This is a genomic window from Pseudomonas hygromyciniae, from assembly GCF_016925675.1.
Taxonomy (GTDB): Bacteria; Pseudomonadota; Gammaproteobacteria; order Pseudomonadales; family Pseudomonadaceae; genus Aquipseudomonas; species Aquipseudomonas hygromyciniae.
This window is the reverse complement of sequence record NZ_CP070506.1, coordinates 5,729,976-5,786,401: the sequence shown is the minus strand read 5'-3', so window position 1 is coordinate 5,786,401 and position 56,426 is coordinate 5,729,976. Positions and strand designations below refer to the sequence as shown.

At 60.8% G+C, this 56,426-nt stretch carries 55 protein-coding genes and 1 other RNA gene (2 of these 56 cut by a window edge); 33 read left to right on the top strand and 23 right to left on the bottom strand.

Annotated features, from left to right (window positions below):
* Positions 1–112, top strand: partial view of a gamma-glutamylcyclotransferase gene (locus JTY93_RS26210; RefSeq protein WP_169991240.1) — the 3' portion only. It extends 554 nt beyond the left edge of the window; the window shows 112 of its 666 coding nt (coding positions 555–666); its start codon lies beyond the left edge, outside the window; its stop codon occupies positions 110–112.
* Here JTY93_RS26210 and glpT read toward each other — a convergent pair.
* Positions 96–1,433 carry a glycerol-3-phosphate transporter gene (gene glpT / locus JTY93_RS26205; protein ID WP_104911164.1) on the bottom strand — a complete coding sequence of 446 codons (1,338 nt, stop codon included), beginning with the start codon at positions 1,431–1,433 and terminating at the stop codon, positions 96–98. The genes JTY93_RS26210 and glpT overlap by 17 nt on opposite strands.
* 227 nt (positions 1,434–1,660) lie before the next feature.
* Positions 1,661–2,641: an NADPH:quinone oxidoreductase family protein gene (locus JTY93_RS26200; RefSeq protein ID WP_205476573.1), complete on the bottom strand. Its 981-nt coding sequence runs from the start codon at positions 2,639–2,641 to the stop codon at positions 1,661–1,663.
* Between the two features lie 149 nt (positions 2,642–2,790).
* On the opposite strand from JTY93_RS26200, the gene JTY93_RS26195 reads away from it, so the two are divergent.
* The gene (locus JTY93_RS26195; protein WP_029289542.1) at positions 2,791–3,198 is read left to right on the top strand and encodes a flagellar basal body-associated protein FliL; all 408 of its coding nucleotides are present in this window, start codon (positions 2,791–2,793) and stop codon (positions 3,196–3,198) included.
* A gap of 93 nt (positions 3,199–3,291) precedes the next feature.
* Here the strand turns inward: JTY93_RS26195 and JTY93_RS26190 are convergent, their stop codons facing one another.
* The 4 genes from JTY93_RS26190 to JTY93_RS26175 all read right to left on the bottom strand — a co-directional run bounded on the left by JTY93_RS26190 (position 3,292) and on the right by JTY93_RS26175 (position 8,646).
* On the bottom strand, positions 3,292–4,410 hold the full coding sequence (locus JTY93_RS26190) for an ABC transporter permease (RefSeq protein WP_205476574.1): 1,119 nt from the start codon (positions 4,408–4,410) through the stop codon (positions 3,292–3,294).
* Positions 4,410–7,127, bottom strand: coding sequence for a ribosome-associated ATPase/putative transporter RbbA (gene rbbA / locus JTY93_RS26185; RefSeq protein ID WP_205476575.1), 2,718 nt, complete (start codon positions 7,125–7,127; stop codon positions 4,410–4,412). The genes JTY93_RS26190 and rbbA overlap by 1 nt, the downstream gene beginning before the upstream one ends.
* Positions 7,124–8,089, bottom strand: a complete 966-nt coding sequence (locus JTY93_RS26180; protein ID WP_169991250.1) for an HlyD family secretion protein — start codon at positions 8,087–8,089, stop codon at positions 7,124–7,126. The genes rbbA and JTY93_RS26180 overlap by 4 nt, the downstream gene beginning before the upstream one ends.
* A gap of 107 nt (positions 8,090–8,196) precedes the next feature.
* Complete coding sequence (locus JTY93_RS26175) at positions 8,197–8,646, bottom strand: EVE domain-containing protein (RefSeq protein WP_205476576.1); 450 nt, start codon at positions 8,644–8,646, stop codon at positions 8,197–8,199.
* Between the two features lie 195 nt (positions 8,647–8,841).
* Between JTY93_RS26175 and JTY93_RS26170 the strand changes: the two genes are divergently transcribed.
* On the top strand, positions 8,842–8,991 hold the full coding sequence (locus JTY93_RS26170) for a hypothetical protein (protein WP_092231272.1): 150 nt from the start codon (positions 8,842–8,844) through the stop codon (positions 8,989–8,991).
* Between the two features lie 2 nt (positions 8,992–8,993).
* Here the strand turns inward: JTY93_RS26170 and JTY93_RS26165 are convergent, their stop codons facing one another.
* From JTY93_RS26165 to JTY93_RS26150, 4 genes are all read right to left on the bottom strand, one after another.
* The gene (locus JTY93_RS26165; RefSeq protein WP_205476577.1) at positions 8,994–9,629 is read right to left on the bottom strand and encodes a 5-formyltetrahydrofolate cyclo-ligase; all 636 of its coding nucleotides are present in this window, start codon (positions 9,627–9,629) and stop codon (positions 8,994–8,996) included.
* A gap of 56 nt (positions 9,630–9,685) precedes the next feature.
* Positions 9,686–9,864, bottom strand: a non-coding RNA gene (gene ssrS / locus JTY93_RS26160) — 6S RNA.
* Positions 9,865–9,894: 30 nt separating this feature from the next.
* Entirely contained in the window at positions 9,895–10,212 is a 318-nt protein-coding gene (locus JTY93_RS26155; protein WP_029289530.1) for a cell division protein ZapA, read from the bottom strand.
* Positions 10,209–10,418 carry a TIGR02449 family protein gene (locus tag JTY93_RS26150; protein ID WP_007982902.1) on the bottom strand — a complete coding sequence of 70 codons (210 nt, stop codon included), beginning with the start codon at positions 10,416–10,418 and terminating at the stop codon, positions 10,209–10,211. The genes JTY93_RS26155 and JTY93_RS26150 overlap by 4 nt, the downstream gene beginning before the upstream one ends.
* Positions 10,419–10,555: 137 nt before the next feature.
* Here JTY93_RS26150 and JTY93_RS26145 point away from each other — a divergent pair, with 137 nt between their 5' ends.
* From JTY93_RS26145 to gcvH, 9 genes are all read left to right on the top strand, one after another.
* Complete coding sequence (locus JTY93_RS26145) at positions 10,556–11,113, top strand: YecA/YgfB family protein (protein ID WP_017739071.1); 558 nt, start codon at positions 10,556–10,558, stop codon at positions 11,111–11,113.
* Positions 11,114–11,133: 20 nt separating this feature from the next.
* The gene (pepP, locus tag JTY93_RS26140) at positions 11,134–12,456 is read left to right on the top strand and encodes a Xaa-Pro aminopeptidase (protein ID WP_205476578.1); all 1,323 of its coding nucleotides are present in this window, start codon (positions 11,134–11,136) and stop codon (positions 12,454–12,456) included.
* On the top strand, positions 12,453–13,640 hold the full coding sequence (gene ubiH, locus JTY93_RS26135; RefSeq protein WP_205476579.1) for a 2-octaprenyl-6-methoxyphenyl hydroxylase: 1,188 nt from the start codon (positions 12,453–12,455) through the stop codon (positions 13,638–13,640). Before pepP ends, ubiH begins: the two co-directional genes overlap by 4 nt.
* On the top strand, positions 13,633–14,118 hold the full coding sequence (locus JTY93_RS26130; RefSeq protein WP_205476580.1) for a DUF4442 domain-containing protein: 486 nt from the start codon (positions 13,633–13,635) through the stop codon (positions 14,116–14,118). Before ubiH ends, JTY93_RS26130 begins: the two co-directional genes overlap by 8 nt.
* Positions 14,119–14,127: 9 nt before the next feature.
* Positions 14,128–15,345: a 2-octaprenyl-3-methyl-6-methoxy-1,4-benzoquinol hydroxylase gene (locus JTY93_RS26125; RefSeq protein WP_205476591.1), complete on the top strand. Its 1,218-nt coding sequence runs from the start codon at positions 14,128–14,130 to the stop codon at positions 15,343–15,345.
* A gap of 127 nt (positions 15,346–15,472) precedes the next feature.
* Entirely contained in the window at positions 15,473–16,477 is a 1,005-nt protein-coding gene (locus JTY93_RS26120; RefSeq protein WP_205476581.1) for an extracellular solute-binding protein, read from the top strand.
* A 164-nt stretch (positions 16,478–16,641) separates the two neighbouring features.
* Positions 16,642–18,258 (top strand): ABC transporter permease, encoded by a 1,617-nt coding sequence (locus tag JTY93_RS26115; protein WP_205476582.1) that lies wholly within the window; start codon positions 16,642–16,644, stop codon positions 18,256–18,258.
* A gap of 155 nt (positions 18,259–18,413) precedes the next feature.
* Positions 18,414–19,496, top strand: coding sequence for a glycine cleavage system aminomethyltransferase GcvT (gene gcvT / locus JTY93_RS26110; RefSeq protein ID WP_169991266.1), 1,083 nt, complete (start codon positions 18,414–18,416; stop codon positions 19,494–19,496).
* Between the two features lie 51 nt (positions 19,497–19,547).
* Complete coding sequence (gene gcvH, locus JTY93_RS26105; protein ID WP_205476583.1) at positions 19,548–19,931, top strand: glycine cleavage system protein GcvH; 384 nt, start codon at positions 19,548–19,550, stop codon at positions 19,929–19,931.
* A gap of 44 nt (positions 19,932–19,975) precedes the next feature.
* Here the strand turns inward: gcvH and JTY93_RS26100 are convergent, their stop codons facing one another.
* From JTY93_RS26100 to JTY93_RS26075, 6 genes are all read right to left on the bottom strand, one after another.
* Positions 19,976–21,115, bottom strand: a complete 1,140-nt coding sequence (locus JTY93_RS26100) for a DegT/DnrJ/EryC1/StrS family aminotransferase (protein WP_205476584.1) — start codon at positions 21,113–21,115, stop codon at positions 19,976–19,978.
* Between the two features lie 163 nt (positions 21,116–21,278).
* Entirely contained in the window at positions 21,279–21,596 is a 318-nt protein-coding gene (locus JTY93_RS26095) for a DUF2388 domain-containing protein (RefSeq protein ID WP_205476585.1), read from the bottom strand.
* A 69-nt stretch (positions 21,597–21,665) separates the two neighbouring features.
* A complete protein-coding gene (locus JTY93_RS26090) occupies positions 21,666–22,112 on the bottom strand; it encodes an NfeD family protein (RefSeq protein WP_092231253.1) in 447 nt (148 codons plus the stop codon).
* 10 nt (positions 22,113–22,122) lie between these two features.
* Entirely contained in the window at positions 22,123–23,043 is a 921-nt protein-coding gene (locus tag JTY93_RS26085) for an SPFH domain-containing protein (RefSeq protein ID WP_027608388.1), read from the bottom strand.
* Between the two features lie 76 nt (positions 23,044–23,119).
* Positions 23,120–24,871 carry a type IV pilus assembly ATPase TfpB gene (gene tfpB / locus JTY93_RS26080; protein ID WP_205476586.1) on the bottom strand — a complete coding sequence of 584 codons (1,752 nt, stop codon included), beginning with the start codon at positions 24,869–24,871 and terminating at the stop codon, positions 23,120–23,122.
* 84 nt (positions 24,872–24,955) lie between these two features.
* Positions 24,956–25,291, bottom strand: coding sequence for an ACT-like domain-containing protein (locus JTY93_RS26075; protein ID WP_169991274.1), 336 nt, complete (start codon positions 25,289–25,291; stop codon positions 24,956–24,958).
* Between the two features lie 127 nt (positions 25,292–25,418).
* Here JTY93_RS26075 and JTY93_RS26070 point away from each other — a divergent pair, with 127 nt between their 5' ends.
* Positions 25,419–25,889, top strand: a complete 471-nt coding sequence (locus tag JTY93_RS26070; protein ID WP_029289490.1) for an Lrp/AsnC family transcriptional regulator — start codon at positions 25,419–25,421, stop codon at positions 25,887–25,889.
* A gap of 84 nt (positions 25,890–25,973) precedes the next feature.
* On the opposite strand, the gene JTY93_RS26065 is transcribed toward JTY93_RS26070, so the two are convergent.
* Positions 25,974–27,341 (bottom strand): CYTH domain-containing protein, encoded by a 1,368-nt coding sequence (locus JTY93_RS26065; protein WP_205476587.1) that lies wholly within the window; start codon positions 27,339–27,341, stop codon positions 25,974–25,976.
* Positions 27,342–27,501: 160 nt separating this feature from the next.
* Between JTY93_RS26065 and argE the strand changes: the two genes are divergently transcribed.
* The gene (gene argE, locus JTY93_RS26060; protein WP_029289486.1) at positions 27,502–28,650 is read left to right on the top strand and encodes an acetylornithine deacetylase; all 1,149 of its coding nucleotides are present in this window, start codon (positions 27,502–27,504) and stop codon (positions 28,648–28,650) included.
* A 135-nt stretch (positions 28,651–28,785) separates the two neighbouring features.
* Positions 28,786–30,084 (top strand): amino-acid N-acetyltransferase, encoded by a 1,299-nt coding sequence (gene argA, locus JTY93_RS26055; protein ID WP_032858930.1) that lies wholly within the window; start codon positions 28,786–28,788, stop codon positions 30,082–30,084.
* A 133-nt stretch (positions 30,085–30,217) separates the two neighbouring features.
* On the opposite strand, the gene tauA is transcribed toward argA, so the two are convergent.
* Positions 30,218–31,204 (bottom strand): taurine ABC transporter substrate-binding protein, encoded by a 987-nt coding sequence (gene tauA, locus JTY93_RS26050; RefSeq protein ID WP_205480377.1) that lies wholly within the window; start codon positions 31,202–31,204, stop codon positions 30,218–30,220.
* A gap of 369 nt (positions 31,205–31,573) precedes the next feature.
* On the opposite strand from tauA, the gene JTY93_RS26045 reads away from it, so the two are divergent.
* The 8 genes from JTY93_RS26045 (at position 31,574) to JTY93_RS26010 (ending at position 38,736) form a co-directional block, all read left to right on the top strand.
* A complete protein-coding gene (locus JTY93_RS26045) occupies positions 31,574–32,899 on the top strand; it encodes an OprD family outer membrane porin (protein ID WP_205480391.1) in 1,326 nt (441 codons plus the stop codon).
* 176 nt (positions 32,900–33,075) lie between these two features.
* Complete coding sequence (locus JTY93_RS26040) at positions 33,076–33,714, top strand: peroxiredoxin (RefSeq protein ID WP_169991284.1); 639 nt, start codon at positions 33,076–33,078, stop codon at positions 33,712–33,714.
* A 317-nt stretch (positions 33,715–34,031) separates the two neighbouring features.
* Positions 34,032–34,625 carry an NADPH-dependent FMN reductase gene (ssuE, locus tag JTY93_RS26035; RefSeq protein ID WP_038444301.1) on the top strand — a complete coding sequence of 198 codons (594 nt, stop codon included), beginning with the start codon at positions 34,032–34,034 and terminating at the stop codon, positions 34,623–34,625.
* A 124-nt stretch (positions 34,626–34,749) separates the two neighbouring features.
* Complete coding sequence (locus tag JTY93_RS26030; protein ID WP_205480394.1) at positions 34,750–35,718, top strand: sulfonate ABC transporter substrate-binding protein; 969 nt, start codon at positions 34,750–34,752, stop codon at positions 35,716–35,718.
* Positions 35,719–35,743: 25 nt separating this feature from the next.
* Entirely contained in the window at positions 35,744–36,892 is a 1,149-nt protein-coding gene (ssuD, locus tag JTY93_RS26025) for an FMNH2-dependent alkanesulfonate monooxygenase (RefSeq protein ID WP_205480403.1), read from the top strand.
* A 9-nt stretch (positions 36,893–36,901) separates the two neighbouring features.
* Positions 36,902–37,690, top strand: coding sequence for an aliphatic sulfonate ABC transporter permease SsuC (ssuC, locus tag JTY93_RS26020; protein WP_205480406.1), 789 nt, complete (start codon positions 36,902–36,904; stop codon positions 37,688–37,690).
* Complete coding sequence (gene ssuB / locus JTY93_RS26015) at positions 37,687–38,493, top strand: aliphatic sulfonates ABC transporter ATP-binding protein (RefSeq protein WP_205480414.1); 807 nt, start codon at positions 37,687–37,689, stop codon at positions 38,491–38,493. The genes ssuC and ssuB overlap by 4 nt, the downstream gene beginning before the upstream one ends.
* A gap of 27 nt (positions 38,494–38,520) precedes the next feature.
* Positions 38,521–38,736 (top strand): TOBE domain-containing protein, encoded by a 216-nt coding sequence (locus JTY93_RS26010; protein ID WP_003213899.1) that lies wholly within the window; start codon positions 38,521–38,523, stop codon positions 38,734–38,736.
* Between the two features lie 123 nt (positions 38,737–38,859).
* On the opposite strand, the gene JTY93_RS26005 is transcribed toward JTY93_RS26010, so the two are convergent.
* A complete protein-coding gene (locus tag JTY93_RS26005) occupies positions 38,860–39,489 on the bottom strand; it encodes a TetR/AcrR family transcriptional regulator (protein ID WP_205518960.1) in 630 nt (209 codons plus the stop codon).
* A 260-nt stretch (positions 39,490–39,749) separates the two neighbouring features.
* On the bottom strand, positions 39,750–41,126 hold the full coding sequence (locus JTY93_RS26000) for a glutamine synthetase family protein (RefSeq protein ID WP_057440427.1): 1,377 nt from the start codon (positions 41,124–41,126) through the stop codon (positions 39,750–39,752).
* A gap of 278 nt (positions 41,127–41,404) precedes the next feature.
* Between JTY93_RS26000 and JTY93_RS25995 the strand changes: the two genes are divergently transcribed.
* The 8 genes from JTY93_RS25995 to JTY93_RS25960 all read left to right on the top strand — a co-directional run bounded on the left by JTY93_RS25995 (position 41,405) and on the right by JTY93_RS25960 (position 50,642).
* Positions 41,405–42,193 (top strand): gamma-glutamyl-gamma-aminobutyrate hydrolase family protein, encoded by a 789-nt coding sequence (locus tag JTY93_RS25995; RefSeq protein ID WP_205479679.1) that lies wholly within the window; start codon positions 41,405–41,407, stop codon positions 42,191–42,193.
* 39 nt (positions 42,194–42,232) lie between these two features.
* Positions 42,233–43,591 (top strand): glutamine synthetase family protein, encoded by a 1,359-nt coding sequence (locus tag JTY93_RS25990; protein WP_029289457.1) that lies wholly within the window; start codon positions 42,233–42,235, stop codon positions 43,589–43,591.
* Positions 43,592–43,646: 55 nt separating this feature from the next.
* Positions 43,647–45,011, top strand: coding sequence for an aspartate aminotransferase family protein (locus JTY93_RS25985; protein ID WP_092231228.1), 1,365 nt, complete (start codon positions 43,647–43,649; stop codon positions 45,009–45,011).
* Between the two features lie 194 nt (positions 45,012–45,205).
* A complete protein-coding gene (locus JTY93_RS25980; RefSeq protein ID WP_205479682.1) occupies positions 45,206–46,300 on the top strand; it encodes a polyamine ABC transporter substrate-binding protein in 1,095 nt (364 codons plus the stop codon).
* A gap of 239 nt (positions 46,301–46,539) precedes the next feature.
* Positions 46,540–47,634, top strand: a complete 1,095-nt coding sequence (locus JTY93_RS25975) for a polyamine ABC transporter substrate-binding protein (protein ID WP_205479678.1) — start codon at positions 46,540–46,542, stop codon at positions 47,632–47,634.
* 67 nt (positions 47,635–47,701) lie between these two features.
* Positions 47,702–48,844 (top strand): ABC transporter ATP-binding protein, encoded by a 1,143-nt coding sequence (locus JTY93_RS25970; RefSeq protein ID WP_029289449.1) that lies wholly within the window; start codon positions 47,702–47,704, stop codon positions 48,842–48,844.
* Positions 48,841–49,761, top strand: a complete 921-nt coding sequence (locus JTY93_RS25965) for an ABC transporter permease subunit (protein ID WP_240344623.1) — start codon at positions 48,841–48,843, stop codon at positions 49,759–49,761. Before JTY93_RS25970 ends, JTY93_RS25965 begins: the two co-directional genes overlap by 4 nt.
* Positions 49,758–50,642 (top strand): ABC transporter permease subunit, encoded by an 885-nt coding sequence (locus tag JTY93_RS25960; protein ID WP_057440425.1) that lies wholly within the window; start codon positions 49,758–49,760, stop codon positions 50,640–50,642. Before JTY93_RS25965 ends, JTY93_RS25960 begins: the two co-directional genes overlap by 4 nt.
* 116 nt (positions 50,643–50,758) lie before the next feature.
* Here the strand turns inward: JTY93_RS25960 and JTY93_RS25955 are convergent, their stop codons facing one another.
* Positions 50,759–51,400 (bottom strand): HD domain-containing protein, encoded by a 642-nt coding sequence (locus JTY93_RS25955; RefSeq protein ID WP_205479677.1) that lies wholly within the window; start codon positions 51,398–51,400, stop codon positions 50,759–50,761.
* A gap of 324 nt (positions 51,401–51,724) precedes the next feature.
* On the opposite strand from JTY93_RS25955, the gene JTY93_RS25950 reads away from it, so the two are divergent.
* Complete coding sequence (locus JTY93_RS25950) at positions 51,725–52,690, top strand: GlxA family transcriptional regulator (protein ID WP_205479676.1); 966 nt, start codon at positions 51,725–51,727, stop codon at positions 52,688–52,690.
* Here the strand turns inward: JTY93_RS25950 and JTY93_RS25945 are convergent.
* Entirely contained in the window at positions 52,668–53,021 is a 354-nt protein-coding gene (locus JTY93_RS25945) for a carboxymuconolactone decarboxylase family protein (RefSeq protein WP_028618364.1), read from the bottom strand. The genes JTY93_RS25950 and JTY93_RS25945 overlap by 23 nt on opposite strands.
* A 99-nt stretch (positions 53,022–53,120) precedes the next feature.
* Between JTY93_RS25945 and JTY93_RS25940 the strand changes: the two genes are divergently transcribed.
* Complete coding sequence (locus JTY93_RS25940; protein ID WP_205479675.1) at positions 53,121–54,026, top strand: AraC family transcriptional regulator; 906 nt, start codon at positions 53,121–53,123, stop codon at positions 54,024–54,026.
* 140 nt (positions 54,027–54,166) lie between these two features.
* Here the strand turns inward: JTY93_RS25940 and JTY93_RS25935 are convergent, their stop codons facing one another.
* Positions 54,167–56,426, bottom strand: partial view of a penicillin acylase family protein gene (locus JTY93_RS25935; RefSeq protein ID WP_205479935.1) — the 3' portion only. 110 nt of this gene lie beyond the right edge of the window; only the last 2,260 of its 2,370 coding nucleotides appear in the window; its start codon lies off the right edge, out of view; its stop codon occupies positions 54,167–54,169.

The window sequence follows — 56,426 nt, the reverse complement described above, 5'->3', positions numbered from 1 at the left end:
TGTCGAGCAGACTGTCAACGCCCTGCGTAGCCACGCCATGCCAGACAAGAATCTGGAGGCGCGGCTCAAGCGATGTGCCAAAGGCGTCGCGGCGATTAACGCGCCGAGCTGACGCTATTGGTGTGCCACAGCGTAGGAATCAGGAACGCGATAGCCAACAGGCACGCGCCGATCAGCAGCACAAAGCCGCCATCCCAGCCGAAGTGGTCCACGGTGTAGCCCATGGCCGCACTGGCCGCTACCGAACCGCCCAGGTAACCGAACAGGCCGGTAAAACCTGCGGCCGTACCGGCGGCTTTCTTCGGCGCCAACTCCAGCGCCTGCAGGCCGATCAGCATCACCGGGCCGTAGATCAGGAAGCCAATGGAGAACAGCGCGATCATGTCGACCATCGGGTTGCCCGGCGGGTTGAGCCAGTACACCAGGGTCGCCACGGTCACCAATGCCATGAACACAATGCCGGTCAGGCCACGGTTGCCACGGAAGATCTTGTCCGACATCCAGCCGCACAGCAGCGTGCCCGGAATCCCTGCCCACTCATAGAAAAAGTACGCCCAGGACGACTTGTCGACCGTGAAGTGCTTGGCTTCCTTGAGGTAGGTCGGTGCCCAGTCCAGCACGCCGTAGCGCAGCAGGTAGACGAACACGTTGGCGAAGGCGATGTACCAGAGCATTTTGTTGCGCAGCACGTACTTGACGAAGATTTCCTTGGCGCTGAATTCGTCTTCGTGGCTGTCGTCGTAACCTTCCGGGTAGTCGTTCTTGTACTTCTCGATAGGCGGCAGGCCCACCGACTGCGGGGTGTCGCGCATGGTGATGAAGGCAAAGGCCGCCACCAACAGGGCCACGGTGGCCGGCACATAGAACGCGGCGTGCCAGTCGTTGAACCAGGCCATGCCCAGCAGGAACAGCGGGCCGATCAAGCCGCCGCCGACGTTATGCGCCACGTTCCACACCGACACCACGCCGCCGCGCTCTTTCTGCGACCACCAGTGCACCATGGTCCGTCCGCTCGGCGGCCAGCCCATGCCCTGGGCCCAGCCGTTGATGAACAGCAAAATGAACATCATGGTCACGCTGGAGGTGGCCCAAGGCGCGAAACCGAAAATGAACATCACCCCCGCCGACACCAGCAAGCCAAAAGGCAGGAAGTAGCGCGGGTTGGAGCGGTCGGACACCAGGCCCATGAGGAACTTGGACAGGCCATAGGCAATGGCGATCGCCGACATGGCCAGGCCCAGCTGACCACGGGTGTAACCCTCGTCGATCAGGTATGGCATGGCCAGGGAGAAGTTCTTGCGCAGCAGGTAGTAACCCGCGTAGCCAAAGAAAATACCGGCGAAGATCTGCCAGCGCAGTCGTCGGTAGGTACTGTCGATTTTTTCTTCAGGCAGGGGTGCCTGATGAGGGGCAGGACGAAAGAAAGCAAACATTCAAGAGCTCCAAATTTCTTGTTTTGACTGCGGATGCGAATGTTACAGTTTCGTTACCGAAAATAGCATCGCCTCTTATCTGCAAACACAGGAAACGGGAGGAATTGCATGTTCTTTTACGAACATGTCGCGAATAGATAAATAGAAGGCGTGATCAGATTCCTCAGAACACAGCAGATCAAATGTGGGAGCAGGCAAGCCAGCTCCCACACTGAGCGCATTTCAAATCACTGGCGGACCTGGACGACCACCTTGCCCACGGCCTTGCGTTGCCCCAGGTCGTTGATCGCCTGTGCGGCGTTGTCCAGCGGATACACTTGCGACACCAACGGCTTCAACTTGCCCTCGGCATACCAACTGAACAGTTGCTGGAAATTCGCCGCATTATCCTGCGGCTGGCGCTGGGCGAACGAGCCCCAGAACACCCCAACCACCGCCGCGCCCTTGAGCAGCGCCAGGTTTACTGGCAGCTCAGGAATACGCCCGCTGGCAAAGCCCACCACCAGCAGGCGGCCGTTCCAGGCGATGGCGCGGATGGCCTGGTCAAACAGATCGCCGCCCACCGGGTCGTAGATCACGTCGGCACCGTTGCCATCGGTCAGGCGTTTGATTTCATCCTTGAGGTTGCTTTCGCTGTAGTTGATCAGCTCATCGGCACCTGCGGCCTTGGCTATGGCCAACTTGTCGGCGCTGCTGGCGGCAGCGATCACCCGGGCGCCCATGGCCTTGCCGATTTCCACGGCGGCCAGGCCCACGCCACCGGACGCGCCCAGCACCAGCAGGGTCTCGCCGGCCGCCAGGTGGCCACGCTGCTTGAGCGCATGCATCGAGGTGCCGTAGGTCATGCTGAAGGCGGCGGCGGTGTTGAAGTCCATGCTCGGCGGGATCGGCAGTACGTTATAGCCCGGTACCGCGACCTGTTCGGCAAAGCTGCCCCAGCCGGTCAACGCCATGACCCGGTCACCGACCTTGAGGTGGCTGACCTTTTCCCCGACTTCGCTGACCACGCCCGCCGCTTCGCCACCCGGCGAGAACGGGAAGGGCGGCTTGAACTGATACTTGCCCTCGATGATCAGCGTGTCCGGGAAATTCACCCCTGCGGCATGCACATCCAGCAGGATCTCGTTCTTCTTGATCGCGGGGCTGGCGACGTCTTCCAACACCAGGGTTTCGGCAGGGCCGAAGGCTTTGCACAGCACAGCTTTCATCGGACTATTCCTTTTGGCGTATTGGCCGATAAGTGTAGGTGGGTAAGGTCACGGGTCAACGAGCATGCCCCGGCCTGATAAGTCGCCATAAGCTTGTGCTCTGCCTTGCTAGCGTTATGCTACTGGCAACCGAATGTGAGGAATGAACTGTGAAAGCGTGGATCCTGTTGATGCTGGCCCTGACGTTGCCGATGGCAGCCCATGCCGAAGAAGCCAAGGAAGGCGAAGCGCCGAAGGTCAGCTATTACAGCCTGACGCCGCCTTTTGTGGGCAACTACGCCTTGGATGGCGGCCCGAAACTGCGGGTGTACAAGGCCGATGTGGCCCTGCGCGTGACCGGCCCGGAAGCGGCGGCGGCGATCAAGGCCAATGAACCGTTGATTCGCAACCAACTGGTGGCATTGTTTACCCAGCAGACTGTCGAGAGCATGGGCAGTGTCGAAGGCAAAGAGAAGTTGCGCCAGGAAGCGTTGAAGCAGACCCAACAAGTGATGAACGACGAAACCGGCAAGCCGGTGGTCGAGGACCTGTTGTTCAACAACTTGATCATCCAGTAAAGCGCGCGCTGAAAAGCCGGTGCCCACATTTGACGGTGCTCACCCTCAAAATGTGGGCGCTGGCTTGCCTGCGATGACGGCCTTGCGGGCCCCTCAAGACGCCAGGCTTTTCCTGAACCTGGCCAAGGCCACCGCAAAAAACAACAGCCCAATGGTCGCCAGCGCCAGCAAGTCCGGCCACACCACGCTTACTCCCGCATCGCGGAACAGAATCGCCGCACTCAAGCTCACAAAGTGCGTCGACGGCGAGCCCTGCATCACCCATTGCAACCATTCGGGCATGCTGTCCAGCGGCGTACTGCCGCCTGACAAAAGCAGCATCGGAATGATCACCGGGATTGCCAGCAAACCGAATTGCGGCGTCGAGCGGGCGAGGGTGGCCAGGAAGATGCCCAGGGCGGTGCTGGCAAACAGGTAGAGTGCCGTCACCAGCAGGAACAGGCTCAACGACCCGGCCAGCGGCACGCCGAGCATGCCCTTGACCACCACTTCCAGCGACAGCCAGGTGCACAGCACCACCACCAGCATGTTGCTCCAGATTTTCGCCAGCATGATCTCCAGCGCTGTCAGCGGTAGCACCAGCAGATGGTCGAGGGTGCCGTGTTCGCGCTCGCGCAGCAGCGCGGTGCCGGTCAGGACGATGGCGAGGATGGTGATGTTGTTGACGATCTGGATCACCGCCAGGAACCAGCCACCTTCCAGGTTGGTGTTGAACAATGCCCGGGTGGTGAGGGTCGCCGGCGGGAGCTGGCTGGCGTCAGACTGGCCACTGTAGGTCAGCAGTTCGCGCTGGAAAATCCGCCCGATATAACCCGCGCCCATAAAGGCCTGGCTCATCGCCGTGGCATCCACGTTGACCTGTACGCTCGGCTGGCGCCCGGCCAACAGGTCCGCCTGGAAATTGGCTGGCACGTTGATCACGAAGGTGTACTGGCCGCTGTCCATGACCTTGTCCAGCTGGTCGTAGGCCAGTGGCACGGCGGGCTGGAACTCCGGTGGCTGCAAGGCTTCGGCCAACTGGCGCGACAGTTGGCCGTGGTCTTCATCGACAAAGGCTACGCTGGCGTTGTGTACGCCAATCACCGAGCCGGCCGCTGGCATATAGATGGCGACGGTGAAGGCGTAGAACAGAAACAACAGCAACACACTGTCGTGGCGCAGGCTGGTGAGCTCTTTGAACCCTAGACGCAGGATATGGGCGAACTTGTGCATCAGGCCTCCTGCTTCTTGAGCATGATCAGGCTCAGCCCGGTGAATCCCAGGAAAAACCCGAACAGCGCCAGGCACTGAGGCCACAATTGGCGCAAGTCCAGGGCTTTGGTAAAGGTGCCGACGGCCACATCCAGGAAATAACCGGCAGGAAACAGCATGCCCATCAGCGCGGCTGCCCCTTCCAGGGACGAGCGCGGCACGATCAGCCCGGAGAATTGGATGGTTGGCAGGCTGGTGATGATCATGGTGCCGAGGATCGCGGCGATCTGGGTGCGGGTGAACGCGGAAATCAGAAGGCCCATGCTGGTGGTCGCCAGCACGTAAAGCAGGCCGCCAAAGGCCAGGGTCAGAGCGCTGCCCTTGAATGGCACGCCGAACAGCCAGCGATTCATCGCCACCAGCAAGGCCAGGTTGATCAGGCTGATGACCAGATATGGCGCCTGTTTGCCGAGGAGGAATTCCAGGCGGGTCAGCGGCGTGGCGTAGAAGTTGGTAATCGAACCCAGCTCCTTCTCACGCACGATGCCCAGGGCAGTGAGCATTGCCGGGATAAAGGCCAGGATCAGCGCCATCACGCCGGGGCCGATGGCATTGACGCTGACCACGTCCTGGTTGTAGCGAAAGCGCGTTTCCAGTTTGGCCGCAGGCGGCTGGGACAGCGGTGTGCTGTTGAGTTCGACCAATTGCTGGAGATTGGCCTGGTGCACGGCTTCTACATAATTGCGGCTGGTCTCGGCGCGAAACGGCATGCCGCCATCGAGCCAGGCGGCCACCGCCGGTTGGCGTCCGGCGTACAGATCGCGGCCAAACCCGGGTGGAATTTCCAGGGCCAGTTTGATTTCCGAGCGCTGCAGGCGTCGGTGCAGCTCAGCCGAATCGGTGATTGGCGGCTGTTCGGCGAAGTAGCGCGAACTGCGGAAGGCTTCCAGGTAGGCGCGGCTTTGTGGCGTCTGGTCCTGGTCGTACACGGCGAAGGCAAGTTTTTCCACGTCCAGGGAAATGCCGTAGCCGAAGATCACCATCATGAAAATCGCCCCGAGCAGGGCAAAGGCCATGCGCACTTTGTCGCGCAGCAGTTCCTTGCCTTCACGGCTGGCTACTGCCAGCAGGCGCGTCAGGCTGAAGCCGCGTTTGCTGACGGGTGGCGTGGTTGGCGTGCTGACGGTCGCGCTGGGCGTGGCGGCTTCCTGGGTTTCCTGGGCTTGCTCCAGACAGGTGACGAACGCGGCTTCCAGGGTCTCGCCGTGGAACTGCTGTTGCAGCGCGTCCGGTGTGTCGCAGGCCAATACTTTGCCGGCGTGCATCAACGAAATGCGGTCGCAGCGCTGGGCTTCGTTCATAAAGTGGGTGGAGAGGAAAATCGTCACCCCTTGCTCGCGGGACAGCTCCACCAGCAAGCGCCAGAAATCGTCGCGTGCGGCGGGGTCCACACCGGAGGTGGGTTCGTCGAGGATCAGCACTTCCGGGCGATGCAGCACCGCCACGGCCAGGGACAGGCGCTGGCGCAAACCCAGGGGCAACTCGCCGGAGGGTTGCTCGGCAACGCTGCCCAGGTCAAAACGCTGGATCAATTCTTCGATGCGCGGGCCGCTGTCGGCTTTGGGCAAGTCGAACAGTTGTGCGTGCAGCACCAGGTTCTGGCGCACGCTGAGTTCGCCGTACAACGAGAAGCTCTGGGACATGAAGCCCACGCGCTTGCGGGTCGCCAGGTCCTTGGCGTTCACCGGGTTGCCCAGCAGCGTGGCACTGCCTTCGCTGGCCGGCATCAGCCCGGTGAGGACTTTCATGGTGGTGGTCTTGCCGCAGCCGTTGGAGCCAAGGAAGCCAAAGATCTCACCACGGCCAATGGCGAAGCTGACCTTGTTCACCGCCGTAAAGTCGCCAAAACGCAGGGTCAGGTCGTGGGCTTCGATGGCGATATCGGTGTTGTCGCTCGCCCGAGGTGGGATCACCAACGGCTGGTTGTTATGCGCGCTGTCGCCCTGGAAATGGGTAAAGGCCTCATCCAGCTTGCCACTGGGCGTGACAGCCGCCAGTTCGCGGCTCAGACCGTCGGCGATCAGCTTGCCGCGGTCAAGCATCAGGCAGTGCTCGAACTGCTCGGCTTCTTCCATGTAGGCCGTGGCCACCAGCAGCGTCAGTTGCGGGCGCTCACTGCGTACGGTTTCCACCAGTTCCCAGAAGCGCCGGCGTGACAAGGGGTCGACGCCGGTGGTGGGCTCATCGAGGATCAGCAGGTCCGGATCGTGGATCAGCGCGCAGCACAGCCCCAGCTTTTGCTTCATCCCGCCCGACAGTTTGCCCGCCGGGCGATCGGCGAAACGCGCCAGGTCGGTTGCCAGCAGCAGGTTGTGCATGCGCTGGTCGCAGTCGGTTTTGGACAGGCCAAACAGGGTGGCGAAAAAGCGGATGTTCTCGCTGATAGACAGCTCGGGGTACAGGTTGCCGCCCAGGCCTTGGGGCATAAAGGCGATCAACGGGTACAGGCTGTTCCGGTGGCGGCGGTCTTCGATGGAGCCGCCCAGCACTTGCAAGTCACCGGCCTGTAGCTTTTTAACCCCGGCGATCAAGCCCAGCAGGCTCGACTTGCCCGCGCCATCCGGGCCGATCAGCCCGCAGCGGGTGCCGGCCGGCAGGCTGAAGGCGATGTCGATCAGTGCCTGTTGCTTGCCGTAGCGGTGGTTGATACCCGTGGCGTGCAGCGCCAGGCCGTTCATTGCAGGTTGGCCGGCCAGTCCAGGTCGGCAGTGCGCACGTAGCCGGCGCCGGGCATGCCGGGCTTGGCCTGGGGCACAGCGCTGGGTTGAGTCAGGCGCAGCTTGACGCGGAACACCAGTTTCTGGCGCTCGTCGCGGGTTTCCACTTCTTTGGGGGTGAACTGGGATTTGGCCGCGACAAAGCTGATTTTTGCCGGCAACGGCTGATCCGGCAGGGCATCGAGCACGATCCGCGCTTCACTGCCCACGGTCAGGCGACCGGTGACCGAGGCGGGCAGGTAGAGGTTCATGTATTGGTCGTTCGGATCGATCAGCAACAATACCCGTCCGCCGGCACCGAGCACTTCACCGGGCTCGGCCAGGCGCAATTGGATGATGCCGTCGATGGGGGCGCGCAGGCTGCTGTCGTCGATTTCGCTGGTCAGTTGCGCCACCTGGGCCTGGGCGGCACCGATAGCGGCCTTGACCGCGTTCACCTGCGCCTGGGCCGCTACTACCGCCGCATTGCCGGTGTTCTGGCGAGCCTGTTGCTGGTCGATCAACTGCGCGCTGGCGAAACCGCGGCGGTACAGTTCCTGGGTGCGCTTGAGTTCCTGGCTGGCCAGCAGGTTTTCGCTCTGGCGCAGTTGCACGTTGGCCTCGGCGGCGGCGAAGTTTTCCTTGGCGCGCAGCACTTCGGCCTCGGCCTGGGAGCGCTGGGCTTCCAGGGTGCGGGTGTCGATACGCGCCAGCAGTTGGCCCTTGAGCACTTTGTCGCCTTCATCCACCCGCACCTCGGCCAGGCGGCCGGGGATTTTGCTGGCGATCTGCACTTCGGTGGATTCCAACCGGCCGTTGCCCATGCTCAAGCCTTCCGGCAGGCGGTCGAGGGTGGACTTCCAATAACCGAAGCCGCCGGCGGCGACCAACAGCAAAATCAGGAGAAAGGCGAAGAATTGCGAACTGCGATGTGACGTCGACATGGGTGCATCCTGCGGTGTTAGCGTCCTAGTTTGCCGGGATCGTAACCGATAGCCGTTGATGCCGGTCAAATGAATACCTGACCTGCTGTGCTGAAGTGCTGGACGGGTTAGCGCAGGGCTATTACCGCCGCCCATTGTTCGGCGGTCACCGGCATCACTGACAGGCGGCTGCCTTTTTGTACCAGGGGCATTTCGGCCAGGGCGGACTGTTGCTTGAGGTAGCCCAGCCCGAGGACTTTGGGGAAGGTCTTGACGTGGGCAACGGTGATGGCGCTCCACGGATTTTTCTCGGGTGTGGCCTTGGCATCGAAGTAATGGCTGTCAGGTTCCAGCGCGGTCGGGTCGGGATAAGCCGCTTCGATGATTTTCCCTACGCCGGCAATCCCCGGTTCCGGGCAACTGGAGTGGTAGAAGAAGAACTCATCGCCGACCGCCATGGCCCGCAGGAAGTTGCGCGCCTGGTAATTGCGCACGCCATCCCAGCGCGCCTCGCCGAGTTTTTCCAGGCCCTTGATGGACAGCTCATCGGGCTCGGATTTCATCAGCCAATAGGCCATGGTTTTGCTCCTTTGCAGGGGATTGGGCAGGTTGTCTGTCAATTTCATGACAAACCGACGGTCGGTTGACGTCAAGGTTTGCGTGTTGGTTCACGTTAACGCAGAATGCCGGGATTTTAAGCTTGACGCAGCTGGAACGGACTACTTTGGAACGTTGCTGTCATCGTGTGTGATATGCCTGAAGGGGGGCAATCGATGAAACGCAAACCGGATTTACTATGGATTTTGGTTATTTTGTTCGGTCTGGGCGTCGTGACCACCGGGTATGCGCAAAGCCTATGGTCGAACAAGACCGAAGCCCCCGTTGAATTTGCACAGCAGCAGCAACAAACCTTCAAGCGTTGACGCTATTTCGGCGCCGTTGATTCCAGCGGCGTCCCCTCTGCGACATACCATCTTCTATCGGTAACGGTGCCATTCAACGGCACGTCCCAGCTTGCCTGCGCCAGTCGTTCAACCTTCTGGCATTCATGGGCCAGCCCCAGCAGCGTTGGCTTGCGCCACGCCGAACGACGGGCCAGGTACGCCAGGCTGCGATCGTAAAAGCCGCCGCCCATGCCCAGCCGCCCACCCGCATCATCGAACCCCACCAATGGCAGCAGCACCAGATCCAGGGCCCAGACCTTGCGCTGGCGCCCGACATTGACCCGTGGCTCAAGAATGCCAAAGCGATTGGGCACAAGCTTTTCCCTGGGGCCCACGCGTTGGAACACCATCTTGGTCCGTGGCCAGGCGCTGAGCACCGGCAGGTAGGTGGCCTTGCCCCGGCGCTGGGCAGCGCGCAGCAGCAGGCGCGGATCGATTTCGCCATCCGTCGGCAGGTACAGGGAAATATGTTTGGCCCGGCGAAACAGCGGGTGCTGTGCCAGTTGTCGATACAGGCCAATGGCGGCCCGGCGCTGCTCGCTCGGCGTCAGGGCGCGGCGGGCGTTGCGCAACATGCGTCGAAGTTGCGGACGGGAAAGTGGCGCAGGTTCGGTCATGGTGGTCGGCTCATACAACAATGCCAGTCCGGAGACTGGCATTGAGTTTGGGAATCAGGCTCCCCGACAGAACCGCTGTCGACTTAGCCCTTGAACCCGAAAGTTCAAGGTGGAAGATGCAGTAGGCTTTAAGGCTTTCCGTCTAGCGGACATGCACACCAGCCCAACGTGCAACTTCCAGGGTAGTGCGAATCGGCTCAGGGACATCGCCGACTGGCAAGCACGCCAGGGAGTGAGGCGAGTATACCCCAAATAGACGCGGCAATCAGCCCTTGGGTGGTTCCTGGTCGGTCGAAAGTACCAGGTCAACGCGCTCGAGCAGGTCACGCACTTGCTCGCGTGTCGAGCCGCTGGCCTGTACGTCAGGGCGTTCCTGCTTATGCAGTAAATCGTGGGTAATGTTCAGCGCGGCCATCACGGCGATACGGTCGGCGCCAATGACTTTGCCGCTGCTGCGGATTTCGCGCATCTTGCCATCCAGGTAGCGTGCAGCGCTCACCAGGTTGCTGCGTTCTTCCTGGGGGCAGATGATTGAATACTCTTTGTCGAGAATCTGCACGGTGACGCTATTGCTTGAACTCATGAGTCTTGCTCCAGGGCCTTCAGGCGCGAAATCATCGATTCGACCTTACGCCGGGCGATTTCGTTTTTTTCAATGAGGTGAGCGCGTTCCTCGCGCCAGGTCTTTTCCTGAGCTAATAGGAGTCCGTTTTGACTCTTTAGTTGCTCGACCCGGGTAATTAGCAATTCGAGTCTGGCCATCAGCGCTTGCAAGTCGGTGTCTTCCATGGGGTTCCACTGGATTTGTCTGATGAATGGCAACTGCAGGATAAACGATCTGACGCCCTTGATAGTCGGGTGCGTCTGCCGGTGCTAGGATACAGCGCTTCATTCTAGACATCGCGCCGCCTGGCGCCTAGCTCATCATGCCTATTCAGAATTCCCCGTACGACGCTTTTTCCAAACTGCTGAGCACCAGCGGTCACCCTTGCTCGCCCGCCGAACTGCATGGCGTGCTGTTGGGCCGCAGCTGCACCGGCGTCGGTTTTGATGCCGATAACTGGCTGGCCGACGTGGCCGAACTGCTGGAAACCGAGCCTACCGAAAACGTGCGCAACGCGTTGATCGGTTTGCAAGAAATGGTTAAAGGCGAGCTGACCGGTGATGACGTCACCGTAGTCCTGCTGCTGCCAACCGACGATGCGCCGCTCACCGAGCGTGCTGCTGCTCTGGGCCAATGGTGCCAGGGCTTCCTCCATGGCTTTGGCGTGAACGCCGGCGGCCTGGAACTGAGCACCGACGCCAAGGAAGTGTTGCAAGACCTGGCCGCCATCTCCCAAGTGCAAGACGCCCTGGAAGAATCCGAAGACGGTGAAGGCGACTATATGGAAGTCATGGAATACCTGCGCGTCGCGCCGCTGCTACTGTTCACCGAGACCAAGAAGTCTGCTGAGCCCGCAGCGCCCAAGCCGTCGCTGCACTAAGAGAGGGAACCCACCTGCCCATGATCCATATCCCCAAAGCGGAATACACCCGCCGCCGCAAGGCGCTCATGGCGCAGATGGAACCCAACAGCATCGCGATCCTGCCGGCCGCCGCCGTGGCGATCCGCAATCGTGATGTCGAGCATGTGTACCGCCAGGACAGCGACTTCCAGTACCTGAGCGGTTTCCCCGAGCCCGAAGCGGTGATTGTGCTGATGCCCGGGCGTATTCACGGCGAATACGTGTTGTTCTGCCGCGAACGCAATGCCGAGCGCGAATTATGGGACGGCCTGCGCGCCGGCACCGAAGGCGCGATTCGCGAATACGGCGCCGACGATGCCTTCCCGATCACCGACATCGACGACATCCTGCCCGGCCTGATCGAAGGCCGCGACCGGGTGTACTCGGCCATGGGCAGCAATGCCGAATTCGACCGGCACCTGATGGAGTGGATCAACGTGATCCGCTCCAAGGCGCACCTCGGTGCGCAGCCGCCGAACGAATTCGTTGCCCTGGATCATCTGCTGCACGACATGCGCCTGTATAAATCCGCCGCAGAAGTGAAAGTCATGCGCGAAGCCGCACGGATTTCCTGCGCCGCTCATATTCGGGCGATGCAGGCCAGCCGCGCCGGGTTGCATGAGTTCAGCCTGGAAGCCGAGCTGGACTACGAGTTCCGCCGGGGTGGGGCGAAGATGCCGGCCTATGGCTCCATCGTCGCTTCGGGGCGCAACAGTTGCATCCTGCATTACCAGCAAAATGACGCGCTGCTCAAGGACGGTGACCTGGTATTGATCGACGCCGGTTGTGAAATCGACTGCTATGCCAGCGATATCACCCGCACCTGGCCGGTCAATGGCAAGTTTTCCGCCGAGCAGAAGGCGATCTACGAAATTGTGCTGGCCTCCCAGGAAGCCGCCTTTGCGCAGATCGCGCCGAACAAGCATTGGAACCAGGCCCATGAGGCGACGGTGCAAGTCATCACCGCGGGGCTGGTGAAGTTGGGCTTGTTGCAGGGTGATGTGGAAGAGCTGATCGCCAGCGAAGCCTACAAGGCGTTCTATATGCACCGCGCCGGGCACTGGCTGGGCATGGACGTGCATGATGTCGGCGAGTACAAGGTCGGCGGCGAATGGCGGGTGCTGGAAGTGGGTATGGCCCTGACCGTGGAGCCGGGCATCTACATTGCCCCCGACAACCAGAACGTGGCAAAGAAATGGCGTGGCATAGGCGTGCGCATCGAGGATGACGTGGTGGTGACCAAGCAAGGCTGTGAAATTCTGACCGTTGGCGTACCCAAGGGCGTGGCCGAGATTGAAGCACTGATGGCGGCCGCCCGATGAGCCGGGTCAACCTGGCCATTATCGGCGGCGGCCTGGTGGGCGCCAGCCTGGCGCTGGCGTTGCAGGCCGGGGCCAAGGCTCGGGGCTGGAAGATTGTGCTGATCGAACCCTTCGCCCCTGGCGATAGCTATCAGCCCAGCTACGACGCCCGCTCTTCGGCGCTGTCCTTTGGTGCCCGGCAGATCTATCAACGCTTGGACGTATGGCAGGACATTTCCCGGCGTGCCGAGCCGATCAAGCAAATCCACGTTTCCGATCGTGGCCGCTTCTCTACCGCACGCTTGTCGGCGCTGGAAGAAGGCGTGCCGGCCTTGGGCTATGTGGTGGAAAACGCCTGGCTCGGGCAGTGCCTGTGGCAAGGCCTGGACAAAGACGTGATCAGTTGGCGCTGCCCGGCAGAAGTCAGCCGTATGGAACCGCTGGCCGATGGCTACCGCCTGACCCTCAACGATGAAACCGTCATCGAATGCGACCTTGCGGTCCTGGCGGATGGCGGCCGTTCCGGGCTGCGCGAGCAGTTGGGCATTGGCGTCAAGCAACGGCCTTACAACCAGAGCGCGCTGATCGCCAACATCACCCCCAGCGAATCCCACAACGGCGAGGCCTTCGAGCGTTTCACCGACGAAGGCCCGATGGCCTTGCTGCCGCTGGCGGACAACCGTTGCGCGCTGGTCTGGACCCGCGTCGGTATGGACGCCCAGCGCCTGGCGCAGTTGGATGAGCGCAGTTTCCTCAGTGAATTGCAGGGTGTGTTCGGCTATCGCCTGGGCACCCTGAAACAGGTCGGCGCGCGTCACTTGTATCCGCTGACGCTGGTGGAGGCCGAGGAGCAAGTGCGCTCGCACCTGGTGATCCTTGGCAACGCCGCCCACAGCTTGCACCCGATTGCCGGCCAGGGTTTCAACCTGTCCCTGCGTGATGCCTACGCGTTGGCCGAGGCCTTGCTGGCCGGGCCGGCGGTGCCGGGCGACCTGGCGACCTTGCAGGCCTACCGCGAACGCCAGCGCCTGGATCAACAGCTGACTGTGGGCTTCTCTGATCAGGTCACCCGCCTGTTCGGCAGCGGCCAACCGCTGGTCGCCATGGGCCGTAACCTCGGCCTGCTGGGCCTGGACCTGTTGCCGCCGGCCAAGCGTTGGTTCGCCCGGCAGGCCATGGGCCTGGGTACGCGTCCTGATGCGTAAGTGGCTGATCGAGCGCTTGGGCAAAGCGCGGTTGTTGCGTTGGGTCATGACCTTGTACCCGCCGTATCTGGGGGCGGGGGTCAGCGTGCAGCACATGAGCGCTGACTTTCGTCATGTGAAGGTGCGGATGGGCCTGGGCTGGTACAACCGCAATTACGTGGGTACGCAGTTTGGCGGCAGCCTGTATTCGATGGTCGATCCGTTCTACATGCTGATGCTGATGGAGAACCTGGGGCGCGACTACATCGTCTGGGATAAGGCCGCCAGCATCGATTTCATCTCGCCGGGCAAAGGCCCGGTGTTTGCCGAATTCTCCATCGACCAGGCCTTGCTGGATGAGGTTCGGCGGCAGACCGAGGGCGGCGATAAATACTTGCCGCACCTCCAAGTGCAGATTCACGACGGCTCCGGCACCCTGGTGGCGCGGGTCGACAAAACCCTTTACGTGCGGCGCAAGCCGCCAGCGAAACAGGCATAAAGCATGGACATGCGCGCAGATGTGCTGATTGTCGGGGCCGGAATGGTCGGAAGCGCCTTGGCGTTGGCGTTGCAAGGCAGTGGCCTGCAAGTGCTGCTGCTCGACGGCAGCCCGTTGAGCGTCAAGCCCTTTGACGCCGATGCTCCGTTTGAACCTCGGGTGAGCGCCTTATCGGCTGCCAGCCAGCGCATCCTCGAACGCCTGGGCGTGTGGGACGGCATCGCCAGTCGCCGCGCCAGCCCCTACGGCGAGATGCAGGTGTGGGATGGCAGCGGCACCGGGCAGATCCACTTTTCGGCGGCCAGCGTGCATGCCGAGGTGTTGGGGCATATCGTCGAAAACCGCGTGGTCCAGGACGCCTTGCTCGACCGCCTGCACGACTGCGACCTGGGCCTGCTGGCCAATGCGCGCCTGGAACAGATGCGCCGCTCCGGCGATGACTGGCTGCTGACCCTGGCCGATGGCCGCACCCTGCGCGCACCGCTGGTGATCGCCGCCGACGGCGCCAACTCGGCGGTGCGCCGCCTGACGGGCACTGCCACCCGCGAATGGGATTACCTGCACAACGCCATTGTCACCAGCGTGCGCAGCAGCCAACCGCATCAACGCACGGCCTGGCAGCGCTTCACCGACCATGGCCCGCTAGCGTTCCTGCCGCTGGTGCGCGACGGGCAGGAAGACTGGTGTTCGATCGTCTGGTCGACCACGCCGAGCGAGTCCGAACGCCTGATGGCCCTGGACGACGAAAGCTTCTGCCGCGAGCTGGAGCGCGCTTTTGAAGGCCGTCTGGGCAGCGTGGTCAGTGCCGACCCACGCCTGTGCGTGCCACTGCGCCAGCGCCACGCCAAGCGCTACGTCGCCGGAGGCCTGGCCCTGATTGGCGATGCCGCCCACGTTATCCACCCATTGGCGGGGCAGGGCGTGAACCTGGGCTTCCTCGACGCCGCGGTGTTGGCCGAGGTGTTGTTGCAGGCTTCCGAGCGCGGTGAACGCTTGGCGGATGTGAAGGTGCTCAGTCGCTACGAGCGCCGGCGCATGCCCCACAACCTGGCGCTGATGGCGGCGATGGAGGGCTTTGAACGGTTGTTCCAGGCCGACCAGCTGCCGTTACGCTGGTTGCGCAATGCCGGGTTGAAGATGGTCGACCAGATGCCTGAGGCCAAGGCGGTATTTGTGCGCCAGGCGCTGGGATTGACCGGTGACCTACCGGAACTGGCCAAAGCCTGAGGCCAGTTGCCGCACCCCTGAAGCCAATCACGCAACATCTCGTAACGCCTCCGCCCAGTGTTCGGTTGAGATGCTAAATGTGAGTCTTTATCATTTGCGCTCACTTTTCCTACGAGAGACCGCACCTATGTTGGCACCCAAGCGCCTCCTGACTGCCCTGGCACTCACCCTTATCGCCAGCACCACCGTCCAGGCGGCTGACGAAGTGGTGGTCTACTCCTCTCGTATCGACGAGTTGATCAAGCCGGTGTTCGACGCCTACACCAAGAAAACCGGGGTGCAGGTGAAGTTCATCACCGACAAGGAAGCGCCGCTGATGCAGCGCATCAAGGCCGAAGGCGAGAACGCCACCGCCGACCTGCTGCTGACTGTCGATGGTGGCAACCTCTGGCAAGCCGAGCAGATGGGCATTTTGCAACCATTCACCTCCAAGGTGATCGACGCCAACATCCCTGCGCAATATCGCGCCGCAAGCCATGCCTGGACCGGATTGAGCCTGCGGGCGCGGACCATCGCCTACTCCACCGACCGCGTGAAGCCGGGCGAGTTGACCACCTACGAAGCCCTGGCCGACAAGCAATGGGAAGGCCGCCTGTGCCTGCGCACCGCGAAGAAGGTTTACAACCAGTCGCTGACCGCCACCTTGATCGAGACCCATGGCGCGCAAAAGACCGAAGAGATCATCAAGGGCTGGGTCAACAACCTGTCCACCGACGTGTTCTCCGATGACATCGCCGTATTGCAGGCAATCAACGCCGGGCAGTGCGATGTGGGCATCGTCAACACCTACTACTACGGCCGCCTGCACAAGCAGGATCCGAAGCTGGCCGTGAAACTGTTCTGGCCGAACCAGGGCGACCGTGGCGTGCACGTCAACCTGTCGGGCATTGGCCTGACCAAGTACGCCCCGCACCCAGAAGCCGCCAAGGCCCTGGTGGAGTGGATGACCACGCCTGAGGCACAGAAGATCTTTGCCGACGTCAACCAGGAGTTCCCGGCCAACCCGGCGGTAGAACCTTCGGCTGAAGTCGCGAGCTGGGGCAAGTTCAAGGCTGACACCCTGCCGGTGGAAGTGGCGGGCAAGCGCCAGGCCGAGGCGATTCGCCTGATGGATCGTGCGGGCTGGAACTGAGTACAATTTGTAAGGCTCCACCAAGCTAATGTGGGAGCGGGCTTGCTCGCGAAGGCGGAGTGTCAGTTAATAGATCGCTGACTGACACACCGCCTTCGCGAGCAAGCCCGCTCCCACAATGTTTTGTGCATGCCTCCAAATCATCCACTGCTTGAGAGTTCCTTTTGGCCCACCCCGCCCAACGCCGCTGGTACCTGCCGGTCTTCACTGTTGCTGCCTTGGTGCTGCTGCCGCTGAGTGTCCTGCTGCTGTCCTGGCAAAGCATTGATACGCAAATCTGGTCGCACCTATGGGACACCCAGATGCCGCGTCTGCTGGGCAACACCTTGACCCTGGTATTGGGGGTCGGGGTTGGGGTAACCGTGCTGGGCGTGAGCCTGGCCTGGCTGACCAGCCTCTGTGAATTCCCCGGCCGGTGCTGGCTGGACTGGGCGTTGATGCTGCCGTTTGCCATCCCGGCGTATGTCCTGGCGTTTGTCTTCGTGGGCTTGCTGGATTTTTCCGGGCCGGTGCAGACCCTGCTGCGTGAGTGGTTCGGCACAGGCCTGCGCTTGCCGCGCGTGCGCTCCACCAGTGGCGTGATCATCGTGTTGGTGCTGGTGTTCTATCCCTACGTCTACCTGCTGGCGCGCACCGCCTTTCTGGCGCAGGGCAAGGGCTTGATGGAAGCGGCGCGGGTGCTGGGCCAATCACCCTGGCAGGCGTTCTGGCGGGTGGCCCTGCCCATGGCGCGCCCGGCCATCGGCGCCGGCGTGGCCCTGGCGCTGATGGAGACCCTGGCGGATTTCGGTGCGGTGTCGGTGTTTAACTTCGACACCTTCACCACTGCGATCTACAAGACCTGGTACGGCTTTTTCAGCCTGTCCAGCGCCGCGCAACTGGCGAGCCTGTTGCTGTTGGTGGTGATGCTGGTGCTCTACGGCGAGCGCCGGGCCCGTGGCGCCAGCCGCCCGAGCAACGAGCGGCCACGGGGCAAGGCGCTGTATCACCTGACTGGGTTCAAGGCCGCCGCCGCTACTGGCTGGTGCGCCCTGGTGTTTGCCTGCGCCTTTGTCATCCCGATGATCCAACTGCTGGCCTGGTTCTGGCAGCGCGGGCGGTTCGACCTCGACGAGCGCTATGCCGGGCTGATCGTGCATACCCTCTACCTGGGCGGCATGGCCGCGCTGATCACCGTCAGCGTGGCGTTGCTGCTGGCGTTCGCCAACCGCCTGGCACCGACCCGGGCCATCCGCTCCGGGGTGAGCCTGGGTAACCTGGGCTATGCCTTGCCGGGTTCGGTATTGGCGGTGTCGATCATGTTGGCGTTCAGCTATTTGGATCGCGAGTGGGTGATTCCGCTTTCCAGCTGGTTGGGAGGCGCGGGCAAGCCTTTGCTGCTGGGCAGCCTGTCGGCCCTGCTGATGGCCTATCTGGTGCGCTTCCTGGCCGTGGCCTACGGCCCGCTGGAAAACAGTCTGGCACGCATCCGCCCATCCTTGCCGGAAGCAGCGCGTAGCCTGGGGGTCAGTGGGCCACGACTGTTTTGCAAAGTGTATCTGCCGCTCTTGTTACCAGGCACCTTGAGTGCAGCCTTGCTGGTGTTTGTCGATGTACTCAAGGAAATGCCCGCGACCTTGCTGATGCGCCCATTCGGCTGGGATACCCTGGCGGTACGCATCTTCGAGATGACCAGCGAAGGCGAGTGGGCGCGTGCCTCCTTGCCCGCGCTGACCCTGGTATTGGTCGGCCTGTTGCCGGTCATCGGCCTGATTCGACGTTCGGCGCGACGAATCGGTTAGGTGCCAGTCCTACGGCTTGAGGCTACAATGCGCGGCATTCGGTGCGGCCCTTCTTTCGGGCAGGGTGGCTGATTGTGGCTGCAGGCCTTGTATTTCAAGGTGTGTAGCCCGACGGTAACCGTCCGCACCTTCGCCACGCCCGGAAGGAGAAACCCATGGGACAGCGTACGCCTCTGTATGACCTGCATCTCGCCCTCGGCGCGAAAATGGTCGATTTTGGCGGTTGGGATATGCCTCTGCACTACGGCTCGCAAGTCGAGGAGCACCATCAGGTGCGCCGTGACTGCGGGGTGTTTGATGTTTCCCACATGACCGTGATCGATATCTCGGGCCACCAGGCCAGGGAGTGGCTGCAGTACCTGCTGGCCAATGATGTCGATCGTTTGCATGGCTGCGGCCATGCGCTGTACAGCGCCATGCTCAACGAGCAGGGCGGGGTGGTGGACGACATGATTGTCTACCGCACCGAAGACGGTTACCGGCTGGTGGTCAATGCGGCCACCCGCGATCAGGATATCGCCTGGATGCAGGCCCAACTGGGCAGCTACCAGGTGATGATGCGTGAGCGCCCGGACCTGGCCATGCTGGCTATCCAGGGTCCCCAGGCGCGACACAAGATTGCCGAGCTGGTCACCCAGTCCCGTGGCGTGTTGATCCACCAGCTCAAGCCGTTCGAGGGCCGTGCCGACGGCGACTGGTTTATCGCGCGCACTGGCTATACCGGCGAAGATGGCCTGGAAATCGTCCTGCCCGCCGACCAGGCCCCGGGTTTTTTCAACGACCTGGTGGGCGCGGGCATCTCGCCCATCGGCCTGGGCGCGCGCGATACCCTGCGCCTGGAGGCCGGCATGAACCTCTACGGCCAGGATATCCACCTGAATGTGTCACCTTTGGCCGCCAATATGGCCTGGAGCATCGCCTGGGAACCCGCCAGCCGCGACTTCATCGGGCGCGCAGCCCTGGAAGCCGAGCGTGAGGCCGGGGTACAGCTCAAACTGGTGGGTCTGGTGCTGGAGGAACGCGGGGTTTTACGGGCTCATCAAGTGGTTCGTATCGCCGATGTTGGCGAAGGAGAGATCACCAGTGGTAGTTTCTCTCCTACGCTGAGCAAATCCATTGCCCTGGCGCGTGTACCGATGGCAACTGCCGACCGCGCCGAGGTAGAGATTCGCGGCAAATGGTATCCAGTGCGAGTGGTCAAGCCGACCTTCGTGCGCCATGGCAAAACCTTGATCTAACCTTTTCCGGCAGGCCAATGGCCGCTGACATTTCTTTTGAGGACACAGACTATGAGCAATATCCCTGCCGAACTGCGTTTTGCCGAAAGCCACGAATGGGCCCGCCTGGAAGCTGATGGCACTGTGACCGTCGGGATCTCCGATCATGCCCAGGAAGCGTTGGGTGATGTGGTCTTCGTAGAGTTGGCTGAAGTGGGCAAGGTGTTTGCCGCAGGCGACGCAGCTGGCGTCGTGGAGTCGGTGAAGGCCGCTTCGGATATCTACTCGCCAGTTTCGGGTGAAGTGATTGCGGTCAACGAGGATTTGGCCGATGCCCCTGAGTCGCTCAATGAAAAGCCGTACGATGCCTGGATCTTCAAGGTCAAGCCAAGCAATCCCGCCGAGCTGGAAAAACTGCTGGATGCCGCTGGCTACAAGGCCGCCATCGGCGAATAACGCCCCCTCTTGTGTAGGAGCCGGCAAGCCGGCTCCTACAAAGCTCAGGGCTTGAGCACCTGCTTCACCGCCGCAACAGCGCGCTCCACATCTGCCTTGGTCATCGCCGTAAACATCGGCAACGACACAATCAAACGCCCGACTCTCTCTGCCACCGGGAACATGCCTTCCTTGAACCCCTGTGCACGGTACAAACTCAGCAGATGGATCGGCGGGTAGTGATAGCCAATGCCCACGCCCAGGGCTTGCATCTGTTCCATGAACGTAGCGCGGGCAGGCAAGCCGTCCCGGCGCTCGGGCAGTACCAACTGGAACAAGTGCCAGTTGCTGTTTTCGAAGTCGGCAGGCGGCAACTGCGCGCCGTACGTTGCCTCGAAGTCACGGCCAAAACACTCGAAATAATGCCGGGCCAGGGCCTGTCGATGGGCAGTGATCTGCTCGATGTTGGCAAATTGGCCCAGACCAATCGCCGCGGCGACATCGGTCATGTTGAACTTGCCGCCCAGTACATCCACATCCAGGCCATCGAAGCCGCTGCGAGTAACGCCTTGCAGCCGGTACTTTTCCGCCAGGCGCGCTTCTTCGGCGTTGTTCAACACCAGGCAACCGCCTTCGCAAGAGGTGATGTTCTTGTTTGCCTGGAAGCTGAACGAGACAAAATCCCCGGTGGCGCCGATCCTCTGGCCGTCCCAGCTGGACCCAAGCGCTTGTGCGGCATCTTCGATGATGCGCAGCCCGTACTTGTTGGCCAGGGCGTAGAGCATCGGCATGTCCAGCGGCAGGCCCGCCAGATACACCGGAATGATCGCCTTGGTGCGCGGTGTGATAGCGGCTTCCAGTTGAACCAGGTCAATATTGCGAGTCACGGGGTCGATATCGGCAAACACCGGCGTGGCGCCCACCTCCAGAATCACGTTGGCCGTCGCTACCCAGGAAATCGGTGTGGTGATCACTTCATCCCCTGGACCAACCCCGGCGATGCGCAGGGCAATCTCCATGGTGCAAGTGCCGGAGTTGAAGGTTCGCACTGGCCGTCCACCAAAGTATTCCGATAACTGTGCTTCGAACGCCTGGACCTTTGGCCCGCTGGTGATCCAGCCAGAGCGCAACACATCACCGACCGCCGCAATGGTGGCTTCATCAATGGTGGGTTTTGAAAACGGCAGGAAAGGCAGTTGGCTCATGATGTTGAAGGTACCCGCTGGAGAAAGACCAAGAATAAAAACTCAAATCAACCCCGACATCGTCGCACGGGGGAACTGAATATAGCCTGTCGCCTGTAAACGTATCGTCGAAAAACAGGCAAAAAAAAGCCGCTCTAAAGCGACTTTTTTCATGCCCCCGAATTTACTCGGCAGCCACTGCGTTTTTCGCCAGGATGGCGTTGGCCAACTCCATGTCAGTGGCCTTCAGGCCTGGGTTGTCCGCACGCACTTTCTGTATAGCGGCTTCCAGGTAAGGCCCACGGATGCCGCCGCCGCTGGCGACGAAGCTACCGGCGTCATCCTGTGCGGCGACGACCAGCTTGTGGTCTTTGAAGGTCAGGTACGTCGAGCCGGTGGTGGCGCCCGATGAGATGACATTACGCCAGAAGCTGTCGGCCATGGCCGATCCAACTGGGAGGGAAAGCACGGCGAGGGTGGCGACAGCATATTTGAGACGCATGATGGGTGACTCCGACTGGGTTATCTGAACAGTTTGATTGTAGATAACCCAGTCGAGTTCCATGGCTGACTAAACAGTTTCGATGCGCAGAATCACACCATCCTGGCCAATCACCCGCACTTGAGCCCCTACAGGCGCGTCAGGTCCGGTGACCATCCATACGCCATCGCCGACCTTGATTTTGCCCCGCCCGTCGATAATCGCCTGATGCACCACAAAGGTGCGGCCGATCAGCTCCGAACCGCGCATGTTCAGGCCCGGCTGGTCGCTGGCCTTGGCGCTGCTGCGCTGGCGCTTCCACCAATACACCGCCGTCAGAATGGACAGCACCGCAAACAGCAGCAGTTGCAGCTCCAGCCCAAGCCCCGGGATCAGGAACTTGAGCACACCGACGGCCGCCGCCGCGATCCCCATCCACAATAGATAACCGCCGGCACCAAACACTTCAAGAATCAGCAGCACCGTGCCCAGCGCCAGCCAATCCCAGAACGACAGGTGTTGCAGGAATTCCCACATGGCGCGGGCCTCAGGCTTTCTTGTTGTCGAAGGTGGCCTTGACGATTTCGCCGATACCACCCACTGCGCCAATGACCTGGCTGGCTTCCAGCGGCATCAGGATGACTTTGCTGTTGTTGGCCGATGCCAGCTTGCCCAACGCGTCGATGTATTTCTGCGCGACAAAGTAGTTGATGGCTTGCACGTTACCGGTGGCAATCGCTTCCGATACCACCTGGGTGGCGCGGGCTTCTGCCTCAGCCTGGCGTTCACGGGCTTCGGACTCCAGGAACGCAGCCTGGCGACCCCCTTCAGCCTCAAGGATCTGTGCCTGCTTCTTGCCTTCGGCGGTCAGGATGGCGGAGGCGCGCAGGCCTTCGGCTTCGAGGATCTGGGCACGCTTGATCCGCTCGGCTTTCATCTGGCCGGACATGGCGGCCATCAGGTCGGCAGGTGGGCTGATGTCCTTGATCTCGATGCGGGTGATCTTGATGCCCCAGGGTGCGGTGGCTTCATCGACCGTACGCAGCAGCTTCTCGTTGATGCCGTCGCGCTGGCTGAGCATGGCGTCCAGCTCCATCGAGCCGAGCACCGTACGGATATTGGTTTGCAGCAGGTTGCGGATCGCGTGTTCGAGGTTGTTGACCTCGTAGGCCGCCTGGGCGGTGTTCACCACCTGGAAGAAACACACTGCGTCGATCTGCACGGTGGCGTTATCGGCGGTGATCACTTCCTGGGGCGGAATATCCAGCACGCTTTCCATCACGTTGATCTTGCGCCCGATGCGGTCCATCACAGGAATAATGATATTCAGGCCAGGCTTGAGTGTGTTGGTGTAGCGGCCGAAGCGTTCCACCGTCCACTGGTAGCCCTGGGGCACGACTTTGAAGCCCATGAACAGGATGGCGATGGCCAAGCCTACGAAGAGAAGAAGCACTGTTCCGATCTGCATAACGATTCCTTGTCTGATGGTGGCGGGTGAAGCGAAGTCTGTCGATTGTAACGGGCTTGCCGCAGATAAGAACGGTTTACTCGTTCATGGGCGTGACCCGTAGCACTTCTTCCAGGGTGGTCAGCCCCGCCGCCACCTTGTGCGTACCCGCCAGACGCAGGCTGTGCATGCCGTCCTTGAGCGCCTCGCGGCGCAGTGCCTGCAAGTCGGTGTCGGCACTTACCAGGGCCCTGGCCCCGTCATTCATCAGCATGATTTCGTAGACGCCGATGCGCCCGCGATAGCCACTCTCGCGGCATTCCGAGCAGCCATTGGCCCGGTAGACGTTGTCGGGTGGCGGCGTGCAGGACTGGGTAGCGCTGTGCCAATCCGCCTGGCTCAGCGCTACCGGGCTTTTACACTGTGGGCATAACCGCCGCACGAGACGCTGGGCCATGACCCCAAGCAAGGTGGCCTTGATCAAGTAATGGGGAATGCCCAGTTCCAGCAGGCGGCTTACCGCGCTGGGAGCATCGTTGGTGTGCAGGGTCGACAGCACCAGATGACCGGTCAAAGCCGCCTGGATCGCCATTTCTGCGGTTTCCAGGTCGCGGATCTCGCCGATCATGATGATATCCGGGTCTTGGCGCATCAGCGCGCGGATGCCGCTGGCGAAGGTCAGATCGATATTGTGCTGGACCTGCATCTGGTTGAAGGCCGGCTCCACCATCTCGATGGGGTCTTCCACCGTGCACAGGTTCACCGTGCGGGTGGCCAGTTGCCGCAGGGTGGTATAGAGGGTGCTGGTCTTGCCGGACCCGGTGGGGCCGGTGACGAGGATGATACCGTTGGCCTGGGCGGTCATGTGCTGCCAGCGCTGCAGGTCATCGGCTGAAAGCCCCAGTTGCTGGAAATCCTGCAGCAGCACCTGGGGATCGAAAATCCGCATCACCAGCTTCTCGCCGAAGGCCGTGGGCAGGGTTGAAAGACGCAACTCCACTTCGATACCCGTGGGCGTCTTGGTCTTGACCCGGCCATCCTGGGGCTTGCGCTTCTCGGCGACATTCATCCGCCCGAGGCTTTTCAGGCGGCTGACCACGGCGGTCGTGACCTGGGGCGGAAACTGATAGACATCGTGCAGTAAACCGTCGATACGAAAGCGTACGCGGCCCTGGTCGCCGCCGGGCTCGATATGGATATCACTGGCGCGCTGGCCAAAGGCAAATTGCAGCAGCCAGTCGACAATATTGACGATATGCGCGTCATTGGCGTCGGGTTCCTGGTCGCCGGCTCCGAGGTTGAGCAACTGTTCGGCAGGGAGCGCCGTGGGGTTGGTCTGGTCGGCCCCGCTGACCGACCTGGCCAGCCGGAAGAACTCCTGGGTACAACTGCGGATCGCCTGGGGGTTGGCCACCACGCGCTTGATCGAGCGTTTCAACACATGAGCCAGGCCCGTTTCCCACTCGCGCAGGTATGGTTCGGCACTGGCCACGGTCACGCTGTCGCGATCGAGGGCGACGGCAAGGATATGGTGGCGCTGGGCGAAGGCGTGGGACATCAATGGAACCACGCTCGCCACATCGATTTTCAGTGGGTCGATGCGCAGATAGGGCTGGTCTACATGACTGGCGAGCCATTGGGTCAGCCGTTCCAGTGATAGCGATAGGCCGGGCCGCGCGGGGTCGGGCAGTGACTGGCCGGCGAGAAACTCCAGCGGGTGCAGGTCATTGGTCGGGGTACACCGCAAGCGTTCGGCCAGGGCGGTGTCGATCAAGCCATGGGCGTTGAGTGCAGGCAGCAGTTCGTCGAGGCAAAGCCTGCGATCCTGGAGTTGTGGGGCAGCGGACATGGCGGTTTCCTGGGCGGTTTCATGCAGTAGCGCCAAGGCTAGTTCCATCCTGGTCGCTGTCGCCCAGAGGGTTATTGCCAGGTTTTACTGAGCCACCGCCTGTACGGTTTGCAGCCTTGTGGATTCAACAGGTTGCAGCTCCAGCGAGCACACGCTGATCAGGTTACGAAGTTTTTCGCCGATCACCTGGGCGCGGTGCCAGCTCAGGCCGTCCATCACCACGTCGATGTGCAGCAGGTCATCGTCGCGTGTCACGTTCACCTGTTGCGGCACGAGGAACTGCAAGGCGAAGTAGTTGAGGATCCGGCACAGCACATCGGGCTCGGCTTCGGCGAGGATCTGATAGTGCGCTTGGCAATGGCTATTGCTGACAGCCCAGGCATCGACGCGGGTGGTGGGGTTGGCTGGGACTGAATGCATGGCCGTTCTCCAGATTTGACTGGAGAAATTTTTACATGGGGTGTGGGGTATTTCTTATCTATGTTTGAGTGATATGCCTTATAAATGAATCGAGTAATTCGAATAAAAAGGCTTTAAGGGAATTTTTATGCACAGTGAGTTGGACGTCTACGATCGCCGGATTCTGGCATTGCTCCAGGAAGACGCGTCACTCTCCAGCGCGCAGATTGCCGAACAGGTCGGGCTATCGCAGTCGCCCTGCTGGCGGCGGATCCAGCGGCTCAAGGAGGAGGGGGTGATTCGCGCCCAGGTGACGTTGCTCGACCGCAAGAAAATCGGCCTTAACACGCAGATCTTTGCCGAGGTCAAACTCAACGCCCACGGGCGCTCCAACTTCACGGAGTTCACCGAGGCGATTCGTGGGTTCCCGGAGGTGCTGGAGTGTTATGTGCTGATGGGGGCGGTGGATTTTCTGTTGCGCATTGTCACCTCGGATATCGAGGCGTATGAGCGGTTTTTCTTTGAGAAACTGTCGATGGTGCCGGGGATACAGGAGGTCAATTCGATTGTGGCATTGTCGGAAATCAAGTCGACCACAAGCCTGCCAGTGTTGCGCTGAAAGTTCAGGCCTCATCGCGGGCAAGCCCGCTCCCACAGGAAAATGCATTCCAATGTGGGAGCGGGCTTGCCCGCGATAGCATTCTTACAGACGCAGCAAAGTCTTCCACGCACGATTCTGATACACCGCAATCACCTGATGCATCCGCGCATCCAGCGATTCGTCGGTGATTGGCAGGTTGGCCAGGGCCGCCAACTTGTTCAGCTCACCGTACAAACGATCCAGCTCCGGGATTTCCAGCAGGTGCCGGGCGTGGTGCAGCCAAGCCTGCAGACGCTCGATGCGCGGCAGTTGCTCGGCCAGGTCTTCGGGCTGTTGCTGGTAGCGCGGCAGGCGCAGGGCGACGGCTTCGTCGGCCAGCAGGCGCGGCAGCCAGTTGGCGACCTGGGCGGCGCCCTGGCGGTTGCCACGCACATTACGGTCCAGGGTCCAGGTGCGGGCCAGCAGCCAGCGCGAAGTATTCAGTGAGAACAGGCCCCAGCGCACGTCGGTCAATTCTTCGAGGAACTGTTCCGGCGCGGCCTTGCGCACGTCCTCATCGTCTTCGCCGGCCTGGACCAGCGGGCGCCAGTCTTCCAGCAGGGCATCGAGCGCACTGCGCAGTTCGCTGGTGGATTGGCGTGGCGCGGCCTGGCCGAGGCTGCCAATCAGGGCACGCATTTCAGCGAGGTTTTCTACCCAGTCCTGCAACAGGCGCCAGTGACCGTTGAAACGGTACTGCTCGGCCAGGCGCTGGCTGCTGCCCAGCAGATGCCAGGTGAGCGCGGCGAAGGCGTCGTCCAGGGGGATTTCTGGTTGCAGTTGCGGGGCCGGCAGGCTCAGGGAATAGCTGTTGGCGTCAAACAGGCGATAGCCGCGCTCGGCCTTGCTGATATCGCACGGCATCAGCGCCAGGGTCTGGGCCAGTTCGGCAGCCAGTTCCAGCAGGGCGGCGGGCTCGCCTTCGCGCAGTTCCAGTTCCAGTTCGCAGATTTCTTCCTTCTGCTTGCCGGCAATCACATGGCCCAGGTCCAGGGCGGCTTCGATTACCACCTTGGCCTTGCCACGGCCCCAGGCGATCTCGGCACGTTCGCGCACGAAGTCGGTGGTGAAGATCGGCTTGAGGGTCTTTTTGTCCAGCTCGGCCAGTTGCTCGGGCCAGCATTCGCCGTCGAGTTTCTTCACGTCGAGCTTGGCTTTGGGCAGTTTCCAGTCGTATTCATTACGCTCCGACAAGCCGGCAACACTGTGGCCGCGGGTCTTGAGGGTCTGGATCACTTCGTCGCCATCCTTGCGCAGGCGCAGGGCAACCTTGGCCTGGGCCAGGTCACGCTCGGGGGTATCGAAGTACTGGTTCATCAACTCACGGCGTTCCCAGCCACTTTTGTTGCGTTTTTTCAGGAGCGGGTGCTCACGCAGCGCGGCGAGGGTCTCGCGGCTGACGCGGAGCTTGATTTCGGTTTCTTTTTGCATGGCCGGAACATCCAGGATCGGGAGTGCAGCCGGGGGAATATGTGGCTGCCAAGGTCGTGCAGTGTACAGGACTGAGCCCGGCAACGTGCCGCAACGGGTTTATTGTGCAGCGCAGATGGTTCTATGATGGGTTTCATCTGTGGAAGTTGAGAGACAGCGCATGCCTTTACCGTCCATGAAAGAACAATTTGCCGCTCTGATTGCCGCGCCCTCTGTCAGTTGTACCCAAGCGTCTCTCGACCAGACCAACCGCCCGGTGATCGATCTGCTCGCCACCTGGCTCGGCGACCTGGGCTTTGCCTGCGAGATCCAGCAGGTCAGCCCCGGCAAGTTCAACCTGCTCGCCAGCTTCGGCAGCGGCCCCGGTGGCCTGGTGCTGGCGGGGCACAGCGATACCGTGCCGTACGATGAAGCGCTATGGCAGACCGATCCTTTGAAGTTGACGGAAGTGGACGGGCGCTGGGTAGGGCTGGGTAGCTGCGACATGAAAGGTTTTTTCGCGCTGGCCATCGAAGCAGTCCTGCCGCTGCTCGACCAACCGTTCAAGCAGCCGCTGTTGATCCTTGCCACCTGTGATGAAGAAAGCTCCATGGCCGGCGCCCGCGCGTTGGCTGCGGCCGGTCGTCCGCTGGGGCGTGCTGCGGTGATTGGCGAGCCCACGGGCCTCAAGCCGATCCGCCTGCACAAGGGCGTGATGATGGAACGTATCGACATCCTCGGGCGCAGTGGTCACTCGTCGGACCCGAGTCTGGGTCACAGCGCCCTCGAAGCCATGCATGACGCCATGGGCGAACTGCGCGGCCTGCGCCTGGCCTGGCAGCGGGAGTATCGCAACCCACAATTCAGCGTGCCCCAGCCCACCTTGAATTTTGGATGTATCCACGGCGGCGACAATCCCAACCGCATTTGCGGCCAATGCTCCCTGGAATTCGACCTGCGGCCCTTGCCCGGCATGGATCCGCAGGTACTGCGCGACGCCATCCAGCAGAAACTTCGGCCCATCGCCGAACGCCATCAGGTGCAGATCGACTATGCGCCGCTGTTCCCCGAAGTGCCGCCCTTTGAGCAGCCTGAGGATGCCGAGCTGGTACGGGTCGCGGAACGATTGACCGGCCATCGTGCCGAAGCAGTAGCGTTCGGCACTGAAGCGCCTTATCTTCAGCGCCTTGGTTGTGAAACCCTGGTGCTCGGCCCTGGGGATATCGCCTGCGCCCACCAGCCGGGCGAGTACCTTGAAATGTCACGCTTGACGCCTACAGTGCGTCTATTGCGGGAATTGATTGAACACTACTGCCTCAAACCTGCATAAATTAACCCCATTGCACCCCGTACTTAGAAGGAGAGCGAGCGTGTCGCCAAGCCTGTTCCGACGATAACCATCAGCCCGCTGTGCGTTTAGCGATTCATCCTTTTTTTGGCTGCTTTTTATTACAGGCCCAGGTTTATGCCCGAATACGTCAATTGGCTTCGTCACGCTTCGCCTTACATCAATGCCCACCGCGACTGCACCTTTGTGGTCATGCTGCCGGGCGACGGTGTGGATCACCCCAACTTCGGCAACATCGTCCACGACCTGGTGCTGCTGCACAGCCTCGGCGTGCGTCTGGTGCTGGTGCATGGTTCGCGCCCGCAAATCGAAACCCGCCTCGCCGCTCGCGGCCTGACCCCGCATTACCACGATGGCATGCGCATCACCGATGCCGCGACCCTGGAGTGTGTGATCGACGCGGTTGGCCACTTGCGTATTGCTATCGAAGCACGGCTGTCCATGGACATGGCGTCTTCGCCGATGCAGGGCTCGCGCCTGCGGGTGGCCAGCGGCAACCTGGTGACCGCGCGGCCGATCGGCGTGTTGGACGGTATCGATTACCACCATACCGGCGAAGTGCGCCGGGTCGACCGCAAGGGCATCAACCGCCTGCTGGACGAGCGCTCGATTGTCGTACTGTCGCCTTTGGGCTATTCGCCGACCGGAGAGATTTTCAACCTGGCCTGTGAAGACGTCGCTACCCGCGCCGCCATCGACCTGGGCGCCGACAAGCTGCTGTTGTTTGGCGCCGACCTGGGCCTGATCGACGAAAACGGTCGACTGGTGCGCGAACTGCGTCCGCAACAAGTACCGGCGCATTTGCAACGCCTGGGCAACAACTACCAGGCCGAACTGCTGGATGCAGCAGCCGAGGCCTGTCGTGGGGGCGTGGGGCGCAGCCATATCGTCAGTTATGTCGAAGACGGTGCGCTGTTGACCGAACTCTTTACCCGGGACGGCGGCGGTACGCTGGTGGCCCAGGAGCAGTTCGAGCTGGTGCGTGAGGCGGCGATTGAAGATGTCGGCGGCCTGCTGGACCTGATCAGCCCACTGGAAGAGCAGGGCATTTTGGTGCGCCGCTCGCGGGAAGTGCTGGAGCGGGAAATCGAGCAGTTCAGCGTGGTGGAGCGCGAAGGCATGATCATCGCGTGCGCCGCGCTTTACCCCATTGCCGATTCAGATGCCGGTGAACTGGCGTGCCTGGCGGTCAATCCGGAATATCGTCATGGCGGTCGTGGTGATGAGCTGCTCGAGCGCATCGAAACCCGCGCCCGCACCCAAGGCTTGAAGACCCTGTTCGTGCTGACGACCCGCACCGCCCACTGGTTCCGCGAGCGCGGCTTTGTGCCAAGCAGCGTGGATCGCCTGCCGTCGGCGCGGGCTTCGCTGTACAACTTCCAGCGTAATTCGAAGATCTTCGAGAAGACCCTGTAAACACGGTATTCGGTACACCCAATACCTAATGTGGGAGCGGGCTTGCTCGCGAAGGCGGTGTGTCAGTCAGCACATGTATTGACTGGCACACCGCCTTCGCGAGCAAGCCCGCTCCCACATTCTTTGTCCGGGTTTATTCTTTGATGAATTTTCCGGTCACATAGGCCGAATAGTCCGGTAACACGGTCTCTACTTTCCCTTGTTCCTTAAGAAACTTCGCCGTCTCCCCAATGGCCTTGGCTGTCCCGCCATTGAGCAAGGCCTCGGTTTGCTGCGCCCGGGCATCGGGGAAGGTGCTGCCTTCCAGCAGTTCTGGGATATCCGCAGCGTTTGCGCCGGTCAATCGGGCGATCTTCTGTACCGGTACCGAATCCGCCGTCCACTCGGATTTGTGCGCCGCGTACTCGGCAAATGAATCCAGGGTGACCTTGGCAAACTTGGCCACCACCTCAGGGTACTTCTCGGCAAAATCCTTGCGCACCACCCACACCTCGAACGTCGGCGCGCCCCATTGGCCCACCTGGGCAGCATCGGTGAGGATCTTGCCGGTCTTGCGGATTTCCCCCAGGGCCGGCGACCAGACAAACGCGCCGTCGATATCCCCGCGTTTCCAGGCTGCGGCAATTTGCACCGGTTGCAGGTTCACCACTTTGACCTGCTTTGTGTCCAGGCCCCAGTGTTTCAGGGCCCCGAGCAGGCTGTAGTGGGATGTGGAGACAAAAGGCGTGGCGATGGTTTTGCCGATCAGGTCCTTGGGTGCGTCAATATGACTGCCGTTGCGCACTACCAAAGCTTCAGAACCATTGATCTGAGCCGATACGATGAACGCTACGATGGGTAGATTACGGGATGCGGCGGCCGCCAAAGGGCTGGAGCCGAGGTTGCCGATCTGCACATCGCCGGAGGCAATCGCGGTGATCACTTCCGGGCCGCTATTGAAGCGGCGCCAGTCGATTTTCTCGCCGATGGCCTGCTCATAGACGCCGTCGGCCTGGGGCACTTTGCTGGGGTCAACCCCGGTTTGGTAACCGATGGTGAGACTGGCCGCTTGCACGCCAAAAGAAAGTGTAAGTGATAGTAAAACTGTAACAAATTGACTAGAGGATGCGCGTTTGGCCATGATGGCGTCGCCTTTTTGATCGTGAGTGACGTGTGCGAGATTCTGCTCACACTAAACGATCTAAAAAATGGCCAACAAATACCCTTTAGGAATTAGCTTATGGAGCGATACCCCGCTGCGGGATTGTCGCGCCATGGAAAGTGTTATTCCTGAATAGTATGAAAAAGGATGAAATAATTCTTTTTGGGTGTATGAAAAACTCATTACCCTGCAGGGACCAAATCAACTGCGGTTAGACGAAGGTAGTAGACATACAAGGTTACGATTGACTTGTCAGTCACGATCTGGCGCTAATCGCGCATCTGTGGATCGAGGGCGTCAGACCCGAGACCAAAGAACTACAAAAATTAGAAACGAGAGGAGCGGTACATGAAGAAGTACACATTGGCGATCGCCGTCGCGGCTGGGGTTTTGGCTCAGCAAGCTGGCGCCGCTGGTTTTGTTGAAGACACCAAGGCATCCGTAAGTTCTCGGACCCTGTATTTTGATAACGATCAGCGTGAAGGCGGTGCTGACCAGCGCGAAACGGCCACCGGCCTGAAGTTCAACGTCCAGTCTGGTTTCACTGAAGGCACGGTCGGCTTTGGTATCGATGCCCAGGCATTGGTCGGCTTTCACCTCGATGGTGGCCGTGGTCATCACCCTAATAGCAACTCCTTTGTTCCAAGCGATACAGATGGTTCGGCCGTCAGTAGCTGGAGCAGCGCGAGCGCCAACGTAAAAGCCCGCTTCTCCAAGACCGAAGCCCACCTGGGTGGTGCCTTGGCGCCAAACCTGCCGATTCTGATTGCAAGCGACGGTCGTCTGCTGCCTCAGACCTTTGAAGGCGGCACTGTCACCTCTAAAGAAATCGACAATGTGACGTTTAACGCAGGTCAACTTGAACACGCCACCGGGCGTGCCTCAAGCAATAGCACTGGCCTGTCCGTCAACGGTGCTACCCAGGAAAGCAACCAATTCCGCTTTGGCGGTGCTGATTGGAAAGTCACTAAAGACCTGACATTGCAGTACTACTACGCCAACCTGGAAGACTTCTATAAGCAACACTTCCTGGGTCTGGTCCACGTCTACCCGATCACCGAAGGTCAGTCGTTCAAAACCGACCTGCGTTATTTTGACAGCAGCTCCGATGGCAAGAATGGCCAGGCTGGCTACCAGTTCAACAACAACGGTGGTTACGCGAAGGATGCTGGCGAGGTTAATAACAAAACCTGGAGCGCCATGTTCACCTACTCCCTGGGGGGCAGTGCGTTCATGGTCGGTCATCAGCGTGTCAATGATGACGGCGGTTTCGTTTGGTTGAACCAGGGCAGTGTGGTTGACGGCAATGGCCGTAACGAAGGCGCCGGCGGTTCCAGCTTCTACCTCTTCACCGATAGCATGATCAACTCCTTCGTGCGTGCGGGTGAAAACACCACCTTCGGTCAGTACTCCTATGACTTCGCTGCATTGGGCGTTCCAGGTTTGAAAACCTCGATTGCTTACCTGCATGGCGACAACATCAAATCCGCGAAAGGTGGCAGTGACCAGTCCGAGTGGGAACGCGATATGCGTATCGACTACACCATTCAGCAGGGTGCTCTGAAAGGCTTTGGTACTACACTGCGTCACGGTGTCTATCGCGGTAGCGGTACCGGCATTCAGGACCAGGACCAGACTCGTCTGATCTTCAACTACACTTACAGCTTCCTGTAAGAACCGTTGAGAAAAAAACCTCGCGATAATTGCGAGGTTTTTTTTGCCCTGAAATTGGTCAATCAACGCACTGCTTTATATTCCTTTATCGTCTAAATAAATCGATATTTATTCTTTTTAAAATCTCATCAGCGCAGGCACAGTGGATCCCATAAGCACTCATCAGGAGCCACACCATGAGCCTCAGACTGGGCGATATCGCCCCCGACTTTGAACAGGACTCCAGCGCCGGCAAGATTCGTTTCCACGAGTGGCTGGGCGATAGCTGGGGCGTGCTGTTTTCCCACCCGGCGGACTTCACCCCGGTGTGCACCACCGAGCTGGGTTTCACCGCCAAGCTCAAAGATGAGTTTGCCAAGCGTGGGGTCAAGGCCATTGCCCTGTCGGTAGACCCGGTGGACTCCCACCACAAGTGGATCGAGGACATCAACGAGACCCAGAACACCCTCGTCAACTTCCCGATCCTGGCCGATGCCGACCGCAAGGTCTCGGACCTGTACGACCTGATCCACCCCAATGCCAACGACACCCTGACCGTACGTTCGCTGTTCGTGATCGACCCGAACAAAAAGATTCGCCTGACCATCACCTACCCGGCCAGCACCGGGCGCAATTTCCACGAAATCCTGCGGGTGATCGACTCGTTGCAACTGACCGACAACTATAAAGTCGCCACCCCGGCCAACTGGCAGGACGGTGATGAAGTGGTGATCGTGCCGTCGCTCAAGGATGAGGAAGAGATCAAGCAGCGCTTTCCCAAGGGCTATCGCGCTGTCAAACCGTATCTGCGGCTGACCCCACAACCTAATCGTTAACCCGAATCCAATGTGGGAGCGGGCTTGCTCGCGAATGCGGTAGATCAGCAAGAAATGTGCTGACTGATACGCCGCATTCGCGAGCAAGCCCGCTCCCACAGGTTGATCGCATTTCAGTGCTCACATAGCAGGGGTTTTCAGGCCGTTTCGACGGCCTTTTTTTTCGCCCGCTGAATGCTCTTCTGTATATGCATTTAAAGAATAAACAAATGAAAAAAATAAGATTTATAGATATATAAATCTGCTGATAAGGTCTGTCCCATCTTGGCGCCATCGCTGTACCGCGAACCGCCGACACTTGCTCAAGGAAACTCCCGATGCTGGTCGTAACACTTGGTGGCAGTCCCAGTCAGCGTTCCCGGTCCGGGGTTTTGCTGGATCACTCCCGGCGCTGGTTGCAGCAGCAAGGCGTGGAAGTGGTGAGTTATCAGGTACGGGACTTCCCGGCCGAAGATTTGTTGTATGCCCGCTTCGACAGCCCGAAGGTCCTCGACCTGCTGGCCCAGGTGGCCAATGCCGATGGTTTGCTGATCGCCACGCCGGTGTACAAGGCCTCGTTTTCAGGCGCCTTGAAAACCGTCCTCGACCTGCTGCCGGAACGCGCCCTGGCCCATAAGGTGGTACTGCCCATGGCCACTGGCGGCAGCATTGCCCACATGCTGGCGGTGGACTACGCCTTGAAGCCTGTGCTGTCGGCACTCAAAGCCCAGGAGCTGCTGCACGGGATTTTTGCCGAGGACAGCCAGATCGCCTACGGCGAAGGCAGTGCCCAGGCGCAGTTGGTGCCGATCCTTGAACAACGCTTGAGCGAAGCCCTGGAGCAGTTCTACAGCGCCATGGCCCGTCGCCCGCAACCGTTGGACCCCCATGTGTTGAATGAACGTTTGTTGAGTGCTCGCTGGAGCATCTAAGCCACACCCGAATATAGCCACGCCCGGATATAAGCCACACCCGAATACAAAACCCTCACCTTACTCAGCCGCCAACGGCCAAGCAGGTGCAGCCACAACCCTAATCGTCAATTTGGAGAGCGCCATGCGCACTATCATCTTGCGTCGGGGCCTGGTCGCACTGTTTGCTGCGGCTGTGTCCTTCGGCGCCATTGTTCAAGCCCAGGCCGCGCAAACCCTGCGGATCGGTTATCAGAAATACGGCACCCTGGTGCTGCTCAAGGCTAAGGGCACCCTGGAAAAACGCCTGGCCGACCAGGGCGTGAACGTGCAGTGGACCGAGTTTCCCGGTGGCCCGCAGTTGCTCGAAGGGCTGAATGTCGGCTCCATCGACTTTGGCGTCACCGGCGAAACCCCACCGGTGTTCGCCCAGGCCGCCGGTGCCGATCTGCTCTACGTCGCCTACGAACCGCCAGCGCCGACCAGCGAAGCCATCCTGGTACCCAAGGATTCGCCGATCAAATCGGTGGCCGAGCTCAAGGGCAAGAAAGTCGTGCTCAACAAAGGCTCCAACGTGCATTACCTGCTGGTACGCGCCCTGGAAGACGCCGGCCTGAAATACACCGACGTACAGACCGTGTTCCTGCCGCCCGCCGACGCTCGTGCCGCTTTCGAGCGTGGCAGTGTCGACGCCTGGGTCATCTGGGACCCGTACCAGGCGGCCGCCGAGCAACAACTGCAAGCCCGCACCCTACGTGACGCCACCGGCATTGCCGACAACCACCAGTTCTACCTGGCCACCAAGCCCTACACCGAAAAACACCCGGAGGTGATCAAGGCGTTGGTGGAAGAAGTGCGCGCCGTGGGCGAATGGTCCAAGGCCAACCCCCAGGAAGTCACCGAACAAGTTGCGCCGCTGCTCGGCTTGCCGGCTGACATCACCCTGACCTCGGTCAAACGCCAGGGCTACGGCGCGCTGTTCCTGACCCCGCAAGTGGTCGCCGCGCAGCAGAAAATCGCTGACACCTTCTACCAGCTCAAATTGATTCCCAAGCCCTTGAGCATCAAGGACGTGATCTGGACGCCACCTGCGACCGTTGCCAAAGCGCCGTAATCCGACTTCTTCAGGAGACAACTCCATGAGCCTCAATATTTTCTGGTTCCTGCCTACCCACGGCGACGGCCATTACCTTGGCACCGCCGAAGGCGCTCGCGCCGTGGATCACGGTTATCTGCAACAGGTGGCCCAGGCCGCTGATCGCCTGGGTTTTGGCGGGGTACTGATCCCCACCGGTCGTTCTTGCGAAGACTCGTGGCTGGTGGCCGCCTCGTTGATCCCGGTGACCCAGCGTCTGAAATTCCTGGTAGCACTGCGCCCCGGGATCATTTCCCCGACGGTGGCGGCGCGCCAGGCCGCGACCCTGGATCGGCTGTCCGGTGGCCGGGCGCTGTTCAACCTGGTGACCGGTGGTGATCCGGAAGAACTGGCCGGTGATGGCCTGTTCCTCAGCCATGAGGAGCGCTACCAGGCCTCGGTGGAATTCACCCGCATCTGGCGGCGCGTGCTGGAAGGCGAAACCGTGGACTACGACGGCCAGCACATCAGCGTCAAAGGCGCCAAGTTGCTCTACCCACCGATCCAGCAGCCCCGTCCGCCGCTGTATTTTGGTGGATCTTCCGAAGCGGCCCAGGACCTGGCAGCCGAACAAGTGGAAATGGTCCTGACCTGGGGCGAGCCACCGGCGGCGGTGGCGGAAAAAATCGAACAGGTACGGGACAAGGCGGCCAAGCTCGGGCGCACCGTGCGCTTCGGTATTCGCTTGCATGTGATCGTGCGTGAAACCAACGACGAGGCATGGAAAGCCGCCGACAAACTGATCTCCCATCTGGACGATGACACCATCGCCCGTGCCCAGGCCTCGCTGGCACGCTTTGATTCGGTGGGCCAGCAGCGCATGGCCGCCTTGCATGGCGGCAGTCGCGACAACCTCGAAGTCAGCCCCAACCTGTGGGCCGGCGTTGGCCTGGTACGCGGCGGCGCCGGCACGGCACTGGTGGGCGATGGGCCGACCGTGGCGGCGCGGGTCAAGGAGTACGCGGACCTGGGCATCGACACCTTTATTTTCTCCGGTTATCCACACCTGGAAGAGTCGTACCGGGTTGCGGAATTGCTGTTCCCGCACCTGGATATCGAACGTCCCGAGCTGCCGAAAAGCGCCGGTTACGTCAGCCCGTTTGGCGAGATGGTGGCCAACGACATTCTTCCCAAAGCCGCGTCGCAGAGCTGAGGCGCCGTCATGAATAGTCAACGGATTCTGCATCGGCTGGCGCCTTGGGCGCTGCCGGTCCTGTTGCTGGTGGTGTGGCAGTTGTCGGTGTCGGCAGGCTGGCTGTCGACGCGGATTTTGCCGGCCCCCAGCGCAGTAATTGCGGCTGGCGTGCACCTGGTGAGCAGCGGTGAAATCTGGACCCACCTGGCCATCAGCGGCTGGCGCGCGGGCCTGGGTTTTGTGATCGGCGGCGGTATCGGCCTGGCCCTGGGTTTTATCACTGGCCTGTCGACATGGGGCGAGCGCCTGCTGGACAGCTCGGTGCAGATGATTCGCAACGTGCCGCACTTGGCGCTGATCCCGCTGGTGATTCTGTGGTTCGGCATCGATGAGACGGCGAAGATTTTCCTGGTCGCCCTCGGCACGCTGTTCCCCATCTACCTCAACACCTATCACGGCATCCGCAACGTCGATCCGGCACTGGTGGAGATGGCGCGCAGTTATGGCTTGTCGGGGTTCAGCCTGTTTCGCCAGGTGATCCTGCCCGGCGCCTTGCCTTCGATCCTGGTGGGGGTGCGTTTTGCCCTGGGCTTTATGTGGTTGACGCTGATCGTCGCGGAAACCATTTCCGCCAGCTCCGGTATCGGCTACCTGGCGATGAATGCCCGGGAGTTCCTGCAAACCGACGTGGTGGTGCTGGCGATTGTGCTGTACGCGGTGCTCGGCAAGTTGGCCGACCTCGCAGCGCGTGGCCTGGAGCGAGTGTGGCTGCGCTGGCATCCGGCCTATCAAGTGCATAAAGGAGGTGCGGCATGACCGCTCAACAACCTCCACGCCTGCTGCGGGGCATCCCGTTGGCGGTGCGCAAGCTGCGCAAGGCGTTCGGCGCGCGGGAAGTCCTGCGCGAGATTGACCTGCACATCCCGGCGGGCCAGTTCGTGGCCGTTGTTGGCCGCAGTGGCTGTGGCAAAAGTACCTTGCTGCGCCTGCTGGCCGGCCTTGATAGCGCCAGCAGTGGCGAGTTGCTTGCAGGTTCTGCACCCCTGAGCGAAGCGCTCGAAGACACGCGGCTGATGTTCCAGGAAGCGCGCCTGCTGCCGTGGAAAAAGATCATCGATAACGTCGGCCTGGGCCTTAAAGGCAACTGGCGGCCCCAAGCGCTTGAGGCGCTGGAAGCGGTTGGCCTGGCCGAGCGTGCCGATGAATGGCCAGCGGCGTTGTCCGGTGGCCAGAAACAACGGGTGGCCCTGGCCCGCGCTCTGATTCATCAGCCGCGCCTGTTGCTGCTGGATGAGCCCTTGGGTGCGCTGGATGCCCTGACCCGCATCGAGATGCAGCAACTGATCGAAAACCTGTGGCGCAAGCACGGTTTTACCGTGTTGCTGGTGACCCATGACGTCAGCGAAGCCGTGGCCATTGCCGACCGGGTCATCCTGATCGAAGACGGCGACATCGGCCTCGACCTGCATGTGGAACTGCCACGCCCGAGAGTCCGTGGCTCCCATCGCCTGGCGGCCCTGGAAACCGAAGTGCTCAACCGTGTGCTGTCACTGCCCGGCACGCCGCCTGCGCCGGAACCTGTTTCACCGTTGCCTACGCAATTGCGTTGGGCGCAATAACTTACTTGTCCCTAAAGGAATAACACCATGACTATCAAAGCGATCAACGTGCGTAACCAGTTCAAAGGCACCATCAAGGAAATTGTCGAAGGCGACGTCCTGTCGGAAATCGACGTGCAGACCGCGTCCGGCATTGTCACCTCGGTGATCACCACCCGCTCGGTGAAAGAGCTGGAGTTGGTGATTGGCAGTGAAGTGATTGCGTTTGTGAAGTCTACTGAGGTGTCGATCGCCAAGCTGTGATCGGCTTTCGACCGCTATCGCAGGCAAGCCCGCTCCCACATTCGACCGATTTCCAACATCGGAATACGGTCGAATGTGGGAGCGGGCTTGCTCGCGAAGAGGCCGGCCCAGTCACCACAAAACTTATCGCTTAGGCAAAAACACCGGCAAATAAAGCCCCACATACGCATCAAACACCCGCATCCCTTCCTCCGCCATGCGCGGGGTGATCTGCCCATGCTGATGCACCGAGCGTGCGTACACGCGGTCGCTCAACTCCAGCGCCAGGGCAAACACGTCCACATCCTCCGGCAGTACCGGCACTTCAAAGTGGCGGTTGAACACTTGCAGCATCAAATCCCCCAACTCCAGGTCATGCTGGCGGTCGGCCTGGGTCACTTCGGTGAGGCCGTGCTGGGCGAGAATCAATTGCCGGGCGGCGGCATCGTTGCTGTAGATGTCCAGCATGCGCAATTCCACCAGGCGCGACAGGTCGCGCCAGTGATGCAGGCTGTCGTGGTCGATGGGGGCTTGCAGCGCGGCGCGGAATGCGGCGTGTACGTCAGCCGTCAGTGCTTCGAGCAAGGCCGGTACGCTGGCGAAAAAGTGATACACCGATGACGGCGGAATCTGCGCCCGTTCGGCCACGCTGTAGATCGACAGACTGGCCACGCCTTCGGCGGCCAGCAAGGTGCGGGCGGCGTCGAGGATCGCGTCGATCCGGGCCTGGCTGCGGGCGCGGGGTTTGCGAGGGGCGGCGGGGCGGGTGGTCATGGAAGTCTCCTACAAGGCAGGATGCATTGTACGCAGAGATCCATATCGGTACAGATAGGGCTTGTTGTGGGGAGCAGGTTTGTTGTGGCAAGCGGGCCTGTTGTGGCGAGAGCTTGTTTGTGGCGAGCGGGCTTGCTCCCGCGCTGGGCTGCGAAGCAGCCCTCATTCAAAAACACCGCGATGCATCAGATGCATCGCGGTGTTTGTTTTGGGGCTGCTTCGCAGCCCAGCGCGGGGCAAGCCCGCTCGCCACAGTCCGCTTACACGGTATGCAGGTACCAGTTGTACTCAAGGTCGGAGATGGAGTGTTCGAACTCCTCCAGCTCACTTTCCTTGCAGGCGACGAAGATATCGATGTACTTCGGATCGATGTACTTGGCCATCACCTCGCTGTCGTCCAACTCGCGCAGGGCATCACGCAGGTTGTTCGGCAGGCTTTGTTCGTTCTGCTCGTAGCTGTTGCCTTCCACCGGTGCGCCAGGTTCGATCTTGTTGGTCAGACCGTGGTGCACGCCCGCCAGGACCGAAGCCATCAGCAGGTAAGGGTTGGCATCGGCGCCGGCCACGCGGTGTTCGATACGTACCGCGTCGGACGAACCCGTAGGTACGCGAATCGCCACGGTGCGGTTGTCCAGGCCCCAGCACGGCGAGTTCGGCACGTAGAACTGTGCGCCAAAACGACGGTAGGAGTTGACGTTGGGGCACAGGAAAGCCATTTGTGCAGGCAGGGTCTCCAGCACACCGCCGATCGCGTGACGCAATGCGGCGTTCTGCTCGGGATCCTCGCTGGCAAAGATGTTCTTGCCGTCTTTGTCCAGGATCGAAATATGCACGTGCAAACCGTTGCCTGCCTGGCCCGGGTAAGGCTTGGCCATGAAGGTGGTGTCCATCTCATGGTCGTAGGCAATGTTCTTGATCAAACGCTTGAGCAGTACCGCGTAGTCGCATGCCTTGATCGGGTCGGCGACGTGGTGCAGGTTCACTTCGAACTGCGCCGGGGCACTTTCCTTGACGATCGCGTCAGCCGGGATGCCTTGCTCTTTGGCACCTTCCAGAATGTCCTGGAGGCAGTCGACGTATTCGTCGAGGTCGTCGATCAGGTAGACCTGTGTCGAGTGCGGGCGTTTGCCGGAAATCGGCGAGCGGGGAGGTTGTGGGCGGCCGTTCACGTTCTCCTGGTCGATCAGGTAGAACTCAAGCTCGAAGGCTGCGCAGATGGTCAGGCCCATATCGTCAAACTTGGTTACAACTTGGCGGAGCACTTCGCGCGGATCGGCGAAGAAAGGTTCACCTTCAAGTTCGTGCATGGTCATCAGCAGTTGCGCGGTAGGGCGCTTTTGCCAGGGTTCATTGCACAGGGTATCGGGGATTGGATAACAGATTCGGTCAGCATCACCGATGTCCAGACCCAGGCCGGTGCTTTCCACCGTTGAGCCATTGATATCCAGGGCAAATAAAGAGGCCGGCAAGTTGATGCCTTTCTCGTAAACCTTGTGGAGGCTGGTGCGTTCGATGCGCTTACCGCGCACCACACCATTCATATCCGCAATTAGAAGGTCTACGTACAGAACCTCAGGATGATCCTTAAGGAACGCGTTCGCTTCGTTAAGCTGAACGGCACGCGGGGGTACCGACATGATGCAACACCTTTGTTGTTAAAAATATCAATCATTGATCTTTTCTGGTTTCAGTCAACCCGAACGGCATGCCGAAGTCAAGCGAGGCCTTTTTTGCCCTAAAAAAGCGCCTTGAGGGCTTTTTTGCGGCTTTTTTGGGCAGTTTTATCGGTTTGACCGGCTTGGGACTAGCAGGCTTGAGCGGGCCGTGTTGTATTTTTTACGGGGGTGTTGTGTAAAAAAATGAACAAGGCTAAGCTCGATTCAAACCCATAACAGCAATAATACCGGGGTGCTTCATGTCTGGCCTGCCGTTAATCGGCGTCACCGCCTGCTCCAAACAGGTTGGTCTGCATGCTTATCACATCAGTGGCGACAAATACGTCCGCGCCGTGGCAGTCGCTGCCAAGGGCCTGCCATTGATTATTCCGTCCCTGGCGGAGCTGTTCGAACCGGCCAATATTCTTGACGGTCTGGACGGCATTCTCTTTACCGGCTCACCTTCCAATATCGAACCCTTTCATTACGACGGTCCGGCCAGCGCGCCTGGGACTGCTCATGATCCTGCACGGGACCAGAGCACCCTGCCGCTGATTCGCGCCGCGATCGCCGCGGGCGTCCCGGTGCTAGGGATCTGCCGGGGCTTCCAGGAAATGAACGTGGCCCTGGGCGGCAGCCTGCACCAGAAGGTTCATGAACTGCCGGGCATGATGGATCACCGCGAAGACGACACCCAGCCGCTGGACGTCCAGTACGGCCCGGCGCATGCCGTGGCGATCACCCCGGGCGGTGTGCTGGCGAGCCTGGGTTTGCCGGACACGATCCAGGTCAACTCGATCCACAGCCAGGGCGTTGACCGCCTGGCGCCCGGCCTGCAGGTCGAAGCGACCGCGCCGGACGGCCTGATCGAGGCTTTTTCGCTCAAACAGGGCAAGGCTTTTGCAGACGCTTTTGCAATAGGAGTGCAATGGCACCCTGAATGGCAGGTAAGCTCCAACCCGTACTACCTCGCGATCTTCCAGGCATTTGGCGATGCCTGCCGAACGCGGGCGAAACAAAGAGACGCACACGCGTCAAACAACGCCTGACCTTTAATGGATGTCAGGAAACCCAGCCCAGAGGCATTTATGAGTAACAACCTCGACCAGCTCACCGATTGGTTGAAAGACCACAAGATCACAGAAGTCGAATGCATGATTGGCGACCTCACGGGGATCACCCGGGGCAAGATCTCGCCGACCAACAAGTTCATTGCCGAAAAAGGCATGCGCCTGCCCGAGAGCGTTCTGTTGCAGACCGTGACCGGCGACTATGTCGAAGACGACATCTATTACGAATTGCTCGACCCGGCCGACATCGACATGATCTGCCGCCCCGACCAGAACGCCGTGTTCCTGGTGCCCTGGGCCATCGAGCCCACCGCCCAGGTGATCCACGACACCTACGACAAGCAAGGCAACCCGATCGAGCTGTCGCCGCGCAACGTGCTCAAGAAAGTCCTCAAGCTCTACGCCGACAAAGGCTGGCAGCCCATCGTGGCGCCGGAGATGGAGTTCTACCTGACCAAACGCTGCGAAGACCCGGACTTCCCGCTGCAACCGCCGATTGGCCGCTCTGGCCGCCCGGAAACCGGTCGCCAGTCCTTCTCTATAGAAGCGGCCAACGAATTCGACCCCTTGTTCGAAGACGTCTATGACTGGTGCGAACTGCAGGAACTGGACCTCGACACCCTGATCCACGAGGACGGCACGGCGCAGATGGAAATCAACTTCCGTCACGGCGATGCCCTGTCCCTGGCCGACCAGATCCTGGTGTTCAAGCGCACCATGCGTGAAGCCGCGCTCAAGCACAACGTGGCCGCCACCTTCATGGCCAAGCCCATGACCGGTGAGCCGGGCAGCGCCATGCACCTGCACCAGAGCATCATTGATATCGCCACCGGCAAGAACGTGTTCTCCAATGAGGACGGTTCCAAGAGCGAGCTGTTCCTGCACCACATTGGCGGCCTGCAAAAGTTCATCCCCGAGCTGTTGCCGCTGTTCGCGCCCAACGTCAACTCGTTCCGCCGCTTCCTGCCCGACACCTCGGCGCCGGTGAACGTGGAGTGGGGCGAAGAAAACCGCACCGTCGGCCTGCGCGTACCGGACGCCGGCCCGCAGAACCGTCGCGTGGAAAACCGCCTGCCAGGCGCCGATGCCAACCCGTACCTGGCGATCGCCGCCAGCCTGCTGTGCGGCTATATCGGCATGGTCGAAGGCATCAGCCCAAGCGCACCGGTAGTCGGTCGTGGTTACGAAAGGCGCAACCTGCGCCTGCCGTTGACCATCGAAGACGCGCTGGAGCGCATGGAAAACAGCAAGACCATCGAGAAATACCTGGGTCACAAATTCATCACTGGCTACGTCGCGGTCAAGCGGGCCGAGCATGAAAACTTCAAGCGCGTGATCAGTTCGTGGGAGCGGGAATTCCTGCTCTTCGCCGTCTGATGCGCCGGGTGCGGCCGGGATACGCCGCACCCTCATCTACCTATTGGAGATTGGTATGTCCAGCAACAACCCGCAAACCCGTGAATGGCAAGCCCTGAGCAACGATCATCACCTGGCACCGTTTAGCGACTTCAAGCAGTTGAAAGAGAAAGGCCCGCGCATCATCACCAACGCCAAGGGCGTGTACCTGTGGGACAGCGAAGGCAACAAGATCCTCGACGGCATGGCCGGCCTGTGGTGCGTGGCCATCGGTTATGGCCGCGACGAGCTGGCTGACGCCGCCGCCAAGCAGATGAAACAACTGCCTTACTACAACCTGTTCTTCCAGACCGCCCACCCTCCGGTGCTGGAACTGGCCAAGGCCATCGCCGATATCGCCCCCGCGGGCATGAACCATGTGTTCTTCACCGGTTCCGGCTCCGAAGGCAACGACACCATGTTGCGCATGGTCCGCCACTACTGGGCGATCAAGGGCCAGCCAAACAAGAAAACCATCATCAGCCGCAAGAACGGTTACCACGGCTCCACCGTGGCCGGCGCGAGCCTGGGCGGCATGACCTATATGCACGAGCAGGGCGACTTGCCGATCCCGGGCATCGTGCATATCGCGCAGCCGTACTGGTTCGGCGAAGGCGGCGACATGAGCCCCGAAGAGTTCGGGATCTGGGCGGCCAACCAACTGGAAGAGAAGATTCTGGAAGTCGGCGTGGACAACGTCGGTGCCTTTATTGCCGAGCCGATCCAGGGCGCCGGCGGCGTGATTGTGCCGCCCGCGACCTACTGGCCGCGCATCAAGGAAATCCTCGCCAAGTACGACATCCTGTTTGTCGCCGACGAAGTGATCTGTGGCTTTGGTCGCACGGGTGAGTGGTTCGGTAGCGATTTCTACGACCTCAAGCCGGACATGATGACCATCGCCAAGGGCCTGACCTCGGGCTACATCCCCATGGGCGGCCTGATCGTGCGCGACGAAGTGGTGGCGGTGCTCAACGAAGGTGGCGACTTCAACCACGGTTTCACCTATTCCGGGCACCCGGTGGCGGCTGCGGTGGCCCTGGAAAACATCCGCATCATGCGCGATGAAAAAATTGTCAGCCGCGTGCATGACGAAACGGCACCGTATTTGCAAAAGCGTCTACGCGAGCTGGCGGATCATCCGCTGGTGGGCGAAGTACGGGGTGTCGGCATGTTGGGTGCGATCGAGCTGGTACAGGACAAGGCCACGCGCAAGCGTTATGAAGGCAAGGGCGTGGGCATGATCTGCCGCACCTTCTGCTTCGAGAATGGCCTGATCATGCGCGCCGTGGGCGACACCATGATCATTTCGCCGCCGCTGGTGATCAGCAAGGCCGAGATTGACGAGCTGGTGACCAAGGCTCGCCAGTGCCTGGACCTGACTTTGGCGGCATTGCAGGGCTAAGTGCTAGGCTCAGAATGCAGCGGCTTGCAGCTGTTGCATTCGGGCAATGATAAATGCGGGGCTTTGGTTGAAAGCCGGCCCCTGAACTTGCCAGACTGTCGCCCTGTTTTGTTGCCCTTCGACGGGCCATGAAACGTAGAAAAATGTGGCCCAAAAAAGAAAAATTGGAGCATGACCGAATGAAGGCATTAGGTTTGAAGAACGCTGGCAAGACCCTCCTGGCCTTGTCCCTGATGGGCGTGATGGCGGGCGCGGCCCAGGCGGACAGTAAAGTACTGCATGTCTATAACTGGTCCGACTACATTGCACCGGACACCATTGCCAACTTTGAGAAAGAGTCCGGCATCAAGGTGGTGTACGACGTTTTCGACAGCAACGAAACCCTGGAAGCCAAGCTGTTGGCGGGCAAGTCCGGCTACGACGTGGTGGTGCCGTCGAACAACTTCCTGGCCAAGCAGATCAAGGCTGGTGTGTATCAGGAGCTGGACAAGTCCAAGCTGTCTAACTATGACAATCTGAACAAATCCCTGCTTAAAGCCGTGTCGGTCAGCGACCCGGACAACAAGCACGCCTTCCCGTACATGTGGGGCTCGATCGGCGTCGGCTACAACCCGGAGAAGGTCAAGGCCGCACTGGGCGTGGACAAGATCGATTCCTGGGACGTGCTGTTCAAGCCTGAGAACATCGCTAAGCTGAAAAGCTGCGGCGTGAGCTTCCTCGACTCGCCAACCGAAATGCTGCCGATTGCGCTGCATTATCTGGGCCTGCCGACCGACACTCAGAAGAAGGCCGATCTGAAGCAGGCCGAAGACCTGTTCCTGAAAATCCGTCCTTCGATTGGCTACTTCCACTCGTCCAAGTACATCTCCGACCTGGCCAACGGCAACATCTGCGTCGCCGTGGGTTACTCGGGTGACATTGAGCAGGCCAAATCCCGCGCGGCTGAAGCCGGTGGCAAGGTCAAGGTGGCCTACGACATTCCGAAAGAAGGCGCTGGTAGCTTCTTCGACATGGTCGCTATCCCTAAAGATGCCGAGAACGTCGACGCGGCCTACACGTTCTTGAACTATCTGCTCAAGCCAGAAGTGATGGCCTCGATCACCAACAGCGTGCATTTCCCGAACGGTAACGAGAAAGCCACCGCACTGGTCGATAAAGACATCAGCAGCGACCCAGGCATCTACCCGCCAGCAGATGTGCAGGCCAAGCTCTATGCCATTGCTGACTTGCCTGCTGCAACCCAGCGTGAAATGACACGCAGCTGGACCAAGATCAAGTCAGGCAAATAAGCAAGAACCTGCAGGAGCGAGCTTGTGTGGGAGCGGGCTTGCTCGCGAAAGCGGTGTATCAGTAGATATAAATGCTGGCTGACACGCCCCCTTCGCGAGCAAGCCCGCTCCCACCCAGGCCCGCTCTCACAAATTAAATGACAGAAAGTTTTGCCGGATCGGTTTATCGAGGGTAAGTTGCGCGCCGGTTTTGTTGTCGGGCAACAACTTTAGGCCCAACTATTTAAGAGGACCTCCACTTGCCAATTTCTTTATTTCGCAAAGCCTTGCTGGTAGGGGCGGGCCTCACGTTGGCAGTCAGCGTGCAGGCGGCTTCGACCGTGCATGTTTATAACTGGTCGGACTATATCGGCCCCGACACCCTGGCCAACTTTGAAAAGGCCACCGGCATCAAGCCGGTCTATGACGTGTTCGATTCCAACGAAACCCTGGAAGGCAAGTTGCTGGCCGGGCGCACCGGGTATGACGTGGTGGTGCCGTCCAACCACTTCCTGGGCAAGCAGATCAAGGCGGGCGCGTTCCAGAAGATCGACAAGTCGTTGCTGAGCAACTACGCCAATCTCGACCCGGCGCTGCTCAAGCGCCTGGAAAAGAACGACCCGGGCAATCAATACGCCGTGCCCTACCTGTGGGGCACCAACGGCATTGGCTACAACGTCGACAAAGTCAAAGAAGTACTGGGCGTCGACAAGATCGACTCCTGGGCCGTGCTGTTCGAGCCGGAAAACATGAAGAAGCTGGCCAGTTGCGGTGTGTCCTTCATGGACTCGGCCGATGAGATGCTGCCGGCGGTGCTCAACTACATGGGCTTGAACCCCAACAGCACCAACCCGGTTGACTATAAAAAGGCTGAGGAAAAACTCCTGAAAGTGCGGCCCTACGTGACCTACTTCCATTCATCCAAATACATCTCGGACCTGGCCAACGGCAATATCTGCGTGGCCGCCGGGTTCTCCGGCGATGTGTTCCAGGCCAAGGCTCGCGCAAGCGAGGCGGGCAAGGGCGTGAACATCGCCTACGCGATTCCCAAAGAAGGCGGCAACCTGTGGTTTGACGTGCTGGCGATCCCCAAGGACTCGACCAACGTCAAAGAGGCCCACGCCTTTATCAACTATTTGCTGCAACCTGAAGTGATCGCTCAGGTCAGTGATTACGTCGGCTACGCCAACCCTAACCCCGGGGCGGACACGCTGATGGAGCAATCGATACGCACCGACGAAGCGGTTTATCCACCGCAGGCGGTTCTCGACCGGACGTTTGTCAACTTCGAGCTACCCCCGAAAGTGCAACGCTTGATGACCCGTAGCTGGACCAAGGTCAAGACGGGCAAGTAAGGCTCAAACTATCCAAGGTTCGTCCGTATGGGACGTTCTGCAGTCTTTTTTTCTGGGAGTTTCGTAAATGGCAGTTGCCTCCGGCGCCTATAAGAAAGCCCTCGAGGGCGACCAGACACCGAAAAAGGTGTTGGTCAAAATCGACCGGGTCACGAAGAAGTTCGACGAGACGATTGCCGTGGACGATGTGTCCCTGGAAATCAAGAAAGGCGAGATCTTTGCCTTGCTCGGCGGTTCGGGTTCGGGCAAGTCCACCTTGCTGCGCATGCTCGCAGGTTTCGAGCGTCCGACCGAAGGGCGGATTTTCCTCGACGGTGTGGATATCACCGACATGCCGCCTTACGAGCGGCCGATCAACATGATGTTCCAGTCCTACGCCTTGTTCCCGCACATGACCGTGGCGCAGAACATCGCTTTCGGCCTGCAACAGGACAAGATTCCCAAGGCCGAGGTCGAGGCCCGCGTGGCCGAGATGCTCAAGCTGGTACAGATGAGCCAGTACGCCAAGCGCAAGCCGCACCAGTTGTCTGGCGGTCAGCGTCAGCGCGTGGCCCTGGCCCGTTCCCTGGCCAAGCGCCCGAAACTGCTGCTGCTCGATGAGCCGATGGGCGCACTGGACAAGAAGCTGCGCTCGCAGATGCAGCTTGAGCTCGTCGAAATCATCGAGCGTGTCGGCGTGACCTGCGTGATGGTGACCCACGACCAGGAAGAGGCCATGACCATGGCCGAGCGCATCGCGATCATGCACCTGGGCTGGATCGCGCAGATCGGTAGCCCGATCGACATCTACGAAACCCCCACCAGCCGCCTGGTGTGCGAGTTCATCGGCAACGTCAACATCTTCGACACCGTCGTGGTGGATGACGCCGAAGGCCACGCGGTGCTCAAGTGCGCCGACCTGGACCGCGATATCTACGTGGGTTATGGCATCGCCACTTCGGTGGAAGACAAGTCGGTGACCTACGCCATCCGCCCGGAAAAACTGCTGGTCACCACCGAGATGCCGACCTGCGAGCACAACTGGTCCAGCGGCAAGGTGCATGACATTGCCTACCTGGGCGGCCACTCGGTGTTCTACGTCGAACTGCCGAGCGGCAAGTTGGTGCAGTCCTTCGTCGCCAACGCCGAACGCCGTGGCGCGCGGCCGACCTGGGGTGACCAGGTCTACGTGTGGTGGGAAGACGACAGCGGCGTGGTACTTCGCTCATGAACATGAAGAAATTCAAACGGCGACTGCACCGAATAATTCCCAGCGGCAAGCAGGTGGTCATCGGGATTCCGTTCCTGTGGCTGTTCATGTTCTTCATGCTGCCGTTCTTCATCGTCCTGAAGATCAGCTTTGCCGAAGCCGATGTGGCGATCCCGCCCTACACCGAGATCTACACCTACATCGAGCAGAAGCTGGAGGTGGTGCTCAACCTGGCCAACTACAGCCTGCTGGCCGGCGACGAACTGTACATCGCCGCCTATCTGGGCTCGTTGAAGATGGCGTTTTTCAGCACGGCCTTGTGCCTGCTGATCGGCTACCCGATGGCCTACGCCATCGCCAGTGCGCGCAAAGAGATGCAGACCGTGCTGGTGCTGCTGATCATGATGCCGACCTGGACCGCGATCCTGGTCCGCGTGTATGCGTGGATGGGCATCCTCAGCAACAACGGCTTGCTCAATGGCTTCCTGATGTCCATGGGGCTGATCAACGAGCCGTTGCAGATCCTCAACACCAACATCGCGGTGTATATCGGCGTGGTCTATTCGTACCTGCCGTTCATGATCCTGCCGCTGTACGCCAACCTGGTCAAACATGACCAGAGCCTGCTGGAAGCCGCGTCGGACCTGGGTTCGAGCACCTTCAACAGCTTCTGGAAAATCACCGTGCCGCTGTCCAAGAACGGCATCATCGCCGGCTGCATGCTGGTGTTCATCCCGGTGGTGGGCGAGTTCGTGATCCCGGAACTGCTGGGCGGCCCGGAAACCTTGATGATCGGTAAAGTGTTGTGGCAAGAGTTCTTCAACAACCGCGACTGGCCGGTAGCTTCTGCCCTGGCGGTGGTGATGCTGGCGATCCTGATCGTGCCGATCATTCTGTTTAACCGCAGCCAAGCCAAAGAGATGGAGGGCAAGGTATGAAGCGCTTCAGTTTCTCCAGCTTCATGCTGGTCGTAGGGCTGCTGTTCATCTACCTGCCGATGCTGATTCTGGTGATCTATTCGTTCAACGAATCGAAGCTGGTGACGGTGTGGGGCGGTTGGTCGATCAAGTGGTACGTGGGCCTGCTGGACAACACCCAGTTGATGGGCTCGGTGGCGCGCTCCCTGGAAATCGCCTGCTACACGGCGGTGGCCGCGGTGGCGCTGGGTACGTTGGCGGCGTTTGTGCTGACCCGTATCAGCCAGTTCAAGGGCCGCACGCTGTTCGGCGGCCTGGTGACGGCGCCGTTGGTGATGCCTGAAGTGATCACCGGTCTGTCGCTGTTGCTGCTGTTCGTGGCCATGGCGCAGATGATCGGTTGGCCCCAGGAGCGTGGCATCGTCACCATCTGGATCGCCCACACCACGTTCTGTGCGGCGTATGTGGCGGTGGTGGTGTCGGCGCGCTTGCGTGAGCTGGACCTGTCGATCGAAGAGGCGGCCATGGACCTCGGTGCGCGGCCGTGGAAGGTGTTCTTCCTGATCACTATCCCGATGATCGCGCCGTCGTTGGCGGCGGGCGGCATGATGTCGTTCGCGTTGTCCCTGGATGACCTGGTACTGGCCAGCTTCGTCTCGGGCCCGGGCTCGACCACCTTGCCGATGGAAGTGTTCTCGGCGGTGCGTCTTGGGGTCAAGCCCGAGATCAACGCCGTGGCCAGCCTGATTCTGCTGGCGGTGTCGCTGGTGACGTTCCTGGTGTGGTTCTTCAGCCGTCGCGCTGAAGAGCGGCGCAAGAAAGCCATCCAGCAAGCCATCGAAGAAGCGGCAGCGGATGGCTGGAAACAGCCGGATGTACGCCGGGCGCCCGCACCGGTCTAAAAGTGTGGGAGCGGGCTTGCTCGCGAATGCGCAGTGTCAGTCAATGCATTTATCAACTGACAGACTGCATTCGCGAGCAAGCCCGCTCCCACATTTTTGATTGCATTGCAGTCAGGCTAGGCAGTCCACGGCGACTGGCGAATCACCTCGACAAAGTTCAGCGGCTTGAACCCCGGCTCCTGATCCACCAGCACATCGGTCTTCACGTTGCCAAACGTGGTCTGCGGACGATGGCGCAAGCCGTCGGCAAACGCGCAGATGATGCATTCCTTGAACCCTTCGCCCCGTGGATGCGCATGCACCACTGCCTCGCGCTGCACGTGGGTAAACGCGGCGTAGTCCATGCCCAGCACATCCATCTCCACGCCAGCGGTCACCAGGGCGACGGTCGGGCGCAGGTGCTTAGGTACCCCCGGCGTGGTGTGCAGGGCAATGGACAGCCACACTTGTCCGATATCGTCATCGCTCAAACCGTAGGGCTTGAGAAACTCGGCGGCAGCGTTGGCGCCGTCCACTTCAAAACGCTCATTGTCGCTGCGGTGGCCTGCCACCAGACCCAGGTCGTGGAACATCGCGCCGACGTAAAGCAGCTCCGGGTTGTAGGTCAATTGCTTGCGCTCGCCGCTCAAGGCGCCAAACAGGAAGACGCGGCGGGAGTGGTGGTAGAGCAGGTCGGATTCAATGTCGCGGATGTATTCGGTGGTAGCCTTGGCCAGGGCACTGTCGGGGATTTTGATGCCGGCGATGGTGGTGCTCATGGTCATGCTCCTCAAGAAAGCGCCGGGTTGGCGCTGATGAGTGCAGTCTGGTCGCGCCTGTGCGCGAGGGCCATCGCAGTGAGGATGCGATCCCGGCCAATGTGCGGTCACATCGTGCCACGTGAAATCGGCTAGGGTGTAGCAGGCACTGCATCCCTTGAAGCCTGCAACAATCCAAATGTGGGAGCGGGCTTGCTCGCGAAAGCGGTGGATCAGTCTATACATCTGGTGACTGACACTGCGCATTCGCGAGCAAGTCGAATCGTCGCACCGCCGCTCCCACATTTGTTTCTTCGTTTATTCCGATAGAAAGGTGTGCCATCCATGCACAAGACCGTCGCCATCCTGATCTTCCCCGGCGTCCAGTCACTGGATGTGACCGGACCCATGGACGTGTTCTGCGAGGCCAATCGCTTCCTGGCGCCTGCGGATCATTACCAGCTCGAAGTCATCGGCCAGGTCCAGGGCCTGATCGCCTGTTCCAACGGTCTGTCCTTGCAGGCCCACATCCATTACAGCGAGGCATTGCAAGCCTATGACCTGTTACTGGTAGCCGGTGGCCCGCAGTTGCCCTTCGAGGATTTCGGCCCGGGGTTCAATCAGTGGCTGCAGGGCGCCAGTGCCAGGGCTCGGCGTTTCGGCTCGATCTGCAACGGCGCGTTCATGCTCGCGCGTGCCGGTTTGCTGGAGGGGCGCACGGTGACCACGCACTGGGGCGACGCGGCGGACCTGGCGCGCCTGTGCCCCTCAGCCCAGGTCGACGCCGACCGCCTGTACGTGCAAGACGCCAACCTCTACACCTCGGCCGGGGTCACGGCGGGCATCGATCTGTCGTTGTACCTGCTGGCCCAGGACCACGGCCCGGAAGTGGCCTTGAACGTGGCCAAGCGGCTGGTGGTGTTTACCCAGCGCAGCGGCGGGCAGTCCCAGTTCAGCCCGTTCCTGACGCCCCATGCCGAATCTTCCTCGGCCGTGGCGCAGGTGCAGTTGTACGTGCTGGCGAACCTGACCGGTGACCTGGGCATTGCCGACCTGGCCCGCGCGGCCAACATGAGTGCGCGCAACTTTTCGCGGGTATTTGCCCGGGAGGCGCGGATCACCCCGGCGGAATTTGTCGAGCGGGCACGGGTGGACGCGGCGCGGGTGATGCTCGAAAGCAGCAGCGCGCCGCTCAAGACCGTGGCCTATCAATGCGGCTTTCGCGATGCCCAGCACATGCGCAGTGTGTTCAACCGCCGGCTGGGCGTGACGCCGCAGCAGTTTCGGCTCAACTTTGCGGCGCCGGTTTAAGCGTGTCGTAGGCTTCCAGCGCGCGCAGCGAGTAGATGTAGGCGGCGCCGGCATTCAGTGAGATGGCAGTGGCCAGCGTTGCAGCGACTTCTTCGCGGGTGGCTCCGGCCTTGATCGCGGCGTCGGCATGCACGCCGATGCAACCGTCGCAGCGAGTGGTGATCGCCACTGCAATCGAGATCAGTTCGCGGGTCTTGGCATCCAGGACGTTGTTTTCCTCGGCGGCTTCGCCGAGTGCCATGTAGGCTTTGACCATCTTCGGGTTGCTCTTGCCCAGTGTGCCAAAGGCTTTCTTCACGGTAGGCAGCAAGTCGGACCAGTTGTTGAACATTACGATGACTCCTGAACGGGTTGGGTGTGAAGCCAGTGTGTGCCGTTCGGGTTTGGCGGTATTGTTCGATCCGCTCAACTTTTTGACCGATATTCGCAAATGAACGCTATCGACACCCTGATCACCCTGGCCAACCTGCGCGGCAACCTCGATGTACGTTGCCAGTTCCAGGGCGACTGGGCCCTGGACCATGCGCCCGAGGCCATGGGCGTGGCCCCGTACCACATTGTGGTCAGTGGCACCTGCCGCGCCGAGCTTTCGGGCGGGCAACGAGTGACCCTGGAAGAAGGCGACATCCTGTTGCTGCCCGGCGGTGCGACTCACCTGTTGCGCAGCCAGGGGGCGACGGTACCGGCGATGTTACCCAGGGTGATCGACGACGGTGTCCTCCAGGTGCATCGCCTGGGTGGCGATCAGCCAGAGGTAGAGATGCTCTGTGGCAGCTTTCACTACAATCGCCAGTCGTTGCTGTTCGCGGCCTTGCCGGCGTATCTGGTGGTGTCCAGTCGGCAATGGCAGGCCGACGGGCAACTGGCGGCCCTGATTGCGCTGATGCGCAGCGAAGCGGATGGCGAACGGCTCGGTGCGCGCTCGTTCATTGATGCGCTGTCGGTGGCCCTGTTCACCTTGCTGGTGCGCACCTGGCTGGCACAACAAGCGTCGCTGACGGGGACGTTTGCCTTGCTCGCCGACAAACGCCTGGGCCGCGCCTGGCAGGCGATGCTGACCGAGCCCGGGCATGACTGGACCATCGACAGCCTGGCCGGCGCGGCGTCGATGTCCCGGGCCACGTTCATGCGCGCGTTTGTCAAAGTGGCGGGCGTATCGCCGTGGGTGCTGCTGACCCAGTTGCGCATGGAGCTGGCGTTCAATCTGTTGCAGCAGTCGCGGTTGAGCCTGACGGATATCGCCGCCCGGGTGGGTTATCAATCCCAGGCGGCATTCAGCAAGAAATTCAAGGAGGCGTATGGCCGGGCCCCCGGTCGAATGCGCAACGCAGATTAAAATTGTGGGAGGGGCGGTGCGACGATTCGACTTGCTCGCGAATGCGCAGTGTCAGTCACCACATGTATAGACTGACACACCGCATTCGCGAGCAAGTCGAATCGTCGCACCGCCCCTCCCACATTTTTGATGGCGTTTCGTCAGGGCTGTTGTGGGGGGCGGGCCGGCAATAGCTTGAGGGTGCCGCGCGTATTGGCCTGGACTTCCTCTTCATCAAAATGCGCCTGCTCGTACCCGCCTTCGATGTAGGTCTCGGCCTGGTCGCCATAGTGCTTGTCGAACGGTACGCCGCTCTGTCCCACCGGGTTGATGGTCAGTGCGTGGGCGGCGTCGGCGAAGTCGACCAGGCGTCGGGTGGACGGGCCGTAAGTCACCGGCCATGGCGCCGGGCCAATGATTGCGGACAGGTTGTTCGGCACTTCGTGGCTGCCCGGTGAGGCAAACGGGCCGACATTGACGATCTGGTCCAGCGGCTTCTTGATGCCCAGCGGATGGCCATGGGTCAAGGTATGGGCCTTGCCCCATTGCCATTGCGCCGGGTCGTCGCCGAAGGTGGTTTTCAGGTGGGCCAGGCTCTTGTCCCAGGCGCGCTTGACCGTCTCGGCACGCTGCCCGTTCCACCACGGCGAATCGGCGGCGGCGGCCAGGCGTGGCAAGGCGGCATCGACCACGCGGGTGGTGATCAGGGTCTTGAACATGTCGTCACCCAGCTTGGGGCGGAAGGCGGCGTCGGTCAGGTCATACAGCAACTGGTTGAACAACGTGGCCGGGATCGACTCCACCGGGTAGTCACCTTTCCACGCGGCCAACTGCTCCAGCAGCTTGAGTTCGGCCGGATCCTTGACCACTTCACGCAGCACCGGCAGCAGCGGCGCCAGCAGGCGGGGCCCGTAGGCGGTGGTGGTGCCCAGTTGCAGGGCCTGGCTGTTGTCCAGGTCCCATTTGACCTGGTTGTCGCTCAATTGCGCGTTCAACTGTTGGCCGCGATCCGCGAGGTTGTAATAGCCGGGAATCTGCATACCAGTGGGCGATACCGGCTGGGCGTTGGCCGAGACCACATAACCACGGGCCGGGTTTTCTTCCTGGGGATTGGCGCTGAACGGGTAGAAGCCCAGCTTGTCAGCCTCAGGCGTGCTGCCGTCGAGGATAAACCCGGCATTGGCCCCGGCCGGGCGGATCGGCAATTGCGCTGCGGCCCACCAGCCGATATCACCCTTGGCATTGGCCCAGACGATGTTCAGCCCCGGCGCATGCACCTTGGCGGCTGCCTGGCGGGCCTTGGCCAGGGTGTCGGCGCGGTTGAGTTGGTAGAACCCGTCGAGGATCGGGTTTTCGGTATCGAGGAAGGCCCACCACATGGCAATTGGTGTGGCGCCCGCATTGGCGCCGAGCACGTCGTTGATGATCGGGCCGTGGGGCGACTGGCGCAGGGTCAGCGTCACTGGCGCCTGGCCCTTGACCGCGATCTGCTGCTCGCTGGTGGTCATGTCGACCCACTGGTCGTGGTAGCGCACTTGATTGGGGTTGTCCGGGTTGACCTTCTCGGCGATCAGGTCGAGGTCGTCGTTCTGGAACATCGTCAGGCTCCAGCCAAACGCTTTGTTGTGGCCCAGGAACGCCACCGGTATCAGGGCGTTGTGATAACCGTAGAGCTCGAAGCCGGGCGCCGACAGGTGCGCCTCGTACCACACCGACGGCACCGAGAAGCGGATATGCGGGTCGCCCGCCAGCAACGGTTTGCCGCTCTTGGTGCGGTTGCCACTGATGGCCCAGGCGTTGCTGCCTTCGAACTGCGGCAGGCCGTTGTCGACCAGGGCCTGCTCGCTGAGGCGGGCGATGGCGCTCAGGCCTTGCCAGTCGGCGGTGGCCAGGCCGAGGTCGCCCTTTGGCTTCCAGTCGAGGTCAAACACCTTCAGGTAGTCGCTGCCCAGTTGGTCGCGCACATAAGTCAGCAAGGGCTCAGTGCGAAAGGCTGCGGCAAAGCTGTAGGCCAGGTAACCGGCGATGCTGATGGTGTCTTCGGCGGTGAACGGTCGCTTGGGGATGCCCAGCACGTCGAACTCCATGGGGCTGGCGTTGTGGTCCTGATACTGGTTGATCCCGTCCAGATAGGCTTGCAGGGCCTTCCAGTGCGGCGACTGGCGGTCCATCTGCGCTGCATAAGTGGCGGCGCGCTCACGGATGCGCAGGCTGCGAAACAGTTTGTCGGTGTCCAGCAACTTGACGCCGAGCACCTCGGCCAACTCGCCTTGGGCCAGGCGGCGCATGATTTCCATCTGGAACAGGCGGTCCTGGGCGTGCACATAACCCAGGGCGCGATACAGGTCAGCCTCGTTCTCGGCGCGGATATGCGGCACGCCCCGGTCGTCGTAGCGCACCGTGACCGAACCTTGCAGGTTG

Coding starts and splice junctions, on each gene's coding strand:
- ssuC (WP_205480406.1), top strand. CDS start 36,902: ATGAATAGTCAACGGATTCTGCATCGGCTGGCGCCTTGGGCGCTGCCG.
- ssuE (WP_038444301.1), top strand. CDS start 34,032: ATGCTGGTCGTAACACTTGGTGGCAGTCCCAGTCAGCGTTCCCGGTCC.
- JTY93_RS26085 (WP_027608388.1), bottom strand. CDS start 23,043: ATGCAGATCGGAACAGTGCTTCTTCTCTTCGTAGGCTTGGCCATCGCC.
- JTY93_RS25995 (WP_205479679.1), top strand. CDS start 41,405: ATGTCTGGCCTGCCGTTAATCGGCGTCACCGCCTGCTCCAAACAGGTT.
- JTY93_RS25990 (WP_029289457.1), top strand. CDS start 42,233: ATGAGTAACAACCTCGACCAGCTCACCGATTGGTTGAAAGACCACAAG.
- JTY93_RS26165 (WP_205476577.1), bottom strand. CDS start 9,629: ATGACCGAACCTGCGCCACTTTCCCGTCCGCAACTTCGACGCATGTTG.
- JTY93_RS26040 (WP_169991284.1), top strand. CDS start 33,076: ATGAGCCTCAGACTGGGCGATATCGCCCCCGACTTTGAACAGGACTCC.
- JTY93_RS26120 (WP_205476581.1), top strand. CDS start 15,473: ATGTTGGCACCCAAGCGCCTCCTGACTGCCCTGGCACTCACCCTTATC.
- JTY93_RS26150 (WP_007982902.1), bottom strand. CDS start 10,418: ATGGAAGACACCGACTTGCAAGCGCTGATGGCCAGACTCGAATTGCTA.
- tauA (WP_205480377.1), bottom strand. CDS start 31,204: ATGGCCAAACGCGCATCCTCTAGTCAATTTGTTACAGTTTTACTATCA.
- argA (WP_032858930.1), top strand. CDS start 28,786: ATGCCCGAATACGTCAATTGGCTTCGTCACGCTTCGCCTTACATCAAT.
- ssuB (WP_205480414.1), top strand. CDS start 37,687: ATGACCGCTCAACAACCTCCACGCCTGCTGCGGGGCATCCCGTTGGCG.
- gcvH (WP_205476583.1), top strand. CDS start 19,548: ATGAGCAATATCCCTGCCGAACTGCGTTTTGCCGAAAGCCACGAATGG.
- JTY93_RS25945 (WP_028618364.1), bottom strand. CDS start 53,021: ATGTTCAACAACTGGTCCGACTTGCTGCCTACCGTGAAGAAAGCCTTT.
- argE (WP_029289486.1), top strand. CDS start 27,502: ATGCCTTTACCGTCCATGAAAGAACAATTTGCCGCTCTGATTGCCGCG.
- JTY93_RS26000 (WP_057440427.1), bottom strand. CDS start 41,126: ATGTCGGTACCCCCGCGTGCCGTTCAGCTTAACGAAGCGAACGCGTTC.
- JTY93_RS25950 (WP_205479676.1), top strand. CDS start 51,725: ATGCACAAGACCGTCGCCATCCTGATCTTCCCCGGCGTCCAGTCACTG.
- JTY93_RS25965 (WP_240344623.1), top strand. CDS start 48,841: ATGAACATGAAGAAATTCAAACGGCGACTGCACCGAATAATTCCCAGC.
- gcvT (WP_169991266.1), top strand. CDS start 18,414: ATGGGACAGCGTACGCCTCTGTATGACCTGCATCTCGCCCTCGGCGCG.
- ubiH (WP_205476579.1), top strand. CDS start 12,453: ATGAGCCGGGTCAACCTGGCCATTATCGGCGGCGGCCTGGTGGGCGCC.
- glpT (WP_104911164.1), bottom strand. CDS start 1,433: ATGTTTGCTTTCTTTCGTCCTGCCCCTCATCAGGCACCCCTGCCTGAA.
- JTY93_RS25955 (WP_205479677.1), bottom strand. CDS start 51,400: ATGAGCACCACCATCGCCGGCATCAAAATCCCCGACAGTGCCCTGGCC.
- JTY93_RS26125 (WP_205476591.1), top strand. CDS start 14,128: ATGCGCGCAGATGTGCTGATTGTCGGGGCCGGAATGGTCGGAAGCGCC.
- JTY93_RS26045 (WP_205480391.1), top strand. CDS start 31,574: ATGAAGAAGTACACATTGGCGATCGCCGTCGCGGCTGGGGTTTTGGCT.
- JTY93_RS26180 (WP_169991250.1), bottom strand. CDS start 8,089: ATGTCGACGTCACATCGCAGTTCGCAATTCTTCGCCTTTCTCCTGATT.
- JTY93_RS25985 (WP_092231228.1), top strand. CDS start 43,647: ATGTCCAGCAACAACCCGCAAACCCGTGAATGGCAAGCCCTGAGCAAC.
- JTY93_RS26030 (WP_205480394.1), top strand. CDS start 34,750: ATGCGCACTATCATCTTGCGTCGGGGCCTGGTCGCACTGTTTGCTGCG.
- JTY93_RS26070 (WP_029289490.1), top strand. CDS start 25,419: ATGCACAGTGAGTTGGACGTCTACGATCGCCGGATTCTGGCATTGCTC.
- JTY93_RS25940 (WP_205479675.1), top strand. CDS start 53,121: ATGAACGCTATCGACACCCTGATCACCCTGGCCAACCTGCGCGGCAAC.
- pepP (WP_205476578.1), top strand. CDS start 11,134: ATGATCCATATCCCCAAAGCGGAATACACCCGCCGCCGCAAGGCGCTC.
- JTY93_RS26145 (WP_017739071.1), top strand. CDS start 10,556: ATGCCTATTCAGAATTCCCCGTACGACGCTTTTTCCAAACTGCTGAGC.
- JTY93_RS26005 (WP_205518960.1), bottom strand. CDS start 39,489: ATGACCACCCGCCCCGCCGCCCCTCGCAAACCCCGCGCCCGCAGCCAG.
- JTY93_RS26130 (WP_205476580.1), top strand. CDS start 13,633: ATGCGTAAGTGGCTGATCGAGCGCTTGGGCAAAGCGCGGTTGTTGCGT.
- JTY93_RS26095 (WP_205476585.1), bottom strand. CDS start 21,596: ATGCGTCTCAAATATGCTGTCGCCACCCTCGCCGTGCTTTCCCTCCCA.
- JTY93_RS26155 (WP_029289530.1), bottom strand. CDS start 10,212: ATGAGTTCAAGCAATAGCGTCACCGTGCAGATTCTCGACAAAGAGTAT.
- ssuD (WP_205480403.1), top strand. CDS start 35,744: ATGAGCCTCAATATTTTCTGGTTCCTGCCTACCCACGGCGACGGCCAT.
- JTY93_RS26200 (WP_205476573.1), bottom strand. CDS start 2,641: ATGAAAGCTGTGCTGTGCAAAGCCTTCGGCCCTGCCGAAACCCTGGTG.
- JTY93_RS26170 (WP_092231272.1), top strand. CDS start 8,842: ATGAAACGCAAACCGGATTTACTATGGATTTTGGTTATTTTGTTCGGT.
- JTY93_RS26065 (WP_205476587.1), bottom strand. CDS start 27,341: ATGCAAAAAGAAACCGAAATCAAGCTCCGCGTCAGCCGCGAGACCCTC.
- JTY93_RS26175 (WP_205476576.1), bottom strand. CDS start 8,646: ATGGCCTATTGGCTGATGAAATCCGAGCCCGATGAGCTGTCCATCAAG.
- JTY93_RS26100 (WP_205476584.1), bottom strand. CDS start 21,115: ATGAGCCAACTGCCTTTCCTGCCGTTTTCAAAACCCACCATTGATGAA.
- JTY93_RS25960 (WP_057440425.1), top strand. CDS start 49,758: ATGAAGCGCTTCAGTTTCTCCAGCTTCATGCTGGTCGTAGGGCTGCTG.
- JTY93_RS26010 (WP_003213899.1), top strand. CDS start 38,521: ATGACTATCAAAGCGATCAACGTGCGTAACCAGTTCAAAGGCACCATC.
- JTY93_RS26075 (WP_169991274.1), bottom strand. CDS start 25,291: ATGCATTCAGTCCCAGCCAACCCCACCACCCGCGTCGATGCCTGGGCT.
- rbbA (WP_205476575.1), bottom strand. CDS start 7,127: ATGAACGGCCTGGCGCTGCACGCCACGGGTATCAACCACCGCTACGGC.
- JTY93_RS25970 (WP_029289449.1), top strand. CDS start 47,702: ATGGCAGTTGCCTCCGGCGCCTATAAGAAAGCCCTCGAGGGCGACCAG.
- JTY93_RS26090 (WP_092231253.1), bottom strand. CDS start 22,112: ATGTGGGAATTCCTGCAACACCTGTCGTTCTGGGATTGGCTGGCGCTG.
- tfpB (WP_205476586.1), bottom strand. CDS start 24,871: ATGTCCGCTGCCCCACAACTCCAGGATCGCAGGCTTTGCCTCGACGAA.
- JTY93_RS26190 (WP_205476574.1), bottom strand. CDS start 4,410: ATGCACAAGTTCGCCCATATCCTGCGTCTAGGGTTCAAAGAGCTCACC.